Genomic DNA, 57523 nt, shown 5'->3' with positions numbered 1-57523 from the left:
TGCGCCCGTTCCTTCAGCTCCTCCTCGTCGACCAGCGTGAGCATCGGCTGACCCGGCGCGCACACCATGGTCACCACGAACTTGGTCTGTGCGTCCGTGAGGGCGTTGCCGTCCTGGTAGTGGATCACGTCGCCGCCGGGCTCCCAGAACGTCCCACCGGCCTCGACCACACGCTCCGGCTCACCCTCGAGCTCGAACCGGAGCGCGCCCTCCATCACGTAGCCGAACGACGGGCCCGAGTGGCGATGCGGAGGGAGCCCGGGGTGACCAGGAGGCCACTCGACAAGGATCGTCATCGCCGATCCGCCTTCGGGGAAGAAGGGCGGAGCGACTTCCTGCAGCAGCTTGACCTCGGGCGGCAGCGAGACCTCGGGCCTCTCGGCCGGGGGCGCCTGCGCCGGGTTCTTCTCAGCCATGTACGACACCTCCGTGAGCCTGCCTGGATGGACGATCAGCCACAGCCACAGCCGGCATCCGTGATGCGCCGGTCCCGGAACCACCCTGCCCCACGTCGGCGGCCGCCACAATTCGGAGGCCGCGTTTCAGCAGGTCAGGGGCCTTTTCCAGGCATTCACCCTCAGAAGTTCCTCAACTCTGCTTTGGCTGTCGGACCGGCCGGGCATCCCCCCGTCACCGCGCGAGACGCGGCAACAGCGAGGCGCCCACGGGGGGCCGCTTCGGGGGAACGGAAGGAGGGTGGGGCCATGTTCCTCGGCGTCATCCTGGTGGTGGCCGTCGGCATCGTCGTCGTGGCGGCGGTGAGCAGCGCGCGCAGGAAGCAGCGGTACGCCCGGGTCCCGCTCGGCAAGAGCGGCCGGTCGCGCGCGTCCCGCTCGTCGTCCTCGTCGTCTTCGTCGTACAACGACGGTGGTGCGAGCTGGTGGGTGTGGGGCGGCGGTGACTCCGGCTCGTCCTCGGGCGGGCACGGGAGCCACGGCGGGCACGGGGGTCACGGGGGCCACTCCTGCGGTGGCGGACACTCGTGCGGGGGTTCTTCGTGCGGCGGGGGTTCGTCGTGTGGTGGCGGTGGCGGCTGCGGCGGGGGGAGCTGACCCGTTGCCGCCCCGCGGGGCAGGGTGCCCGCCGGAGAGGCTTCCGGCGGGCGCTCGGCGTTGCGGGAACCGGGCTCCGGCGCTCCGGGGCCCGCGCCCGGCGTACGCCGTAGTTGAACAGTTGAGCTGTGGAGCCCTCTGAGGGATGGAAACCCTCCGAACTTGGGTAAAAACGCTGTGGCGCGGCCACTGTTCATGATTCCCTCTAAACCACCACCGCAGCCCTCGGGCGTCCCGCAGACACCCTCTCCCCGGTCGGGCCGACCTGGCCAATCGCCCGGTGTCTACCGAGGTGCGCCGGACCTCACTCCTGCCTCATTGCGTGTTAGCGGAGCCGATCCATGCTCACGACCCTGAACACCTCGTACACCGATACGCGTGCTGCCGACCTCGCCTGGGCCCTGGGGCGCGAACCGCTTCCTGCCCTGGCGACTCTCGACCTGGAACTGGCCGGGGCAAAGCTGCAGTTGAGACTGCTGGGCGCCTCCCACCAGGTGCTGCTCGAGGAGGAGCGGGGCGTCTGTTCGGAGACTGTCGCGTGCATTCCCGGCTCCAGCACCCCCCTTCCGCTCGGCGTCGCCAAGCGGATCGGCGACTGGGAGTACCAGTTCGCCGCGCGCGTGGAGATGCTCACTCCGGGCTCGTTCGCGGGCCGGGCCCAGGAGTTGCTCGCCCTGGTCTCCGACCATCCGCAGGGCCTCGCCGGTGTCTTCCCCGGCAGTCCGCACGCCTTCACCGCGCTGCTGGCCCACCGCCACGAGGGCCAGGTGCACTGGCGTACCTGGCACGCGTACCCGCAGGACGGGCAGTTGGTGGCGACGCGGACCCGGGTCGGTGTGCGGGCGCCGGCGGCCCGGCCGAACTGAGACGAGTCACCCTTCGGTCGCCCTCGCGCCACCCTTGGGTGGCGCACGCCGATGACATAAACCCACAATGCGTCAACTGCCCCCAGTTCCACACGTGTGGGTGACGAAGCGTACCGAGGGTGTGACGTAACGTCGCAGAGTGATCGAACCGCACGCCCCCGCGCCCCCGGGTGCCCCGCCCTGGACAGGCCCCGCGCTGCTGCCCGTCCGGCCCGGCACCGGGCGGTTCCTGGTCCTCGTGTGTGTCTTCGTCTGTGCGGCCTGCGGACTGGTGTACGAACTCGAACTCGTGGCGTTCGCCTCGTACTTGATCGGCGACTCGGTCACCCAGGCCTCCGTGGTGCTGTCCGTGATGGTGTTCGCGATGGGCATCGGCTCCCTCGGCGCCAAGCGGCTGCGCTGGCACGCGGCCGCCGGCTTCGGCGCGATCGAGAGCGCCCTCGCACTGGTCGGCGGGTGCAGTGCGATGGCGCTGTACGCCGTCTTCGCCTGGACCGGCGGCTGGGGCGGGGTCTGGTCCGACGGCCCGCGCTGTCTCCTGGTCGCCTTCTCCCTCGCCATCGGCCTGCTCGTCGGTGCCGAAGTCCCCTTGCTGATGGAGCTGATCCAGCGCATCCGCCGCCAGGACGCGGGCGGCGCGGTCGCCGACCTCTTCGCGGCGGACTACGTGGGCGCGCTGGTCGGGGGCCTCGCCTTTCCCTTCCTTCTCCTGCCCTTCTTCGGCCAGTTGACCGGCGCCCTGCTCACCGGCACGGTCAACGTCGTCGCGGGCGGCGCGCTGGTCCTCGGTCTGTTCCGCCACGACCTGACGCGCCGCGCCCGCTGGACCCTGCTGCTCGTCAGCCTCACCGTGCTGGGTGTCCTCGCCTCCGCCGCCGCCCTCGCCGACGAGTTCGAGCGCGCCGCCCGGCACGCGGTGTACGGCACCGACGTCCGGGTGGCCCTGCAGACCGACGTCCAGGAGGTCGTCCTCGCCGGCGGCACCGACGGCAAGCCCCTCGACCTCTTCCTGGACGGCCGCCTGAGGGTCGGCGGCCGCGACGAGCGCCGCTACCACGAAGCCCTGGTCCACCCCGCGCTGTCCGGCCCGCACGCCCGCATCCTCATCCTCGGCGGCGGCGACGGCCTGGCCGCCCGTGAGGTCCTGCGCCGGCCGGACGTGCGCCGCGTCGACGTCGTCGAACTCGACGCCGGCCTGATCCGCCTGGCCCGCCGGGACCCGGGCCTGTCGGCTCTCAACGACCACGCCTACGACGACCCCCGGGTCCACGTCACCACCGCCGACGCCCTCTGCTGGCTGCGGCACCGGGCCCCCGAGGCCGGCTACGACGTCGTCGTCGCGGACCTCCCCGACCCCGGCATCACCGCCAGCACCAAGCTGTACTCCCAGGAGTTCTACGGCCTCGCCCGCCGCGTCCTCGCACCCCACGGCCGCCTCGTCGTCCACGCCGGCCCCGTCACCACCCGTCCCCGCGTCTTCTGGACGGTCGCCGAGACCCTCCGCGCGGCCGGCTTCTCCAGCACCCCCTACCGCGTCCTCGGCCACGACTCCGGCTTCACCCCCGGCCCCGACCGCTCGGCGGGCGCCACCCGCGCCCCCCACGACTGGGGCTTCCTCCTCGCCACCCCCGGCCCCACACCCCCACGCCTCGCCCTGGACCCGAAGGGCCCCCACCTCCACACCCTGACCGACCAGGACCTGACAGCGGACGAACAGGCAGCCCGCCGCACACGGATCGACGGCCTGCCGCCCTCGACACTCGTACACCCGAGGTACTGACCTCCTGGCGCCGGCACCAACACCGCGCATCGCACCACCACAGGGAAGGGTGATTTCCGGCCCCCGCTGGGTAGGCTGAGCCGACATGGAGCACCAGGTCTTCCTCCCGGTTCCGGCCGATCTGCTCAGAGCGGCCCTCGCCGACCCCGCACGGGTCGCCCGGTCGATCCCCGGGCTCCAGCAGGACGCCGGCGCCGACCCCGTCGCCGGACGCCTGAAACTCCGCGTGGGCGGTCACTCCGTCACCTATCGCGGAGCGCTCCGCGTCATCGCCCGCGAGGACGGCACGTACGCCGTCGACGGCGACGCCACCGAGTCCCGCGGCCCCGGCGCGGTCAAACTCGCCCTCACCCTGCGCCTCACGGACACCGACGACGGCACCACCGTCACGGTCGACGGCACGGCGGACGCGGACGGCCGCATCGCCGAACTTCCGCAGGACGCGGTGACGTCGGCGGCGACCCGGCTGCTGAACCGTTTCCTGACAACGCTCGCCTCGAGCGAACCGACCCCCGAGCCCGAGCACACCTCCGTCTTCGACACCGACGTCCCCCCGTCCTCCCTGGACCCGGACGCGGCCGACGACGACAGCGACGCTTCCGCCGAGACCCCCCTGGACGACCGCGTCTCCGGCGACTTCGCCGACACCGGCGAACCTCCCGCCGAGGCCGCGCACGCCCGGCGCACGATGATCGGCCGCAGCGCGGAGGAGGTCGACCACGCCCCGCCCCGAGGCCGCTACGCCCCCGTACCGGCCCCCCAGACCGTCGCCTCCAACCAGGCCCTGCGCTGGGCAGCCCCCGCCGCCGCCCTCGCCCTCGCCTCCGCCATCGTCCTCACCCGAGCCCTCCGCAAACGCCGCTGACTTCCACACCCACCGGACGGCGCACCCGCACCCACCGGACGACGCATCCGCACCCACCGGACGGCGCATCCGCACTCACCTGATGGCGGCCCGCACCCGCCGACGGTGATTCCGCCCCACAGGGGCCACCCGCACCTGACAACGAATGCCGCACGGGTGGTGCGGGTGGGAATCACTCCCACGAACCACCCGCACCCGCCGACGGCGAACAACGCCCCACCGGGGCCACCCGCACCCGACGACGAAACCCGCACGGGTGGTGCGGGTGGGCGCACGAACCCCGCAACAGCGAACGCCCCCTTGATCGCCCCAGTAGTGTCTCCCCGTGAGTAACGAAGACATCACGCTGACAGCAGGCGACACATCGGTACGCGTCACCCCCGCCGCCGGTGGCCGTATCAGCAGCCTGAAGGTCGACACCCTGGAACTGCTGCGGCAAGGGCACCGCTACGGCTGCTTCCCGATGGTCCCCTGGTGCGGCCGCATCCGGGACGGCCGCTTCCTGGACGGCGGCATCGTCCGCCAGATGCCGCTCAACTCCCCGCCGCACGCCATCCACGGCACCGCCCGCGACGGCGCCTGGCGCACCGCCCGCACCGCGGAGCACGAGGCGGTCATCACGTACGACCTCGTCGACCCCTGGCCGCACCGGGGCCGCGTCACCCACGTCGTCACGCTCACCGAGGACAGCCTGACGCTGACCATGTCCGTGGAGGCGTACGACGACTCCTTCCCGGCGCAGCTCGGCTGGCACCCCTGGTTCAACCGCAACCTCGGCGGCGAGGACGCCCGCCTCGATTTCACCCCCGCCTGGCAGGAGGAACGCGGCGCCGACCACCTGCCCACCGGCAACCGCATCGACCCCGAGCCCGGCCCCTGGGACGACTGCTTCGGCATGCCCGACGGCGTCGACGTCACCCTCACCTGGCCCGGACAGCTGGAGCTGAAGGTGAGCAGCCGCGAGGAGTGGGTGGTCGTCTACGACGAGCAGGCCGAGGCCGTCTGCGTGGAGCCGCAGACCGGCCCGCCGAACGGCCTGAACACCCGGCCGCGCCTGGTCACGCCGCTGGAACCGCTGGAGGCCTTCACCACCTGGAGCTGGCGCCGCCTCTAAGCTTGGCGGCATGACGGACGTACGCGGCGCGCTGCTGCAGCAGATCAAGGACAAGGCCGTGGTGCACGGCAAGGTGACCCTGTCGTCGGGCAAGGAAGCCGACTACTACATCGACCTTCGCCGGATCACGCTGGACGGCGAGGCCGCGCCGATGGTCGGTCAGGTCATGCTCGACCTCACCGCCGAGCTGGACTTCGAGGCCGTCGGCGGCCTCACCCTGGGCGCCGACCCGGTGGCCACCGCGATGCTGCACGCCTCCCACGCGCGCGGGAAGACGCTGGACGCGTTCGTGGTCCGCAAGGCGGGCAAGGCGCACGGCCTGCAGCGCCGTATCGAGGGCGCCGAGGTCAAGGGCCGCCGGGTGCTGGCCGTCGAGGACACCTCCACCACCGGCGGCTCCGTGCTGACCGCCGTGGAGGCGCTGCGCGAGGCCGGCGCGGAGGTCGTCGCCGTCGCGACGATCGTGGACCGGGCGACGGGGGCGGCCGAGGCGATCGCCGAGCAGGCGGGGGTGCCGTACCTCTTCGCCTTCTCGAAGGATGAACTGGGTCTGGACTGACGCACCGGATTGACCTGGACTTGCCCCGGGCTTGACCGCTGGGCCGTCCATCGGGTCAGGTCTGGAAAGATGGGGACGACGATGACGTCGCCCCCCACAAGGTCTAGGTCAGGGCCGTAACGCAACACCACCACCCGCAACACAAGGAGCGGACAGATGCCCATCGCAACCCCCGAGGTCTACAACGAGATGCTCGACCGGGCGAAGGCAGGCAAGTTCGCCTACCCGGCCATCAACGTCACCTCGAGCCAGACCCTGAACGCGGCGCTGCGCGGCTTCGCGGAGGCGGAGAGCGACGGCATCGTCCAGATCTCGACCGGCGGTGCCGAGTTCCTCGGCGGCCAGTACAGCAAGGACATGGTGACCGGCGCGGTCGCGCTCGCCGAGTACGCGCACATCATCGCCGAGAAGTACCCGGTCCAGATCGCGCTGCACACCGACCACTGCCCGAAGGACAAGCTCGACGGGTACGTCCGTCCGCTGCTCGCCCTCTCCGAGGAGCGGGTGAAGGCCGGCCGCACCCCGCTCTTCCAGTCGCACATGTGGGACGGCTCCGCCGAGACCCTCGCCGACAACCTGTCCATCGCCCAGGAGCTGCTGGAGCAGGCCCGCCGCGCCAACATCATCCTCGAGGTGGAGATCACCCCGACCGGTGGCGAGGAGGACGGCGTCTCGCACGAGATCAACGACGAGCTGTACACCACGGTCGAGGACGCGATCCGCACCGCCGAGGCCCTGGGCCTGGGCGAGAAGGGCCGCTACCTGCTGGCCGCCTCCTTCGGCAACGTGCACGGCGTGTACAAGCCGGGCAACGTCGTCCTGCGTCCCGAGCTGCTGAAGGACCTGGCCGACGGCGTCGCCGCCAAGTTCGGCAAGCAGTCCCCGTTCGACTTCGTCTTCCACGGCGGCTCCGGCTCCACCGAGCAGGAGATCCGCACCGCGCTGGAGAACGGCGTCGTGAAGATGAACATCGACACGGACACCCAGTACGCCTTCACCCGTCCGGTCGCCGGTCACATGTTCCAGAACTACGACGGCGTCCTGAAGGTCGACGGCGAGGTCGGCAACAAGAAGGCCTACGACCCGCGCACCTGGGGCAAGCTGGCCGAGGCGTCGATGGCCGCGCGCGTCGTCGAGGCCACGAACAACCTGCGCTCGGCGGGCAACAAGATCAAGTAAGTACGTCGTACGACGTCTCTGCGTACAGCGCGTACAGCGGACCCGGTGCCCCGGCGCCGGGTCCGCTGTATATCTGGAGGCATGCCCGACGTCCGGCTGGCCTCGTCCCAGGGCAAGTGGATCCTGCTCACCACCGTGCTCGGCTCCAGCATGGCGATGCTGGACTCGACCGTCGTCAACGTGGCGCTCCCACGCATCGGCGTCGACCTCGACGCGAGCCTGTCCGCCCTGCAGTGGACGGTCAACGCGTACATGGTCACGCTGGCCGGCCTGATCCTGCTGGGCGGCTCGCTCGGGGACCACTACGGCCGCCGGAAGATCTTCGTGCTCGGCGTGGTCTGGTTCGCGGCGGCCTCCCTGCTGTGCGGGCTCGCTCCGACCTCGGGCGTGCTGATCGCGGCCCGCGCCCTGCAGGGCATCGGCGGCGCGCTCCTCACGCCGGGCTCCCTCGCGCTCATCCAGGCCTCCTTCCACCCCGACGACCGCAGCCGGGCGGTCGGTCTGTGGTCCGGCTTCGGCGGGATCGGCGCGGCCGTCGGCCCGTTCCTGGGCGGCTGGCTGGTGGAGGGCCCCGGCTGGCGCTGGGTCTTCCTGCTGAACGTGCCGGTCGCGCTGGTGTGCGTGCCGGTGGCCCTGCGGCACGTGCCCGAGTCGGACGCGCGGACCGCCGCACTGAGCGAGGCCGGGCCCGGGGGAGAGGCCGGGGAACGGGGAGGAGCTGAGGAGGGTCTCAAGGGAGCGGCAGGTCTCAAGGGAGCGGCTGGAGGCGACGGAGGCCTTCCGCAGGGCCGTTTCGACGTCCTCGGCGCGGCCCTGGGCGCCCTCGCCCTCGCCCTGCTGACGTACGCGCTGATCGAGGCCCCCGAGGCCTCCGCCACGGTGGCCGTGAGCGGGGTGGCGGGCCTGGTCGCGGCCCTGGCCTTCGGGTACGTCGAGAAGCACCGCCCCGATCCGATGCTCCCGCTCGACATCTTCGCCTCACGCCAGTTCACAGCGGTCAACCTGGTCACCCTGTGCGTGTACGGGGCCTTCGGCGGCTTCTTCTTCCTCACCGCGCTCCAGCTCCAGGTCGTGGCCGGCTACTCGCCCCTGGCGGCTGGTACGGCCCTGCTCCCGACCACGGTCATGATGCTGCTGTTCTCGTCCCGCTCCGGCGCGCTGGCCGACCGTATCGGCCCCCGGCTGCCGCTGACCGTCGGCCCGCTGCTGTGCGCCACGGGACTGCTGCTGATGCTCCGGGTGGGCCGTGACGCGAACTACCTCACGGACGTCCTGCCGGCCCTGCTCGTCATGGGCACCGGCATGGTCGTCCTGGTCGCGCCGCTGACCGCGACCGTCCTCGCCTCCGTCGACACCTCCCAGGCGGGCCTGGCCAGCGGCATCAACAACGCGGCGGCGCGGGCGGCCAGCCTGGTCGCCGTGGCCGCCCTGCCCCTGGTGACGGGCATGGGCCCGGAGGCCTACCGCGTCCCGGCCGCCTTCGACCGGGCGTTCGACCGGGCGATGCCGATCTGCGCGGGCGTGCTGGTGCTGGGATCGGTGATCGCCTTCACCCTGGTCCGCCGCCCGCCTCCCGTCTGCCGTCACCCGGAGTGCCGCCGCCACGGCTGCGTGCCGTTCCCGCCCCTGGAGCGCCCGCAGCGCGAGACCCCGGCGCCGACGTCGGCCACGGCTTCCAGCGCTGATCCGACTGCGTGACGGAGGCGTCGGTGCCGCTCGCCCGGAAGGCGAGGACGAGCAGGTTGCCCTGGTCGCCGGCCGCGCCGTCGGAGCCGGCTCAGGAAGCACTGGACGTACTGGACGACGTCGATCGGCCTGTCGACGCCGGTGTCGTGGAACAGGTGGTCCGGACCGGCAATCCGCGCTTCCGCGGGCGGGCACGGGCAACCGTCACCGACCGAGGACGATGCAGCAGACTGGAACCCATGACGATTCACGAGAACCTCCTCGGCGGCCCGCCCCCCACCCACCTGCCCGACGACCCGGAGCCGCGTGAGCTGCTGGCGAGCGGCGTCGCGCCGGCGGACGTCGCCGCCCAGCACCCCACCTCCTCCCTCGCCTGGGCCCAGCTGGCCGACGACGCGTTCGAGCGGGGCGCGGTCGTGGAGTCGTACGCGTACGCCCGTACGGGCTACCACCGCGGCCTGGACGCGCTGCGGCGCAACGGCTGGAAGGGCCACGGCCCGGTGCCGTGGGAGCACGAGCCCAACCGCGGCTTCCTGCGCGCCCTGCACGGCCTCGCCCGCGCCGCGCAGGCGATCGGCGAGCAGGACGAGTACGAGCGTTGCACGCAGTTCCTGAAGGACTCCTCGCCGACGGCGGCCCAGACCCTGGGCTGACCATCCCGGCCCGGACCCCGGGCTGACCCGTACGGGTTACCTCGGGGTTTCGGTGTGGCCCGTCTGGCAGCAGGCGGGCCTTGCCGTATCCGGGGGGATCGCTGAGGATTCCGGTTGGGGACCGGGGCCCCCGTGCCGGCATCGGCAGGGGCGGACCGCTACCCGGAGTACAACAGGAGACAGCGATGTCCCAACAGGCTCACCCACCTTTCGAGGCCGCTGAGCCCGAGACCCCGCATCTCGACTTCGCCGGCACGACGCCGTACGAGGACTACGTCAAGGCGGACGTGCTGACCCACCTCCAGCACACCCTCTCCGAGGATCCCGGAGAGATGGTCTTCCTGGTCACGACCCAGGTCATGGAACTGTGGTTCACGGTCGTCGTGCACGAGTGGGAGACCGCCGCGAAGGCCCTGCGCTCGGACGACATCCCGACCGCCGTCGCCGCGCTGAAGCGCTCCGTACGGGAACTGGAGGCGCTGAACGCCTCCTGGAAGCCGCTCGGCCAGCTGACCCCGGCCCAGTTCAACTCCTACCGCAGCGCCCTCGGCGAAGGTTCCGGTTTCCAGTCGGCGATGTACCGGCGCATGGAGTTCCTGCTCGGCGAGAAGTCCGCCTCCATGCTCGTCCCGCACCGCGGCGCCCCGCGCGTCCACGCGGAACTGGAGAAGGCCCTGCACGAGCCGAGCCTCTACGACGAGGTCGTACGCCTCCTCGCGCGCCGCGGCCACGCGATCCCGGACGCGGTCCTCACCCGGGACGTCTCCCAGCGCTACGAACCCTCCGACGCCGTCGAGGCCGCCTGGACGGCGGTGTACTCCGGCGACGAGGACGCCGAACTCGCCTGCCTCGGCGAGGCGTTGACCGACGTCGCGGAACTGGTCTGGCGCTGGCGCAACGACCACCTGGTCGCCACCCGCCGCGCGATGGGCGCCAAGCCCGGCACGGGCGGCTCCGCCGGTGTGGCCTGGCTGGAGAAGCGCGCCCGCAAGAACGTGTTCCCCGAGCTGTGGACGGCGAGGTCGCATGTCTGAGATGACCGAACTGGCGCTGAGGGCCCGGAAGCTGGACGCGTCCGACGAACTGGCCGAGCTGCGCTCCCGCTTCGTCCTCGACGATGTGGTCTACCTGGACGGAAATTCTCTGGGCGCGCTGCCCGCGAACGTCCCCGACCGGCTGCAGGACGTCGTCCGCCGGCAGTGGGGCGAGCTCCGCATCCGCTCCTGGGACGAGAGCGGCTGGTGGACCGCGCCCGAGCGCATCGGCGACCGGATCGCTCCGCTGGTCGGCGCGGCGAAGGGCCAGATCGTCGTCGGCGACTCGACCAGCGTCAACGTCTTCAAGGCGCTGGTCGCGGCGGTGCGGATGGCCGGGGACGCGCGTGACGAGATCCTGGTCGACGCGACGACGTTCCCGACGGACGGCTACATCGCGGAGTCGGCGGCGCGGATGACCGGCCGGACGCTGCGGCCCGTGGCCCCGGGCGAGGTGCGGGATGCCCTGACCGACCGTACGGCGGCGGTCCTGCTGAACCACGTCGACTACCGCACCGGCCGCCTGCACGACCTGCCCGCGCTGACGGCCGCGATCCACGCGTCCGGCGCCCTCGCGGTCTGGGACCTGTGCCACAGCGCGGGCGCGCTGCCGGTCGGCCTGGACGAGCACGGGGTCGACCTGGCGGTCGGCTGCACCTACAAGTACCTGAACGGCGGCCCCGGTTCACCGGCGTACCTGTACGTACGCAAGGAGCTGCAGGACCGCTTCGACTCCCCCCTGCCCGGCTGGAACTCCCATGCCGAACCCTTCGGCATGAGCCCGGCCTACACCCCGGCCCCGGGCGCCCTGCGCGGCCGCGTCGGCACCCCGGACATCCTCTCCATGCTGGCCCTGGAGGCGGCGCTGGAGATCTGGGACGACGTGTCCATCACGGCCGTCCGCGCCAAGTCCCTCGCCCTGACGGACTTCTTCCTGGAGTGCGTCGCCGCCTGCACCGAGCCCGGCCGCGTCGAGTCACTGACCCCGGAGGCGCATGACGAACGGGGCAGCCAGGTCGCCCTGCGCTGCGCCGATGCCGGCAAGGTGATGAAGCGGCTCATCGAGCGCGGAGTCGTGGGCGACTTCCGGCATCCCGATGTCCTGCGGTTCGGGTTCACGCCGCTGTATGTGGGATTCGGCGAGGTGGAGCGGGCGGCCTGGGTGCTGGGGGAGGTGCTGGGCTAGGCGCCGCCGCGCCCCACACCAACCGATCCCAGGGCGGGGGTGGACGAAACCCACCCCCGCCCCCATCCCTCAACCGCTCAATCCCTCAATCCTCACAGAACCGTTTATCCCTCACCCAGCGTGACATCCCCATATCCCCGCACGTCACCAGCCTGATAGCGTCCCCGCCAACGGCCGCCGAAGAATTCACCTGGTCCGCCAAACCCGTTCCGTCGCTGAGAGGTTGGAGCATGCCGGACGACGCCGCAGCAGCCCGCGCCGCCGCCGAGGAGGAGTCGGCCTTCTCACACCCCCCGGTAGACCCCGACGTCACCGCCACGTACGGCGACCACCCCGACCAGGTGATCGACTTCTACGCCCCCCGCACGTCCACCCCCCTCGCCCCCCTCGTCGTCGTCCTGCACGGCGGCGCCTGGCGCGCCCGCTACGACCGCCGGCACATCACCCCCTTCGCGGACTACCTCGCCCGCCGAGGCTTCGCGGTGGCCAACGTCGAGTACAGGCGAGGCGGCGACAGCCCGATCCCGAGGCAGAACAGCGAGGAAACCCCCCTCGCGGGCCGCTGGCCCGAAACCCTGGACGACGTCGCGGCGGCCCTCGACGCCCTCCCGGCCCTCGTCCGCGAAGCCCTCCCGCAGGCCGATCCCCGCCGCATGGTCCTCACCGGCCACTCGGCAGGCGGTCACCTCGCCCTGTGGGCGGCGGCCCGCCACGTCCTCCCCGCCGACGCGGCCTGGCGCACGGACGGCCCGGCCGAGCTGCGTGGCGTGGTCGCGCTGGCCCCGATCGCGGACTTCGAGGTCGCGGAGAAACTGAACGTCTGCGGAAACGCCACGCTGCAATTCCTGGGCGGACAAGAGCACTTCGCCGAACGCCGGCCGTACGCGGACCCGGTCCTGCTCCTTCCCACGGGCATCGCGACCACTCTTGTCCAGGGCCGCACGGACGTGGTCGTGCCGCAGGCGGTGGCCGAGTCGTACGCGGACGCGGCGGCCAAGGCGGGGGAGGTGGTCGGCCTGACCCTGCTGGAGGACGTGGGCCACTTCCCGCTGATCGACCCGGCGGCGGACGCGTGCGCGGTGGTGGCGGAGGAGATCGCTCAACTGGCGTGGTAGCGGACGGTGTTGCCGACGCCTCCGATGCCCCTCAGGGGCTGACCCGGTCATACCCGTAGTACCTGAGAGCTACATCCCAGAACAGCTCCATGGCGGGACGCGAACGACACGCGTCGATTCCTAACTTCCTTGTCAGTAAAGCCCGATGGCCGGGCGCACTGAAAGGAACCCGCCCATGGGGCAAACACCCACCCCTCACCCGCACCCGCCGAGGGCGATTCCACCCCACAGGGGCCACCCGCGCCCGAAAACGAAAGCTGCACGGGTGGTGCGGGTAGGAACCCAAACCCGGCCGGAGGCCGGGTGTCCACCCACACCCCCGCACCAAGAACCGCCCCGCACCACCCCCCACCGCCTCCTCCGCCCTCTCCTCACCGCCCTCCTCACCACCGCCCTGGTCGCCCCCCTCTCCGCCGCGGCCCGGCCCGAAATCCCCGCCCCACCCCCAGCAACCCCACCCACCATCACCGCCCTCACCCCGACCACCCTCGCCTCCACCTACGAGGCCAACCGAGCCAACGCCACCCAGGCCGCCGACATGGCCGCCGCCCACGGCGACCCCCACCGCGCCACAGCCGACCGCGCCCTCGCATCCCCGTCCCGCAACCTCCTCACCTACGACGGCCGAGGCACCGGCCGAGCCACAGAAGTCCTCGGCGACCTACCCCACGCCACCAACGTCGCCGTCCTGGTCCCGGGCTCGGACACGTCGATAGACACGTACGCCCGCTTCCACAAAGCCGCATCGGCCCTCTACTCAGACCTCACTGCACGCAGCACCACCCCCACGCACACCCATCCCCACGTGGCCGTCATCGCCTGGCTCGGCTACGAGACCCCCGCCACGGTCAGCACGACAGTCACCACCACCACCCGAGCCGACGAAGCAGCCCCTCGCCTCCGCACCTTCATTCGCGACCTGCACCACCTCACGCCCGCATCGGCCCGCATCACCCTCCTCTGCCATTCCTACGGCTCGGTCGTCTGCGGCCGCGCCGCCCCCGGCCTGGACGCGGACGACATCGCCCTGATCGGCAGCCCCGGCACCGGCGCGGACTCGGTCGCGGACCTGCACACCCGCGCCCACGTCTGGTCGGCGCGCGGCAGCAACGACTGGGTCTCCCACGTGCCCCACACCCGAATCTCGCTCTTCGGAAAGACCATCGGTCTCGGCACGGACCCCGTCTTCCGAGCCTTCGGCGCCCGGGTCTTCGACGCCGGCGACGCCGACCACAGCGGCTACTTCACCCCGGGCTCGACCTCCCTCGCCAACCTGGCCCGGATCACTCTCGGCGTCCCTTCGGAGGTGACCCGTGCCTGACGACTCCTCGCAACCCGGAAACACAACCCTGCCCACCCCCCACACCCCAGGCACTCACTACCACCCCCCACGCCCCCGTCACCTGCACCACCCCCACCACGCCACCGACTCCCCCCACCCCCTTCGACCTCTTCGACCCCTCCCCAAAATCCGCGAGGCCGCTCTCCGCATCGACGCAGCCACCCCCGCTTCCCGGGACCGCGCCGTCGACGCCCTGCGAGCCTTCGCGATCCTCGGTGTCGTCCTGGGCCACTGGCTGGTCACCGCGCTGGTGTCGGAGGACGGCGGACTGCACACGGCGAGCCCGTTACAGCGCATGCCCTGGCTGGCCCCGATCTCCTGGCTGTTCCAGACGCTGGCGGTGTTCTTCCTGGTGGGCGGCCACGTGGCAACCAGCAGCCTCGCCTCGGCACAGGCCAGAGGCGAGACCTACCCCCAGTGGCTGCGCGCCCGCCTGACCCGACTGCTCCGCCCGGTCGCCGCACTGCTGTCCCTGTGGATGCTGGTCACGACGGCCCTCCTGGCCCTCGGCACCCCATGGCCCACGATCCACACCCTGGTGAAACTGGCCCTGTCCCCGCTCTGGTTCCTCCTGGTCTTCGCCACGCTGACGGCCGCGACTCCACTCCTGACCCGCCTCAACCCCCTGTGGCCCCTGGCGGTCGTCCTGCACGTGGACATCCTGCGCTTCGGCCTGCATGCCGGCCCGTCCTGGCTCGGCTGGGTGAACGTGGCGGCCGGCTGGCTGGTCCCCTACACCCTGGGCGCGGCCTGGACCCGGGGCGAGCTGGACAGCCGCCGCGCGGCCCGGGTCCTGCTGCTGGGCGGTACGACGGCCACGGCGGCGCTGATCGCCTTCGCGGGTTACCCGGCGTCGATGGTCGGTGTCCCCGGCGCCTCCGTCTCCAACCTCGACCCCCCGACTTTGGCGGCCGTCACCTTCGGCCTGGCCCAGTGCGGTCTGGCCCTCCTCCTCCGCGACCGCCTGCGTCGAGCGATGTCACGCCCACTCATCTGGGCGGCGACGGCACTCGTCAACCTCTCGGCGATGACGATCTACCTCTGGCACCAGACATCCCTGACGGCCACGACGGCCGCCACTCTCCCCGCCGCCCACCTCCCAGGTCTGCACACGACACCCGACTCCCCGGCCTGGATAGCGGCCCGCCTCCTCTGGCTCCCGGCCTTCGCCCTCACCCTCGCCCTCTGCTGGACAGCCTTCCGCCACCACGAACAGACTCGCCGCCGCCCCCGAAACCGCCCCTCCCACGTACTCCACCGCCACGTGCCCCCACCGAAGAGCCGCAATGCCTAAAGTCGACCCAGTGAACGCCGAGGACCCCAACAACCCCCAGCCCCCGGCACCCCCCACCCCCACCAACAGCACCCCCACTTCCCCGGCGGACCCGGCATCCGCTGACGCCGCCTCCACTTCCCCGGCGGACCCCGCACCCATCAACGACGCCCCCGCTTCCCCCGCGCGACCCGCACCCGCCGACGGCGACTCCGCCCCACAGGGGCCACCCGCACCCGACAACGAAACTCGCACGGGTGGTGCGGGTGGGAACCCAGACCCGGCCGAAGGCCGGGTGCCGCACCCGCACCCCCACTCACCCGCACCCAAATCGGCACCCACACCCACCCCGACCCCCACTCCCACCACGCCCCGCCGAAACCGCCTCCTCACCTGGCTCGGCGACAACCCCTCCCCCCACTCCCCACCCTTCTCCCGCCACCGCTGGCTACGCCTCCTCACCTACCTGCTCACCAGCTACGTAGCCCTGGCCCTTTCCCTCGGCGGCGGCGAGGAGTTGTCCCACACCTACGGCTTCACCACAGCCGTAGCGCTGCTCACCGGCTTCCTCCAAGGCACCGCCATCGTCCTGGCCCTCTGGCGCCCCGTCCCGGCCTGGGCCATATCCCTGGCCGGCGCCACGGCGACCGCCCTGCTCGCCCGCCAGAACATGCAACTGGTCCCGCCCGGGAACGGCCCCAACTGGCCCTGGGCGACCCCGACCCTGCTGGCCCAGATGGCCGTCCTGCTGCTCCTCGCACTACGCGTCCGCATCCGCGGCACCCTGGCCGCCCTCGCCGCGACCGCCCTGGTCACCTTCTTCCTCGAGGGTCTGCTCGGCGCCCTGCGCTACTCCCCGACGGGCCTCGTGGCGGTGGCCCTGTTCGCGCTGTCCGCCCTCGTCGGCACGGTGCTGCGCAGCCGCAGCGAGGCCCGTACCCAGCTGGTGCAGCAGACGACGATCACCGCGGAGGAGCGCGCCCGCCGCACCCTCCTGGAGGAGCGCAGCCGTATCGCCCGCGAGCTGCACGACGTGGTCGCCCACCACATGTCGGTGATCTCCATCCAGGCCCAGGTGGCCCCCCACCTGGTGGAGAATCCTTCGGAGGAACTGAAGGAGAACCTCGCCGGTATCCGCAACAACGCCCTGGAAGCCCTGACCGAACTGCGCCGCGTCCTCGGCGTCCTGCGCTCCGAGACGTCCGCAGATGCCCCCGACTCCGACGCCCCGCAGCCGAACCTGTCCCGTCTCGACGCCCTGATCGAGAACACCCGGGCGGCCGGCCTGAACGTCGAGACCCAGGTGCACGGCGAACCCCGCGGTTATCCACCGGGTGTGGAACTGTCGGCGTACCGGATCGTCCAGGAGGCGCTGAGCAACGTTCTGCGGCACGCCCCCGGGGCGGGGGCCCGCGTGGAGGTCGGCCATCAGTCCAGAGGCCTCTTCCTGAGCATCGTCAACTCCCGGCCCAGCCGTCCGGTCCAGCCCTCCCCGGGCTCCGGCCACGGCCTGCTGGGGATGCGGGAGCGCGCGCAGATGCTCGGCGGCAGCCTGACCGCGATCCCGACCCTGCACGGCGGTTTCATGGTGACGGCCTTCCTCCCACACGGAGACGCCCCCGACCCCGACCACGACGACCCCGACCCACCCCCGACAGGAGAACCGCGCCCATGACGAGCGGCACCGGAAAGATCCGTGTACTCATCGCCGACGACCAGGACATGGTCCGGCAGGGCTTCACCGTGCTGCTCAACACCAAGCCCGACATCGAGGTCGTCGGGCAGGCGGAGGACGGCTACGCCGCGATCGCCAGGGCGGACGAACTGGCCCCGGACGTGGTCCTGATGGACATCCGGATGCCCGACCTGGGCGGGATCGAGGCGACCCGGCGCATCACCGAGGTCCACCCGGCCATCAAGGTGCTCGTACTGACCACTTTCGACCTGGACGAGTACGTGTACGACGCCCTGCGCTCGGGCGCCTCCGGGTTCCTCCTCAAGGACGCCTCCGCGGACCAACTGGCCGAGGCGGTACGGATCGTGGCCGCGGGCGACGCGCTGCTCGCACCCGGCATCACCCGCCGGCTCATCGCCGAGTTCTCCCGCCTGGACGGCAATCCCCGGCCTCCGCTCAAGCAGCGCGTCGGCGATCTGACGGAACGGGAGACGGAGGTGCTGGCGCTGATCGCCCAAGGCCTGTCGAACGCGGAGATCGCCGAGCGGCTCTTCGTGGCCGAGCAGACCGTGAAGACGCACGTGGGCCGCATCCTGGTGAAGCTGGGCCTGCGGGACCGCACCCAGGCGGCGATCTTCGCCTACGAATCCGGCCTGATCCGCCCCGGCGGCCGCTGACCCCACCCCACCGACCTCCCGTACCCGTAGTACCTGAGACGGACCCCCAAGGACCCCTCTCCAAGGTGACGACCGCGACCCCGCCCCCGCCCTACGGTTTTCACGTGACCGAGACGACGCACACGCAGACGACACCGCCGGGAGCGGAGGGCAGGCCGCGCAGCCCCGAGTTCCGGCTCGCCGCGGACGCCCTGCGCGGGCTGCGGCAGGACCTGTTCCAGGACGCCTTCGCCTATCGCCCGCTGCCCCAGAGGGAGGCCGACGGCAGGCTCGCCCGCCGGTCCGGGCGGGTGCGGGAGTACGCGCCCTGGACCCCCCACGCGGCGGTGGCCGTCCTCGGCGTGGTGGCGATGCTCCTCGCCCTGGCGAGCACGGACGACTCCGGACTGCTGTCCGTGCTGTGCGGGCTGCTGGCGCTCGGGCCGGTGCTGCTGACCCTGGTGCGTCCGGTGGGCGCGTTCTGGTTCTCGCTCGCCGCGTCCACGGCCGCCGCCGTCGTGGGCGCGGGCGGCTGGAGCGACTGGCCATGGCTGCCCGGAAGCTTCCTGTCCCACCTGGTGGTGCTCACGGTCGTGGCGATACGCACCCGCCCGCGCACGGCGGCCTGGATGTGGGTGCTGACCGCGGTCTACGGCTTCCTCGCCGAGAGCGTCCTCGGCCGGAGCCACTACGACACCAATGTGGGCCCGATGCTGGTCCTCTCCGCGCTGATCCTGCTGATCGTCACCGTCCGGCACACCCGCCGGGAGGCCCGGCAGGAGGTGACCGCCCAGCAGACGGAGACCGCGGTGGAGCGCTCGCGGCGCACCCTGCTGGAGGAGCGCACGACGATCGCCCGTGAGCTGCACGACGTGGTCGCGCATCACATGTCGGTGGTCGCCATCCAGGCGGAGGCGGCGCCCTACCGGGTGGAGAACCCGCCGCCGGAGCTGGAGAAGGCGTTCGTGACCATCCGGGAGAACGCGGTGGCGGCCCTGACCGAGCTGCGCCGGGTCCTGGGTGTGGTCCGCGCGGAGGACTACGAGGCCCCGGACGCCCCGCAGCCCACCCTCGCCGACCTGGACGCGCTGCTCGCCAACGTGCGGGAGGCCGGCCTGGAGGTGAGCAAGACGGTGACCGGCGCGGTGCGCCAACTGCCTCAGGGCGTGGAGCTGTCGGCGTACCGGATCGTGCAGGAGGCGCTGAGCAACACGCTGCGGCACGCTCCGGGGGCGGGCGCGCGGGTGGAGATCGGGTACGTTCTCGGCGGCCTGGGCGTGCGCATAGTCAACGGCCCGCCGCCCGCGCCGGACCTGGTGAAGGCCTCGCCCGGTGCCGGGCACGGCATCACCGGGATGCGTGAGCGGGTCTCGATGCTGGACGGTGAGATGACGGCGGGTCCGGCGGAGGACGGGGGCTATGAGGTGACGGTGTTCCTGCCGGTGCCGGCGGGCGCCGCGGTGACCGAGCCGGTCGAAGGGGGAGCATGACCATCCGCGTGCTGATCGCGGACGATCAGATGATGGTGCGCGAGGGCTTCTCGGTCCTGCTGAACGCGATGCCGGACATCGAGGTCGTCGGCGAGGCCGTCAACGGTCGGGAGGCGGTCGAGCGGGTGCGGGAACTGGCCCCGGACGTGGTGCTGATGGACATCCGGATGCCGGAGCTGAACGGTATCGAGGCGACCCGGGAGATCGTCGCGGCGGACGGCGCGGCGAAGGTGCTGGTGCTGACGACGTTCGACCTGGACGAGTACGTGTACCAGGCGCTGCGGGCGGGGGCCTCCGGGTTCCTGTTGAAGGACGCTTCGGCGCGGCAGCTGGCGGACGGGGTGCGGGTGGTGGCGTCGGGGGAGGCGTTGCTGGCGCCGTCGGTGACCAGGCGGCTGATCACGGAGTTCTCGCGGCTGGCGCAGGCGCCGCGGGCGATGCCGGCGGGGCAGGCGGCGTACGGGGAGCTGACGGAGCGGGAGACGGAGGTGCTGGTGCTGATCGCGCAGGGCCTGTCGAACGCGGAGATCGCGGAGAGGCTGGTGGTGGCGGAGTCGACGATCAAGACGCATGTGAGCCGGATCCTGGTGAAGCTGGGGCTGCGGGACCGTACGCAGGCGGCGGTGTTCGCGTACGAGGCGAGGCTGGTCACGCCGGGGTGAGCCGGCTCCCGGAGAGGCGCGGAGCGGCCGGCCACGACGGAGCTGGGGATGAGCAGGGCACATTGCGGCATCGTCGGCGCAGCGCTTAGCGTCCGTGCATGGCAGCTGCTGCGGACCTCGCTTTCGACCCGTGGGACCCGGCGTTCGTCGCCGACCCGTATCCGGCCTATGCCGAGCTGCGGGCTCGGGGCCGGGTGATCCGGTACGAGCCGACCGACCAGTGGCTCGTGCCGCACCACGCGGACGTCTCGGCGCTGCTGCGGGACCGTCGCCTGGGGCGCACCTACCAGCACCGGTTCACGCACGAGGACTTCGGGCGGACCCCGCCCCGGCCGGAGCACGAGCCGTTCCACACGCTCAACGACCACGGCATGCTCGACCTGGAGCCGCCGGACCACACCCGGATCCGGCGTCTGGTGTCGAAGGCGTTCACACCGCGCACGGTGGAGCGGCTGCGGCCGTATGTGCACGGGTTGGCGAACGACCTGGTGGCGGCGCTGGTCGAGGCGGGCGGGGGCGATCTGCTGACGGATGTGGCGGAGCCGCTGCCGGTGGCGGTGATCGCCGAGATGCTGGGCATCCCGGAGGCGGACCGGGCGCTGTTGCGTCCTTGGTCGGCGGACATCTGCGGGATGTACGAGCTGAACCCGTCGCAGGAGACGGCGGCGAGGGCGGTCCGGGCGTCGGTGGAGTTCTCGGACTATCTGCGGGAGCTGATCGCGGAACGCCGCAAGGAGCCGGGGGAGGATCTGATCTCCGGTCTGATCGCGGCCCATGACGAGGGGGACCGGCTGACGGAGCAGGAGATGATCTCCACGGCCGTCCTGCTGCTGAACGCCGGGCACGAGGCCACGGTCAACGCCACGGTGAACGGCTGGTGGGCGCTGTTCCGCAACCCGGACCAGCTGGCCGCGCTGCGCGCCGACCACGGGCTGGTGCCGTCCGCCGTGGAGGAGCTGATGCGGTACGACACCCCGCTCCAGCTCTTCGAGCGCTGGGTGCTGGACGACATCGAGATCGCCGGCACGACGATCCCGCGGGGTTCGGAGATCGCCATGCTCTTCGGCTCCGCCAACCACGATCCCGAGGTCTTCGCCGACCCCGGCCGCCTGGACCTCACCCGGGTGGACAACCCGCACATCTCCTTCAGCGCGGGTATCCACTACTGCATCGGCGCCCCGCTGGCCCGTATCGAGCTGGCCGCCTCGATGACGGCGCTGCTGGAGCGGGCTCCGGCTCTGACCCTGGTGGCGGAGCCGGAGCGGAAGCCGAACTTCGTGATCCGGGGGTTGCGGGGGCTTCGGGTGGCGGTGGCGTAGCCGCGCGGGCTCAGGCCCTGTCGTTTGGATCATCCCGGCGTCGCGGGGTCTGGCACGCACATCTGCGGCGTTGTCGTCACTCGCCGACGCTCCGCTTCGACTCCCTCCTCCGCCTTGCAGCTGCACGCACCAGACCCCGCTCGGGTCGGCTGGAAGGCGCCGCACCTCACAGCCGGCCTGATCCAAACGACAGGACCTAGGCCGTCAGGTCCCGGCGGCGCAGGCCGGCCAGGCCCGCGGCGACCAGCGCCGGCGCGAGGGCCGTGAGGGCCAGCACCGGTCCCCACTCCATCTCCCCGCCCGGCAGCTTGGGCAGGTGGCCGAAGGGGGAGAGGTCCAGGATCGCCCGGGGGGCGTCGAGGGCGGGGCCGACCCAGCCGATGAGGAGGACCGCGCCCGCGATGCCCCAGGCGGCCACCGCGCCGCGCGGCAGGACGCCGTAGAGCAGGACGGCGATGCCGCCGACGGCCCACACCGCCGGGAGCTGGACCAGGCAGGCGGCGAGGACCGGGCCGGTGTCCTTGCCGTAGCCGAGGGCGAAGCCCAGGCCGGCGAGCAGCATGATCAGGGCCGTGCCGCCGAAGGCGATCGCCAGATGCCCGGCGGCCCAGCGCAGGCGGCCGACCGCGCAGGCCAGGAGCGGTTCGGCGCGGCCGGAGGTTTCCTCGGCGTTCAGGCGCAGCACCGACTGCACGATGTACAGGGCGGCGACGAGGCCGAGCATGCCGATCAGGGAGGCCGGCAGCGCGTCGGTCAGGCCCGACTGGCCGCCCATCCGCTCGAAGATCTGGCGGGCCTGCTTGTTGTCCCTCATCAGGTCGGCCGCGCCGGTGGTGATCCCGCCGTAGATCAGTCCGGCGAGGAAGAAGCCGACCGACCAGCCCAGCACGCTGCCCCGTTGGAGCCGCCAGGCCAGGGCGCCGGCCGTGCGCAGGCGGCCGGTGGCCGGGCCCGGCCGGGTGGGCATGAAGCTCATGCCGATGTCCCGGCGGCCGGCCAGCTCGTAGGCGACCGCGCCCTGGAGCAGCGCGGCCGCGGCGAACAGCAGCAGCACCCACCAGCGGTCGGCCGCGAACGCGCGCAGGTTCTCCAGCCAGCCGATCGGCGACAGCCAGGTCAGCACCGAGGAGCCGTCGTCGGAGGCCGAGTCGCCCGCCGCGCGCAGCACGAAGGCCGCGCCCAGCACGGCCGCCGTCAGGCCACGGGCCAGACGGGCGCTCTCCGTCAGCTGGGCGACGATCGCCGCCATGGTGGCGAACACCATGCCCATGCCGCCGATCCCGAGCCCGAAGGCCAGCGCTCCCCGGCCGCCCTGGCCGGCCAGGCCCACCGTGACGAGCAGCGCCAGAGCGCCGTTCGCGACGCCCGCGGTCAGCAGCGCGGCCGTCAGCGGGGCGCGCCGGCCGACCATGCCGGACGACACGAGCTCCTGGCGCCCGCTCTCCTCCTCGTCCCGGGTGTGCCGGACGACGACGAGCAGGCTCATCACCGCGGCCAGCGCGCCCGCGTACACGCCGATGCGCCAGGCGGTCAGCGCGCCGAGGGAGTCGTCGAAGACCGGGCCGACCATGGCGCGCAGGGAGGTGTTCGTCGCCATCTGGTGCATCAGGTCGGCGCGGGCGGCCGGGGTGCCGTAGAGGGCCTTCAGGGAGTTCGGCATGGAGAGGACCATCAGCGCGATCACCGCGGCCCAGACCGGGATCAGCACGCGGTCGCGGCGGAGCGCGAAGCGCAGCAGGGTGCCGGTGCCGGCCAGCGGCCGCGAGCCCCCGGCCCGTACGGAGAAGGCCGTCGCGGTCACCGTGCCACCTCCCCCGCGTCGTCGAGTGCGTCCCGGTCGAGTTCATCCTGGTAGTGCCGCAGGAACAGCTCCTCCAGCGTCGGCGGGGTGGAGGTCAGGGAGCGTACGCCGGACTCGCCGAGCGAGCGCAGGACGGCGTCGAGCTTGTCGGTGTCGACCTGGAGCCGGACCCGGTGGCCCTGGACGTCGAGGTCGTGGACGCCGGGCAGGCGGGCCAGGCCGTTGGGCGGGCCGGCGAGTTCGGCGGTCACGCTGGTGCGGGTGAGGTGGCGCAGGTCGGCCAGCGATCCGCTCTCGACCGTGCGGCCCTTGCGGATGATGCTGACCCGGTCGCACAGCTGCTCCACCTCGCTGAGGATGTGGGAGGAGAGCAGGACGGTGCGGCCCCGGTCCCGTTCCTCCGCGACGCAGCGCTGGAAGACCTCTTCCATGAGCGGGTCCAGGCCCGAGGTGGGCTCGTCCAGGATCAGCAGGTCCACGTCGGAGGCGAAGGCGGCGACCAGGGCGACCTTCTGCCGGTTGCCCTTGGAGTAGGTGCGGCCCTTCTTGGTGGGGTCCAGTTCGAAGCGGTCGATCAGCTCGGTGCGGCGCCGCTGGTCGAGGCCTCCGCGCAGCCGGCCGTAGAGGTCGATGACCTCGCCGCCGGAGAGGTTGCGCCACAGGGTGACGTCGCCGGGCACGTAGGCGATCCGGCGGTGCACCTCCACCGCGTCCGTCCAGGGGGCGCGGCCCAGCACCTGTGCGGCGCCCTTGTCGGAGCGCAGCAGGCCGAGCAGGACGCGGATGGTGGTGGACTTGCCGGCGCCGTTGGGGCCGAGGAAGCCGTGCACCTCGCCGGCCTCGACATCCAGGTCGAGGCCGTCCAGTGCGTGGGTACGGCTCGCGGCGCGAGCGCTACCGCGTGCACAGCAACCAGTGGTACGAGGCTCTCACCAACCGCGAGGCCGTCATCAAGCGGTGGGAGACGGCCCTGCGCGAAGGCGTCACCAGCCTCGGCGCCGACACCCCCGCGGGACGCCGCATGGCCGAGACACTGGCCTTCTTCGAGTTCGTGGACGGAGAGATCGCGGCCATGATGGAGCGCTGGCGTGTGCGCCGGGAGGAGCTCTTCGGTCAGGGCTGACCCCGTTTTTCGCGAGTGGATCACCTCGGCGTGCCAGTGGCTGCGCTGAGTCGCGGCGCGTCCCCGCCCGTTCGACTGCACTCTCGACACCACCGGCTTCCACGCCCCCGGCTCACGCTGACGGCAGCGTAAGCCCCCACGCCCCCTCCACCACCCGCCACGTCCGCCTGCGCACCGGCCCCGAGACCGCCGCGTCCGCCCGGTACCGGAAGTCCCCGCCGACCACGGTCACCGTGCGCCCACGGGCCCGCAGCGGGGTCGCCTCCGCGCCCAGGGACAGCGGCCGGACCTCCACCTCCGCGACCCCGCCGGCCCCCGGCGTCACCGACACGGCCTCCACGGGCTGGTCCAGGTCCACGACCGTCTCCCCGTCGACCTCCACCCGCAGCCGGGACGGTCCGGGCGCCGGCACGGTGGCCAGCCGGGCGGGCCGGGGCGCCAGGGTGCGCACCAGGGAGCGGTACGTCGTGCGCAGCCAGGGACGCCCCGCGGGCACGCTCACCGGCTCGACGGCGGCCGCCCGCGCCGTCACCGGCACCGGCGGGATGCCCAGCGCGCCCAGGACCACCCCGTCGCTGTCGTCGACCAGCAGGTCCAGGCGGCGTTCCGCCCCGTCCAGCACGGCCCGCGCCGCCGCCACCGCCCCGGACGGCACGCCGAGGGACCGGGCCAGACCCGCCTCCCCGACCGGCACCACCGACAGAGCGCATCCGGCCAGCTCGCGGTGGCGGTGCAGCAGGGTCACCGCGCGGACCAGCGCCCGGTCGTCGCCGACCACGACCGGGCGCCGGGACCCCCGCCGGCCGAGGGCCCGGGCGAACTCCTCCGGCCCCTCCGGCAGACAGACCTTCGCCGCCGCACCCGCGCTGAGCACGTCTTTCGCGATCCGTACGGACTCCCCGTCCGCCTGCCGTGCCACCGGATCGATGATCACCAGCAGCTGTTCGGACGTCGCGAAAGTCGCCACCTCGGTCCTGCCTCGCTTCCTCGGGTAGCATCTTTGTGCAAGAGCCCCTTGCGCTATTGCGCCAGGGGCTTCGTCTATTCCGGGGCATCCGGTCCGACGGTTCAGCGGCCAACGACGGTCGCGATGGCACGCGGCGGTGAACCTTACGCCCACGCCCCCGACCTTGGACATGCCCCGCCCGGAAGGGGTGTACGCGCGTGCCCGCACTTGTGCTGCTCGGTGCTCAGTGGGGTGACGAAGGCAAGGGAAAGGCGACGGACCTGCTTGGCGGCTCCGTCGACTATGTGGTGCGTTACCAGGGTGGCAACAACGCCGGCCACACGGTGGTCGTCGGCGACCAGAAGTACGCACTGCACCTGCTCCCTTCCGGAATCCTCTCGCCTACTTGTGTCCCGGTCATCGGCAACGGCGTCGTCGTCGACCCGTCGGTCCTGCTCTCCGAGCTGAGCGGTCTGAACGAGCGTGGCGTCGACACGTCCAAGCTCCTGATCAGCGGCAACGCGCACATCATCACGCCGTACAACGTGACCGTCGACAAGGTGACGGAACGCTTCCTCGGCAAGCGCAAGATCGGCACGACCGGCCGCGGCATCGGCCCGACCTACGCCGACAAGATCAACCGCGTCGGCATCCGGGTCCAGGACCTGTACGACGAGTCGATCCTCCAGCAGAAGGTCGAGGCGGCCCTCGACGTCAAGAACCAGCTCCTCACCAAGCTCTACAACCGGCGCGCGATCGCCGTCGACCAGGTGGTCGAGGAGCTGCTGGGCTACGCGGCGCAGATCAAGCCGTACGTCGCCGACACGGTCCTGATCCTGAACCAGGCCCTGGAGGACGACAAGGTCGTCCTGTTCGAGGGCGGCCAGGGCACCCTGCTCGACATCGACCACGGCACGTACCCCTTCGTCACCTCCTCGAACCCGACCGCGGGCGGCGCCTGCACCGGCGCCGGCGTGGGTCCGACGAAGATCAGCCGGGTCATCGGCATCCTCAAGGCCTACACGACCCGTGTCGGCTCCGGCCCCTTCCCGACCGAGCTGTTCGACGCGGACGGCGAGGCGCTGCGCCGCATCGGCGGCGAGCGGGGCGTGACCACCGGCCGCGACCGTCGCTGCGGCTGGTTCGACGCGGTCATCGCCCGCTACGCGACCCGCGTGAACGGCCTGACGGACTTCTTCCTCACCAAGCTCGACGTCCTCACCGGCTGGGAGCAGATCCCGGTCTGCGTGGCCTACGAGATCGACGGCAAGCGCGTCGAGGAGCTGCCGTACTCCCAGTCGGACTTCCACCACGCGAAGCCCGTCTACGAGACCCTCCCGGGCTGGTCCGAGGACATCACCAAGGCGAAGTCCTTCTCCGACCTCCCGAAGAACGCCCAGAACTACGTCAAGGCGCTGGAGGAGATGTCCGGCGCCCCGATCTCCGCGATCGGCGTGGGCCCGGGCCGGGACGAGACGATCGAGATCAACTCGTTCCTGTAGGGGCTCGCTCCCCGCATGTCTCGACTTGTCCCTCCGCGTGATGCGCGGAGGGACAATCGAGGTATGAGCGTCCACCGGAACGCACGGTGCCGGGGACCGTACGGCGGTGAGGGCGACCAGGCCTGCGGCACGGACTGCTCCGACCCCGCTGTCTTCGAGGTCGCCCGGCACGGCCTCCCCCCGCTCCGCGTCTGCCCGGTGCATCTCGGACCCTCCCTGCTGATGGCGAGCAGGGTGCTGTGGCCACCGGAGATCCGGCTCATCGGCCGGCTCTGACACCGGCCGCTCTCCCGGCGCCAGCCGGCGGGCGCGTGGTGTTCAGGGCTTCCGGCGCAGGACGAGCGTGGCCGTTTCGGCCATGGAGCTGCGGGTGAGGGTCGCGTCGGCGCCGGTGCCGTCGAGGTTGTAGACGTACGCGACGGTCGCCGAACGGCACGCCGGGTCCGAGCCCTCCCTGATGACCCGGGCGCCAGTCGTGGCGATCGAGGCCCTGCCGACGTTGAGCAGGGCCGCCTCCCACTCGCAGTGCCGTCCGCCCCGGGTGTCGGTGCCGTGGACGGTGACCGAGCCAGTCCTGCCGCTGCCGATGACGACGCTCAGGCCACCGCCGCCGGTGTACCAGTCACCCCGCAGGGCGGGCCCGACACGGGTGCCGGGCTCGGCGACCCGGTCCAGGCCGTAGGACACCCGGGGCGTGTCCCATCTGAGGTCCTCGTAGACACTCGCGACGAGCTTCATCGTGGACGGCGTCCGGCAGCTCTCCTTGCCGGAGGGGGCGCCGATCCCGTGCATCCGGAAATCGCCGAGCACCAGCGCCCTCTCCGACCGGGAGCGCACCATCGCCTCTCCGGCGCAGATTGTGTCGTGGGTGGCTGTGAGGACGGTGGCGCCCCGACTGCCGGGGCGGGCGCCCCGGACGAGGTCCAGCCGGACGCTGAACAACGGCTCTCCCTCCTCCAGGGTGGTGCTCCAGGATCCGCTGAAGGCGTAGTAACCCGGCTGGCGTTCGCGCGGCCCGCTCTCCCCGAGCACCCGCCACGGGGCGGCGGCCAGGGCGGGCAGGACGAGGTAACCGGCGGCCACCACCGACAGCACGGCGATCACCGGCAGCAGCACGCCCGCGGCCCGGCGCCCGAGGCGGGCGGCGCGAGACGGGGGCGGCGTCGGTACGACACGCGGCGGGGCGATGCCCGCCTCGGGCACGTCCAGCGGATCGCGCGGCTCCTCGACGGCCGAGGGCTCGTCGGGAAGCTCCGGGAACTCCGGGAACTCCGGGGGCTCAGGCGCGTCCGGGAGGCGAGCTCCCTCGTCCTCCCTCCGCGGCGTCTCCGGCAACGGCTCCGCCGCCACTCGGTCCAGGCGCGCCAGCAGAGCCGCCGGCAGCCACGCCCCCGCCGGAGCCCGCCGGGTCAGCTCGGTCACCTCCGTGACGGAGGGCCGCTGCCCGGGGTCCTTCGCGAGGCAGCGCCGGACGAGATCCGCGATCACCTCCGGCACGCCGGTCAGGTCCGGTTCCTCGTAGGCGATCCGGAACAGCAGTGCGTGCACCCCGCCCTCGCCCATGCCCCGGAAGGGGGAGCGGCCCGTGGCCGCGTAGGCCAGGACGCTGCCGAGCGAGAACACGTCACCGGCCGGGGTGACCCGCGCGCCCCTGATCTGCTCGGGGGACATGAACTCGGGCGTGCCGACGAGGGTTCCGGTGCGGGTGAGGGTGGAGTCGGCGGTGGCGTCCAGGGCATGGGCCACCCCGAAGTCGATGACCCGGGGACCGTCGACGGTGAGCAGGATGTTGGACGGCTTCAGGTCGCGGTGGACGAGCCCGGCGCCGTGGATGGCGTCCAGGGCCTGCGCCAGCCGGTTCGCCAGGACGTGCGCGGAGGCCGAGGGAAGCGGGCCGAAGTCGCCGCGTACGACGGCCCGCAGGGTCGGCCCCGGAACGTATTCCGTCGCCACCCAGGGCTGTTCGGCGTCGGTGTCCGCGTCCAGCACCCTCGCCGTCCACGCCCCGCTCACTCGTCGCGCCGCGGCCACCTCGCGGGTGAACCGTCGCCGGAACTCCTCCTGTTCGGCGTCGGGATCGGTGCGGATCAGCTTCACCGCGACCGTCGTCGCGCCGGGACCGGCGTCCGCCTCCCGTGCGAGATAGACCCGGCCCATGCCGCCCGCGCCGAGCCGGGACAGCAGACGATAGGGGCCGATGTGGGCCGGGTCGTCGGGAGACAGGGACTGCATGGAGCGCGATCATTCCAGAAATTGACTCGGACATGGCCAGTTCCTGGTTTCCGGGGTGGGACGCCCCCGACAAACATCTACGCGGGTAGTCACCGCCGCGGCGCCCGCCAGCACCCTCCTCCAGCCCTCCTCAGGAGTCCTGACATGCCCGTCAGTCCCATGAACCGCCGGGAGTTCGTGAAGAAGTCGGCCGTCACCGGAGCGGCCGTCGCCGCCGCGGGAGCGGTCGGCACCGGCAGCGCCGAGGCCGCGGAAGCCGGTCACCTGCCCGAAAAGGCGCCACGCACCTGGTCGTTCTCCATCCTCGGCACCACCGACCTGCACAGCCACGTCTTCGACTGGGACTACTACAAGGACGCCGCCTACACCGACAAGGCCGGCAACTCCTGCGGTGTCGCCCGGGTCGCCACGCTCGTCAAGCAGCAGCGCGCGGCCAAGGGCGAGGACCGGGTCCTGCTGGTGGACGCCGGCGACATCATCCAGGGCACCTCGCTCGCCTACTACTTCGCCCGCGTCGACCCGATCACCGGCACCGACGGCGAGGACGGCCCCCGGCACCCGATGGCCGCCGCCATGAACCACATGCGCTACGACGCCGCCGCCCTCGGCAACCACGAGTTCAACTACGGCATCGACGTACTGCGGAAGTTCGAGGAGCAGTGCCGCTTCCCGCTGCTCGGCGCCAACGCCCTCGACGCGAAGACGCTGCGGCCCGCTTTCCGGCCGTACACCGTCAAGGGGATCCGGGTGCCCGGCGCGCCCGACATCAAGGTCGGCATCCTCGGCCTCACCAACCCCGGCATCGCCCTGTGGGACAAGGACAACGTCAGCGGCAAGATGGTGTTCCCGGGGCTGGTGGAGCAGGCGAAGAAGTACGTGCCCCGGCTGCGCGCGCTCGGCTGTGACGTCGTCTTCCTCACCGACCACTCCGGCCTCGACGGCTCCACGTCCTGGGGCGACTCCCTGCCCTACGTCGAGAACGCCTCCAACCTGGTCGCCGAACAGGTGCCCGGCATCGACGCGATCCTCGTCGGCCACACCCACGTCGAGGTGCCGTCGTACACCGTGAAGAACGCGGAGACCGGCGAGGAGGTGCTGCTCTCCGAGCCGTACTGCTGGGGCTTCCGGCTGAGCGTCTTCGACTTCGAGCTCGAACTCCACTGCGGGCAGTGGAAGGTGACGAGCAAGACCGCGCAGACCCTCAACCCCAAGGATGTGGACGAGGACGCCGAGATCAGGAAGCTCCTGGAGGCCGACCACGAGCTGGTGGTGAAGTACGTCAACACGGCGGTCGGCACCTGCACCCAGGACCTCTCGGCGGCGGAGTCCTGCTGGAAGGACGTGCCGATCATGGACTTCATCCACAAGGTGCAGATGGAGACGGTGAAGTCCGGCCTGTCGGCGGCGGACGCGGCGCTCCCGCTCATCTCCGTCGCCGCGCCCTTCAGCCGCACCGCCGACATCCCGCAGGGCAACGTCACCATCAAGGACATCGCCGGTCTCTACATCTACGACAACACCCTCTACGGCAAGAAGCTGACGGGCGCCCAGCTGAGGAACTACCTGGAGTACGCGGCGAAGTACTACCACCAGGTCCCCGCCGGCACGAAGGTCGACACCGCGACCCTCACGAACGCGAACAAGTTCTGGGACTACATGTACGACACCGCGGCGGGCGTCGACTACGAGATCGACATCGCCCAGCCGGAGGGGTCCCGGATCAAGAACCTCAGCTACAACGGCGCCCCCGTCGCCGACGACCAGGTCTTCGTCGTAGCGGTCAACAACTACCGGGCGAACGGCGGTTCGGGATACCCGCACATCGCCTCGGCGGAGATCGCCTACAGCTCCACCAACGAGATCCGCCAGCTGATGATCGACTACGTGACGGCGAAGAAGGCCCTCGACCCGACGGACTTCGCGGTCACCAACTGGAAGCTGACGCAGGCCGGAACGCCGGTCTTCTGACCGGGGCGGGTCGAACGGGGGACGATCCGGTCGGCGACGACCGCGTCCCCCACACCCGCCCCCACATCCACCCCCGCCCCGACACCCATCCCCGCCCCCACGCCCGCTCACGCGGTGACGGCGCGTGGGGCGCGTGGGTCAGGCTCCGAGCAGTCCGACGGCCCCGTACCACACCGGTCCCGGGTTGAGTCGGTGCGGATAGCGGGAGGTCATCTCGTCGAAGTACTCCCGGGCGTTGGCGCTTTCGCCGAGCACACGGATGGCGTCCAGCAGGTACTGGCGGGTCTCGTCCAGGATGGCGGGGTCGTCCGGGAGGTCCTTGTTCTTGTGGCCCGCCACGACGGCGCGTGGACGCAGCTCGGCGACGCGGTCGAGGGCCGTGAGCCACTCCTGCAGGCCGCCGTCGCCGCCTTCGAGGACGTACTGGTGCACGCCGTTGTACGCGACGTCCCCGGCCACGACGAGGCCGATGGACGGCACATGCAGGACGGTGGTGTTGTCGGTGTCCGTGTGCCCGACCTCGACGGCCTGGAGGAGGTGCCCCTCCAGCAGGAAACCCTCGGCCGGGACGGGCTCCGCCAGCACCGTGGTGTCGGGGATCAGGCCCGGGAACTGCTTGTCCCACAGCTCTTCGCGCCCCACGGTGGCCTGCTCGTGCATGACCTTGATGGTGCCCTCGGTGGCGTAGACGGTGACGCCGGGGAAGCGCTTCGCGAGGTCCGCCGTGCCGAACCAGTGATCGCCGTGGCCGTGGGTGGCGTAGATGTACGCCAGGCGCTTGCCGGACCGCTCGATCCAGTCGCCGACCCTTCGGGTCTGCTCGACGGTCAGCGGCGGGTCGACCAGTACGGCGTCCTCCTCCCCGAAGATCAGCGTCACCGCCAGCGGTGACGAGACGAGCCGGTCACCGTTGGGCAGACGCTCGTCGCCGGCCCTCGGCGTCCCGTCCAGGACGTGGACCTCGTAGTCCAGCGAGCCGGACGCGGGGGTGGATGCGGACGCGGTCATGATGGCGCCTCCTTCAGCGAGACCGATGCGGCATGAAAGAAGCGTAACGCGATGACTTCTATCGTGTCGCGTGTGCGCCCTCGCCATTTTCGAAAGAGGTGTGTGACGATTGTCTATGTCGTAATGCGGGCGTGCACCGCCTGGCCGACCTGAGGGAGCAACGATGTCCGGAGCAACGCTGAGCTGGAGCGTCCACGTGGCGCCGCCGATCCCCACGGAGATCGCGGACCTGCCGCCCGACCTCGACCGCCGCATGTGGTCGCCGACCACGGCGACGCTGATCACGGGCGAGCGCGACGCGGTCCTGGTCGACGCGCTGATGACGGTCGAGCAGGCCCGCCGGCTGGCCGAGTGGGTCGCCGCGAGCGGCAAGAACCTCACCACCGTCTACGTGACCCACGGACACGGTGACCACTGGTTCGGCCTGGGCACCCTCCTCGAGCGCTTCCCGGACGCGCGCGCCGTCGCGACGCCGGCCGTGGTCGAGCAGATGGAGAAGCAGATGGCGCCGGAGTTCATCGCGTCGTACTGGGACAAGCGCTTCCCCGGTCAGATGCCCGAGCGGATCGTGGCCGCGGAGCCGCTGACCGCCGACCGGCTGGACCTGGAGGGCAGCGACCTCGTCGTCGTGGGTCTCGGGCACACGGACACCGACGACACCACCTGTCTGCACGTGCCCTCGATCGGCCTGGTCGTGGCCGGTGACGCCGTCTACAACGACGTCCACCTGTACCTCGCCGAGTCGCCCGCCGAGGGCCGCCGGGCGTGGCTCGACGCGCTGGACACCGTCGCCTCGCTCGACCCGCGGGCGGTGGTCGCGGGACACAAGAACCCCGGCCTGCCGGACGACCCGAGGGCGATCGACGAGACCCGGCGCTACATCCAGGACTTCGAGGAGGTCGCCGAGCGCACCACGACCACCCTCGACCTCTACCGCGGCATGCTCGAGCGCCACCCGGGCCGGGTCAACCAGGGGGCGCTGTGGGGCTCGGCCAGGTCCGCCAAGGGATGACCGACGCACCGAATGCATTGCCTGACAGAGGTATAAGCATTACGGTTGTATCAACGGAGGGTCGTCTCAGTGGCCCCGGTCACGCCGACCCATCGACCCGACGATGGAGAGCACCGAAAATGATCATCGACGGAACCGGCATCGACGCCACAGCCGCGTACAAGCTGCTGATCGGGAGCATCCTTCCCCGTGCGGTCGCATGGGTGAGCACCGTCTCCACGGACGGCGTCGGCAACCTCGCACCGATCTCCTTCTTCACCGCGGTGGGCCGCAAGCCGCCCATGATCTCGATCTCCCTGCAGCCGCGTTCGGACGGGGTGACCCTCAAGGACACCTTCGTCAACATCCAGGACACGGGCGAGTTCGTGACCAACCTGGCGGTCCTGCCCCTGGCCGACCAACTGCACCGTTCGGCCTACGAGTTCGACAGCTCGGTGGACGAGTTCGCGGAACTCGGCCTGGAGAAGGCACCGTCGGAGGTGGTCCGGGCGCCCCGGATCAAGGAGGCGCCGATCTCCTTCGAGTGCGTGGTGAACCGGATCATCCCGGTGGGCGACACACACGACCACGTCGTATGGGGCGAGGTCGTGCGGTTCCACATCAGGGACGACCTCTACCTGGAGCGCGGACGCGTCGACACCGCCGCCCTCCCCGTCATCGGCCGTCTCGCCGCCGAGTACACCCTCGTCGACAACGTCTTCACCACTCCGCTCGAGGAGGGCGTGGTGGACGCGCACGAGGGACGGCGCATGGAGCGCCTCGACGGGCGGGCGACCGAGTGGTCCCCCATCGACACGGCCCAGTGGTCCCCGTCCGGATCCACCTCGGCCCCCGGGAAGGAGTCGGCCGCGTGAAGACCGAGCGCATCGCCGATTCGGACGTCAGATTCCGCCGCAACGGCAACGGGAGCCGGGCCGTCGTCCTCGTCCACGGCTTCCTCGACGACCAGCACGTCTGGGACGGCGTCATCGAGGAGCTGACCAGCCAGGACGTGGAGACCGTCCAGCTGGACCTGGCGGGGCACGGGGAGCGCACCGAGGCCGACGGCCCGTTCACGCTGGACCGGCTCGCGTCCGAGGTCCGAGCCGTCGTGGACTCCCTCGGCAAGCCGGTGGTGCTGGTCGGCCAGAGCCTGGGCACGCTGATCGTGGAACTCGTCGCCGCGACGCGCCCGGAGCGGGTACGCGGCCTGGTCCTGCTGACGCCCGTCCCGCTCGCCGGCACCCACCTCCCGGACGACGTCCTCGAATCCTTCTACGCGCTGGGCGGCGACCCCGGTGCCCAGCGTGCGGCCCGGACACAGCTGTCCCGCGGCATCGGCGAGGCGGACCTCGACCGGCTCGGGGTCGTCGGCGGCCGGATGCGTCCCGACGTGGTGCGCGCTCTGGTGGACGCCTGGAACACCGGCCACCCGGACGGGGAGAAGCCGAGCCGCTACCCCGGGCCCGTCCTGGTCGTCCGCGGCGCCTGCGACACGTTCGCCACCGCGGAACTGGTCGAGCGGGGCGTGCTGGAGCGGTTCGGCCGGGCCGAGACCGCGACGGTCGACGAGGCGGGGCACTGGGCGCACATCGAGCGCCCGGCCGCCGTCGCCGCGCTCCTGGGCGCGTTCCTCGCCGAGGCGCTGCCCGCGGGCATCACGAAGAGCGGCGTGCGGGCGCAGCCGTGGACGACGGCCTTCGCCGGGAAGTCCGCGGACTCCTTCGCGGAGGCGTTCGCCGAGGAGGTCGTGCTCGAAGCGACCACACTCACCCGGCCGGTCGAGGGCCGCGACCAGGTCAAACAGGTGATGGCCACCGCCAGCGGCATCTACGAGAGCCTCGCGTTCACCCACGAGGCCACCCGGGGGCCGCGCACCTACCTGGAGTGGGAGGCGACCGCGTTCGGTGGCCTGCGCATCCAGGGCGTGACCGTCCTGACCAAGGACGAGGACGGCCGGATCGTCCGCGCCGCGATCCACCACCGGCCGCTCGGCGCGGTACTGCGCTTCTCCGTCGAGATGCGCGAGCGCCTGCGGGGGCGCATCGACCCGACCCACTTCCACGACGGCGACCGATAGGCAGTGCCGCGAGAGGAACCAGCCATGACACACCGGACCGACATCGAATTCCCCGCGGAGGGCGGCGTCACGCTGCGCGGCTGGCTGTACCTCCCGGACGGCCCCGGCCCCCACCCCGCGATCACCATGGCCCACGGCTACGCGGGCGTGAAGGAGCACGGGCTGGAGCGCTTCGCCGAGGCCTTCGCCGACAGCGGCTTCGTGGTGCTCGTGCACGACCACCGGGGCTTCGGCGCGAGCGACGGCTCCCCGCGCTGCGACGTGGACCCCTGGCGGCAGATCGCCGACTGGCGTCGCGCCGTCTCCTTCCTGGAGAGCAGGCCCGAGGTCGACGCCGGCCGGATCGGCCTGTGGGGCACCAGCTACGCGGGGGGCCACGCCATCGTGCTCGGCGCCACCGACCGGCGCCTGCGCTGTGTGGTCGCGCAGGTGCCCACGATCAGCGGATACGAGCAGGGCCTGCGCCGCGTCCCGCCGGAGGCCGTCGCCGGTCTGGAGGAGTCGTTCGCCGAGGACGAGCGGGCTCAGTTCCGCGGCGAGCCGCTCCGTACGCAGGCGATCGTCAGCGACGACCCCGCCGTGCCGGCCTCCTACCGCGCCCGGGACGCCATCGACTTCTACCTCCAGCCGACTCCCCCGGGAGTCTGGGAGAACCAGGTGACCGTCCGTTCCACGCGCGCCGCCCGGATGTACGAGCCCGGCGTCTGGATCAGCCGGGTCTCGCCCACGCCCCTGCTTCTCGTGGTCGGCGAGCGCGACACCATCACGGTGACCGACCTGGCCCTGGCCGCCTATGAGCGCGCCCTGGAGCCGAAGCGCCTGGTGCTGCTGCCCGGCGGCCACTTCGACCCCTACCTGTCCGGGTTCAAGGAGTCCAGCGGGGCGGCCGTCGACTGGTTCCGCCGCCACCTCGCGCAGACCTCGTAGCGACATGGCCACACAGCACTGCGATGCGGCCGGCATCGCAGTGCTTCTTTCTGTGCGCGGGAGTTGGACGGGGAGGTCTCCATGGGCGCCGATCGGAGGAGGCTGTCTCCATGGGCGCCGACACGAGGAGTGACCCGGGGCCGAAACACGCGGCACGGGCCGGCACCAGGTCGCCTCGCTGGCCCGGTCTGCCGGCCCGCACCGTGAGTCACGGTCGGCCTGATCCACATGACACCCCCCTTGACGCCCCCGGCTACGCGGGCGCTGACAGGGCCGGTGCGGCAGCGCTGCGCCGCCTCGCCAGCCGGGCGTGCAGGCCGAGGAGGAGGCCGGCGCCCGCGGTCCACGCGACGAGCGTGAGCACCGGGACTACCGCGTGCGCACCGCCGAAGTAGCTCAGGTCGCTGACCGCGCGCACGGCGGCGCCGGGCGGCAGCAGCGCGGAGACGGCTCGTGCCGTGCCGGGCAGCAGATCGGGGCCGATGGTGGCACCGCTGGTGGCGTTGCCGACCGTGAGCAGCAGAAGCGTGGCCACGGGGATCCCGAGGGGGCCGAAGTACGTGCCGAGCAGCTTCGTGGTGAAGGAGGCCGCGGCCGCCAGGAACGCGAGGGTGACGATCAGCGGCGCCACGGGGGCCGGGACGGATCCCATGACCGGGCCGGCGATGATCGCGGCGAGCGCGCCGATGGCCACGGAGGCGCCGCCGAGCACCCGGAACCGGTGGCGCAGGCGGAGCAGACCGGCCAGGCCGAGGACGTTCGAACCGAGGACGAAACCGGCCAGCGTCACCCCGAAGGCCATGTAGAAACCGGCCAGTCCCCGGGCGTCGAAGTGGCTCAGCGGAACGGTGTCCTCGATGGTGACGTGCTTGTGCGCACCGTGGGCGTAGGCGCCCACGAGGGTCTTCACGGCCGCCGTGGTGGACGTGCCGGCGGCCCCGGCGATCTCCAGGCGCAGCCGGTGCGGGCCGCCGCCGACGACCGCGGCGTCGACGTCGTGGTGCTGCACCGCGTCGCGCGCGGCCTGGGCACTCGCGGCCGGATGAACCTCGACGGTGTCGCCGAGAGCCTGGCCGATCTCGCCCGGCAGTGCGGACCCCGTGACGGCGATGGGGATCTGGTGGGGCTGGGGGTTGCGCTGCAGGCCGACGTAGCAGGTGACGAAGGCCGCCACGACGATCAGCGCGATCACCACGGGCTGGAGCCAGGCCCGCACCGGCGGTCGGTGACGGACGATCCGGTGCGGACGGGGCGACGGCGTGGCCACTGCGGGCGCCGCCTGCTCGTGCTCCGGGGCGGTTGCGACAGGGCGTTCCATGTCATCACTTTCTGGGGGGAAGGGCATGCGGCGTGATCGGAACGGACACGCGGGGATGCCGTGGGGGTGATTTACGAGCATATGCGCGTATTTGCTGTACGGCAACCCGGCTCAGCCCGGTGTTCCGGGCCCGACAGGCCGACGCCTCACTCGGCCCAGGGTGTGAAACCGGTCTCGAGCACCGCTTCGAGGGCCGTGCGCAGGCGGGCGGCCTCGTCGGCTCCGAAGCTCTCCTCGAACCGGTGCTGCACGTCCTGCCACAGCGGCAGCGCCGCCTTCAGCCGGGAGCGTCCCTCCGCCGTGATCGTGACGATCCGCGCGCGGCGGTCCGTTGCCGAGGGCTCGACGGTCACCAGCCCCTCGCGCGCCAGCGGTTTGAGGTTGGAGGCCATGGTCGTCCGGTCCATGGCGATCGACTCGGCGAGGCTGCTGATCGTCGTCTCCCCGCGTGCGGCCAGGCTCTGCAGGATGCTGAACTGCGTCCCGCGAAGGCCGACCGGGGCCAGGGCCTTGTCGTACGTCGCGCCGAGGTACCGCGCCGCCTTGCGCAGCGCCAGGCTGTTGCACATGTCGCCAGGGTTCGTCGCCGCGCGGACCATGATCTCCTCCATCGCCTCTCCCGCCCATGATAGGAGCATGTGCTCGCACTGCAAAGGGTCGGCTCGGGAGAGAGCCGGGCCGGCTCCGCGAGCGCCGTCAGCTGAACACGATCATCGAGCCCTGCGCCAGCGACCGCGTCGCCGCCGCGTGCAGGCCGAGCCACACATGGCGTTCCCGGGCGAAGGGGCTGGGGTCGTACGGCGCCGGGACGGCCGGCTCCTCCAACTCGGTGGGAGCGGAGGGCGGTTCCGGCGCCGCAGGCGGGTTCGCCGGATCGATGCCGATCGACGGGGCGACGTACTCCAGCTCGCGCAGCAGCGCCTGCGAGGAGCCCAACGGGCCGCCGCCCGCGAGGAGTTCGTCGCTGGACAGCGGCTGCGGGAAGTCGACAGGGACGTACGCGCCCGCGTGGTCGTAGTGCCAGACCAGGTGGGACTGCTGGGCGGTGGACTCGAACATCTCCAGCAACTGCTCGTAGTCGCCGCCGAGTTCGTCCACCGGGGTCACCGGCAGCCGGCAGACCTGGAGCAGATAGACCCGGCGCAGGAAATGCAGCGCGTCGTAGTCGAAACCGGCCACCGGGGCGACCTCGCCGGACAGGCCCGGCATGTACTGGTACACCGGCACCGGCGGGAGCCCGGCCGCGGCCAGCGCGTTGTTGTAGTGCGCGAGTTCCTCGGCGAACGGGTTGTCCGGGGTGTGGCACAACACGTCGACGAGCGGTACCAGCCACAGGTCACAGGCCAAAGAGAGCTCCTCGCATCGGCTCGCGTCGGTACGCACGCGCGCGTACACGCACACAGTGGGTGTCTGGGAAGGGTAACCGTGACTTACCCATTGGTCAGGCGTTCCAGCAGCTCCAGGGAGTGTGCGTTGGCGGCGGCCACGATCGCCCGGGCCGCCTCGGTCTCCCGCCGGGTCAGCGCGTCGACCAGCTCGGTGTGCCCGGCCCACAGCCGGCCGCGCACGTCCGGCACCCGGCGCAGGTGCTGCACCGCGCACACCCAGGACTGCACCCGCAGCCGGTGCAGGAAGTCGGAGAGGTAGGGGTTGCCGAACAGACCGCTCAGCTCGCGCCAGAAGCGCAGGTCGTAGCCGATGAGCACGGTGAGGTCACCGGCCGCCGCGGCCCGCTGGGCCTCCTCGCCGCGCCGGCGCACCGCGGTCAGCGCGGCGGCGGTACGCGGGTCCCCGGTGTCGGCGAAGGCGGAGCGGCGGCCGCCGGCGAGGCTCTGGAACATGCCGTCGGTGACCAGGCTGCGCGCCTCGATCATGCCCCGGTAGTCGTCGAGGGAGTACTCGGGGACGCGGAAGCCGCGGTGCTGGTCGGCCTCGAGGATGCCCTGCGCGGACAGGTCGACCAGCGCCTCGCGGACCGGGGTCGCCGAGACGCCGTACTGCTCGGCGATCTCCTTGACGGTGAACGCCCGGCCCGGTGTCAGGCGGCCCGCCAGCACCTCGTCGCGCAGCGCGTCGGCGATCTGCTGGCGCAGGGTGCTGCGCGTCACGGCGCCGTTGCCGGGCATGGTCCGGGACTCTCCTCACGCGAAGGGGACGTACTCGTACGTTCTCGCCTGTTTCCTGGTTTCCTGCGAGTTCTTACGAGCACGTCACCTTACGCGTTCGAGTCCGCGCGGCGGCAGCCGTCGTTCCGTCACGCGGTGTGACGGCCTGCACGGTGTCTACACGGTGTGTTCGTCGGCGGCGCTCAGGGCCGCGTCCAGGGCCGCGAGGCCCTCCTTCAGCTCGGCCTCCGTCACGTTGCACGGTGGCACCACGTGGGTGCGGTTCATGTTCACGAAGGGCCACAGGCCGTTCTTCTTGGCGGCGGCCGTGAAGGCGGCCATGGGCGCGTTCGCCTCGCCGGCCGCGTTGTACGGCACCAGCGGCTCGCGGGTCTCCCGGTTCCGCACCAGGTCCAGGGCCCAGAACATGCCGGTGCCGCGCACCTCGCCGACGCTCGGGTGCCGCTCGGCCAGCTCGGCCAGGCCGGGGCCGACGACGCTCTCGCCGAGCCGCCTGGCGTTCTCGACGACGCCCTCCTCCTCCATCACCGTGAGCGTGGCGACGGCGGCGGCGCAGGCCAGCGGGTGCCCGGAGTAGGTGAGGCCGCCCGGGTAGGGGCGCTTGCCGAAGGTCTCCGCGATCTTCTGTGAAATGGCCACACCGCCGAGGGGCACGTAACCCGAGTTCACACCCTTGGCGAAGGTCATCAGGTCGGGCACGACTCCGAACAGGTCGGCCGCGAACCACTCACCGGTGCGCCCGAACCCGGCCATGACCTCGTCCAGGACGAAGACGATCCCGTACTTGTCGCAGATCTCCCGGACCCCGGCCAGGTAGCCGGGCGGCGGGACCATGATCCCGGCGGTGCCCGGGACGGTCTCCAGGATGATCGCGGCGATGGTGCCGGGGCCCTCGAAGGCGATCGTCGTCTCCAGGTGCTCCAGCGCCCGCGCGCACTCCTGCTCCTCGGTCTCGGCGTAGAAGCGGGAGCGGTAGAGGAACGGCGCCCAGAAGTGGATCACGCCGGCGGTGCCGCTGTCCGACGGCCAGCGGCGCGGGTCACCCGTGATGTTCACGGCCTGCTGCGTACCGCCGTGGTACGAGCGGTAGGCGGACAGCACCTTCGGGCGGCCCGTGTGCAGCCGGGCCATGCGCACCGCGTGCTCGACGGCGTCGGCGCCGCCGTTGGTGAAGAAGATCTTGTCCAGGTCACCGGGGGTCCGCTCGGCGATCAGCCGGGCCGCCTCCGACCGCGCCTCGATCGCGAAGGCGGGCGCGAAGGTCGTCATCTTCGCGGCCTGCTCCTGGATCGCGGCGACGACCTGGGGGTGCTGATAGCCGATGTTGGTGTAGACGAGCCCGCTGGTGAAGTCCAGGTACCGCTTGCCGTCGTAGTCCCAGAAGTACGACCCCTCGGCGCCGGCGACGGCGAGCGGGTCGATCAGGTCCTGCGCGGACCAGGAGTGGAAGACGTGCGCACGGTCCGCGGCCTTCACTGCGGCGCCGGCTTCGGGATTGGGCTGAGGGGTCATGCGGGCGAGCGTAAATGTCCGGGATGCGGACGCGACATCGGCGTCCTGTTCCCTGCGCGGGCGGTTTCCGCGACAGGTTGTCGACGGTTGTCCCGTCGACGGACGTCGACCGGGGGCCGACGGACGCCCGGGGCCCGTTACGGAACCGTAGAGGCAGAGCCCGGGCGGCTCCCGGTGCGGCCGCACTATTCTCGATCCGGTGCTTGCGGAGGGGATCGCGCGCACGGGGGCGCGGCGCGACCGGGGGGAAGAAGGCGGGGCGGGCATGGAGAAGCTGGGACCGGCGGATCCGCAGCGGATCGGGGCGTACCGGCTGCTGGCGCGGCTGGGCGCGGGCGGCATGGGGCAGGTGTACCTGGCGCGGTCGGACCGCGGTCGTACCGTCGCCGTGAAGCTGGTCCGGCAGGAGCTGGCCGAGCAGGAGGAGTTCCGGGCGCGGTTCCGGCAGGAGGTGGAGGCCGCGCGGCGGGTCGGCGGGTACTGGACCGCGCCCGTGCTGGACGCGGACACCGAGGCCGCCGTGCCGTGGGTGGCCACCGGGTACGTCGCCGGACCGAGCCTGCAGCAGGTCGTCGGGCACGATCACGGGGCGCTGCCCGAGCGGTCGGTACGGATCCTCGCGGCCGGGCTCGCGCACGCGCTGCAGGACATCCACGCGGCGGGGATCGTGCACCGGGATCTCAAGCCGTCGAACGTGCTGGTCACCATCGACGGGCCCCGAGTGATCGACTTCGGCATCGCGCGGGCGCTGGAGACGGTGGCGGGGGACGGGCTGACCCGTACCGGCTCGCTGATCGGTTCGCCCGGCTTCATGGCGCCCGAGCAGGTGCGGGGGGACCGGGTCACCTCGGCGTGCGACGTGTTCTGCCTGGGGTCCGTGCTGGCGTACGCGGCCACCGGTGCGCTGCCCTTCGGGGGCATGGACAGCGGGGTGCACGCCGTGATGTTCCGGATCGCCCAGGAGGAGCCGGACCTGGAGGGGGTGCCGGAGGGGATCGCGGATCTGGTGCGGGAGTGCCTGAGGAAGGACCCGGCCGCCCGTCCCTCGCTGGACCGCATCCTGGAACGCACCGGCGCCGAGGACACGGTCTCCGGCGGCCGCTCCCGCGACCCCTGGCTCCCCAGCGCCCTGGTCGCCCAACTCGGCCGCCACGCGGTCCAACTCCTCGACACCGAAGACCCCGACACCACCCCCCACCTCCCCACCCCCACATCCCCATCAACCCCGGCGGCCTCCGCCCCCGGCCCGATCCCGCCGCATCCGTCGGCCCCCGCCGCCGATGCGGGCCCGATCCCGCCGTACCCGCCTGCCCCTGCGGCCGCCAACGCCGGTTCCGTTCCGCCGCGCCCGACGGCGCCCGCAGCTGGCAATTCGGGCTCAATGCCCCCGCGCCCGCCGGCGTCCGCAGCCAGCGCTGCGGGCTCGATCCCGCCGCATCCGTCGGCCCCCGCGGCCCATGCGGGGCCGATCCCGCCGTACCCGCCTGCCCCTGCGGCCGCCAACGCCGGTTCCGTTCCGCCGCGCCCATCGGCCCCCGCCGCCGATGCGGGCTCGATCCCGCCGCGCCCGACGGCCCCCGCAGCCGCCCATGGTCAGTCCAGCCTGCCGCAGTCACCGGCAGCCGCGTCCGCCCATGGCGGGTCTGCATCGCATCCGCCCGTACCCGCGGCCGCCGACGGCGGGTCCGCCCCACAGGGGCCACCCGCACCCGACGACGAAAGTGGTACGGGTGGTGCGGGTGGGAACCCGATCCCGGCCGAAGGCCGGGCACCGGAACACGCCCCGGCACCCGCACCCGACAACGCTCAGCCGCCCCTCGACCACCTGCCGACCCTCATCGCCCCCACGCCCACACCCACGCCCCCACCCGCCCCTCCCACCTACGTCGCCCCGAACCCCTACGGCGGCCACCCCCACCAGCACGCGCAGCCCCCCGCCGCCTACGGCTACCCGCACCACTCCCAGCCGTACAACCCCTACGGCGGCTCACTCGGCCCCACCCCTCCCTACGGCCCCCCACCCTTCGGCACCCCGCAGGAACCCACCCGCAGGAACGGCCGCTCCACCGCCCTCCTGGTCGTCATCGCCCTCGTCGTGGCCCTGGGCGCCGGCGGCTCGGTCTACGCCCTGATGAAGCACGGCGGCGACGACAAGGCCGGCGGCACGGTCAGCCCCGCCCCGACCGACACCACGACCTCCGCCCCGAGCGACACCTCCCCGCCGGCCACCCCCACCCCCACCCCCTCGACCACGGCCCCCACCTCCTCCGCCCCCACGGACGGCGTGGTCCCCGCGGGCTACCTGGGCACGTGGGTCACCACGATCGACAACGCCAACGGGACCAACACCCGCCAACTGACCATCGAACAGGGGCAGGTCGGCGACGCGATCCTCACCCTCGTAGCCGACGGACCCAGCGACGGCGGCGGCACCTACCACTGCGTGTTCGAGGCGACACTGACCGAACAGCCCGGCAGCGACGGGCCGTTGGAGATCGGGCCGTCCGTCGTCACCTCCGGCGAGCCCGCCTCCTCCTGCACCCCGGGCGAGGCCACCGAAGTCACCCTGCTCCCGGACGGAAGGCTGAGGCGGGCCAAAGCGAGCGGCGGGGAGAGCCTGACGTACACCAGGCAGTGAGTCGAACGCCGGAAAGCCGGCCGCACGCTACCGCGGCTCCGGCGGTCGCTGACGCGGCATGTTCGGGCGGGTGCCGTTGGCCGGGGGCAGGGGGAAGCGGCCCACCGGGCCTCCGGACTCCACACGCACGCCGGACGCCACCGCCGTCTGGATCCCCAGCGGGGCAGAGCCGGTGCGGAACTCGACCATCCAGTCGGCCGTCTCCATGCGGACCAGGTCGGTCACGTCCTCGGAGAACTTCCGCAGCACCCCGAGGCACCGCTCCGCCGCCTCACCGGCCGTGCCCTCGGCGGGCCCCAGCACCTCCCGCACGCTCTCCGACGCCCAGTCGAACTGCAGCGCCTGCAGTCGCCGCTGCACGGCCTGCGCGGTGGCCACGTCCCTCATCCAGCCGGAGGTGACGCCGAAGAAGCGGTCGATGCCGACGCAGGCCACCGCGAGCAGGAGGGCCAGGTATCCCCAGGGGGCGACTCCGCCGATCACCCCGGTGAGGTCCAGCAGCGGCAGCGCTGCCCCGGCGACCGCCCCCGCCGCCGCCCCGGCCCGCAGGGCCCGCCCGCCCCGCCGTTTCCACACCCGGTCCTCCAGGTACCAGGCCGCGGTCTGCAGCGCCCCGCGCTCCACCCACCGGTACAGCTCGTCCAGCCGCTCGGCCGGTTCGCCCCAGTCGCCGAGCGGAAAGGCCCGCCCGGTCAGATCGCCCGGCCGGGGCCCGGCCGCCCCCTCGCCCCGCCCGTCCTGAGGCGGACCCTCGGGCTGCATCTCCGGCTGACCCACCCGGCACTCCCTACTGACACGACACCGAACTCGACACCGAACTCGACACCCTCGACACCGACGCACGGCACGGAACCGGCACACAACAACACGGCATGGAACACGACCTGGACGCGGACGGTCACATCGCGTGACATTGGATGCCGATGCGAGGCACCCTTCCTACCGCCCAATGGGTGGCGGAGAGGCCGCTTTCCCATCTTTTCCGCCCGGAAGAGGGCCTTGATCAGGTATACGCCCGCCGCCGTTCTCACTCGAAAGAGTGGCGGGGCGACGGCCGCGTAGACCACGTAGGCTCGTGCACAACGGAGAAGCAGCGGAGAGCGCACGAGGAACCAGGAGCTGATCGTGATCCCCGGTGGTGGCCAGCCCAACATGCAGCAGTTGCTCCAGCAGGCCCAGAAGATGCAGCAGGACCTGCAGCGCGCGCAGGAGGAACTGGCGAACACGGAGGTCGACGGGCAGGCGGGCGGCGGCCTGGTGAAGGCCACCGTGACCGGCGCCGGCGAGCTGCGCGCGCTGAAGATCGACCCGAAGGCGGTGGACCCGGAGGACACCGAGACCCTCGCCGACCTGATCGTGGCGGCCGTACAGGCGGCCACCGAGAACGCGCAGAACCTCCAGCAGCAGAAGCTCGGCCCGCTCGCGCAGGGCCTGGGCGGCGGCACCGGCATCCCCGGCCTGCCGTTCTGACGCCGGACCGGTCTGCTGATCGTTCTGGTGTTCGCCACCTGCGCGACACCCCCACCGCCTTCCTAGGACAGGCGGCAGCCAACTACCGTACGTACCGAAAGGTCTCCAGGAGGGCAGTCCGTTGTACGAAGGCGTGGTCCAGGACCTCATCGACGAGCTGGGTCGGCTGCCCGGCGTCGGTCCGAAGAGCGCGCAGCGGATCGCCTTCCACATCCTGCAGGCGGAGCCGACGGACGTGAAGCGGCTCGCGCAGGCCCTCCTGGAGGTGAAGGCGAAGGTCCGCTTCTGCGCGACCTGCGGCAACGTGGCACAGGAAGAGCTGTGCAACATCTGCCGCGACCCGCGCCGCGACCCCTCGGTGATCTGCGTGGTCGAGGAGCCGAAGGACGTCGTGGCGATCGAGCGCACCCGCGAGTTCCGGGGCCGCTACCACGTGCTCGGCGGCGCGATCAGCCCGATCGAGGGCGTGGGCCCGGACGATCTGCGGATCAGGGAACTCCTGGCCCGCCTGGCCGATGGCACGGTCACCGAGCTGATCCTCGCCACGGACCCCAATCTCGAAGGCGAGGCGACGGCGACGTACCTCGCTCGCATGATCAAGCCCATGGGCCTGAAGGTCACCCGCCTGGCCAGCGGCCTCCCGGTGGGTGGCGACCTGGAATACGCGGACGAGGTCACCCTCGGCCGCGCCTTCGAGGGGAGACGACTCCTAGATGTCTGACGCCACGCTGCACGCCACGACGCAGAACCCGGACGACTTCGCGGTCCAGGTCGCCGACCAGGTCGAGAGCTTCCTGGTGGCCGTCACGGAGGTGGCAAGGGGCGACGAGCCCGGCTCGACCGTGCCCTTCCTCCTCCTGGAGGTCTCCCAGCTCCTGCTGGCCGGCGGCCGTCTCGGCGCACACGAGGACATCGTCCCCGACGAGCGCTACGAGCCGGACCTGGGCCCGGAGCCGGACGTCGACGGGCTGCGCGAGAACCTCGCCCGGCTTCTGGAACCGGTCGACGTCTACTCCGAGGTCTTCGACCCCTACGAGCCCCGCAAGGCTCCCGTGCCCGCCCGTATCTCCGACGACCTGGCCGACATCATCACCGACCTGCGCCACGGCATGGCCCACTACCGCGCGGGCCGGACCACCGAGGCCCTGTGGTGGTGGCAGTTCTCCTACTTCTCCAACTGGGGCCCGACGGCGTCCTCGGTCCTGCGTGCCCTCCAGTCGGTGCTCATCCACGTCCGCCTCAACCAGCCCCTGGAGGAGCTGGACGGCCTCGACACCGACCAGGGCGTGGGTGACGAGACCCTGGAGATCGAGGCGGGCCGCGTCATGGCGCAGGAGATCGGCGCACCGCTCGGGATGCGCCGGGGGAAGTGACGCCGCCCCGGCCGAGCCGAGAGCGCGGGCTCAGTCGCCGTATTTCAGCCACAGCGCGATGCCGATCGCGAAGGACACCGCCATGACGGCCTTGCCGTAGAAGAAGGCGAGCAGGCAGCCCGCGACGCCCGTGGCGATGCGGTCGTGGTGGTGACGTCGGGTACGCGGGAGCAGCCAGCTCACCGCCACGAGCGCGAACGCCACCAGCACGCCCGCGCTCAAGACGCGTACTCAACTGCGACCGCCGTCGTACTTACTCTCCTGCCTGGATGTGACACGGCCCACTTACCCGCGTGACGTCCCCCGGCCTGGGCATGTGAGCGTCCGGAGCGGGTGGCCCGAATGTCTCACCATGCGATATCGCGGAGGGGAAATTCGGACGCTCGTTAGACTGAGCCGACAAAGACATACCTAGCGAGGAGCGCACGTGGGCCTTGTCGTGCAGAAGTACGGAGGCTCCTCCGTAGCCGATGCCGAGGGCATCAAGCGCGTCGCCAAGCGGATCGTGGAAGCCAAGAAGAACGGCAACCAGGTGGTTGTCGTGGTCTCCGCGATGGGCGACACGACGGACGAGCTGATCGATCTCGCCGAGCAGGTTTCTCCGATGCCTGCCGGCCGGGAGTTCGACATGCTGCTGACCGCCGGAGAGCGGATCTCCATGGCCCTGCTGGCCATGGCGATCAAAAACCTGGGCCACGAGGCCCAGTCGTTCACCGGCAGCCAGGCAGGCGTCATCACCGACTCGGTCCACAACAAAGCCCGGATCATCGACGTCACGCCGGGCCGTATCCGGACCGCGCTCGACGAGGGCAACATCGCGATCGTCGCCGGTTTCCAGGGCGTCAGCGCCGACAAGAAGGACATCACCACGCTGGGGCGCGGCGGGTCCGACACCACGGCCGTGGCGCTGGCCGCCGCGCTCGACGCCGAGGTCTGCGAGATCTACACCGACGTCGACGGCGTGTTCACCGCCGACCCGCGCGTGGTGAAGAAGGCGAAGAAGATCGACTGGATCTCCTTCGAGGACATGCTGGAGCTCGCCGCCTCCGGTTCCAAGGTGCTGCTCCACCGCTGTGTGGAGTACGCCCGCCGTTACAACATCCCGATCCACGTCCGGTCCAGCTTCAGCGGGCTGCAGGGCACGTGGGTCAGCAGCGAGCCGATCGAGCAAGGGGACAAGAAGGTGGAGCAGGCCATCATCTCCGGTGTCGCGCACGACACCTCCGAGGCCAAGATCACGGTCGTCGGCGTGCCCGACAAGCCGGGCGAGGCCGCCGCGATCTTCCGCGCCATCGCCGACGCCCAGATCAACATCGACATGGTCGTGCAGAACGTGTCGGCCGCGTCCACGGGCCTGACCGACATCTCCTTCACGCTCCCGAAGACCGACGGCCGCAAGGCCATCGACGAGCTGGAGCGCAACAAGGGCGGCATCGGCTTCGACTCGCTGCGCTACGACGACCAGATCGGCAAGATCTCCCTGGTCGGCGCCGGTATGAAGACGAACCCGGGCGTCACCGCGTCCTTCTTCGAGGCGCTCAGCGACGCCGGGGTCAACATCGAGCTGATCTCGACGTCCGAGATCCGCATCTCGGTCGTCACCCGTGCCGACGACGTGCCGGAGGCCGTCCGCGCCGTCCACACCGCCTTCGGGCTCGACTCCGACACCGACGAGGCCGTCGTCTACGGAGGAACCGGCCGCTGATGGCGCCGACCGGCAAGCCGACGCTCGCGGTCGTGGGAGCGACCGGAGCGGTCGGCGCGGTCATGCTCCGGATCCTGTCCCAGCGCGCGGACATCTGGGGCGAGATCCGTCTGCTCGCCTCCCCGCGCTCGGCCGGCCGCAAGCTGGCCGTGCGCGGCGAGGAGATCGAGGTCGTGGCGCTGAGCGAGGAGGCCTTCGACGGGGTCGACGTCGCGATGTTCGACGTGCCCGACGAGGTCGCGGCTCAGTGGGCGCCGGTCGCCGCCGCTCGCGGGGTGGTCGTCGTCGACAACTCGGGCGCCTTCCGGATGGACCCGGACGTGCCGCTCGTCGTTCCCGAGGTCAACGCGCACGCGGTGCGGACCCGGCCGCGCGGGATCGTCGCCAACCCCAACTGCACGACCCTGTCGATGATCGTCGCCCTGGGCGCGCTGCACGCCGAGTTCGGGCTGCGCGAGCTGGTGGTGTCGTCGTACCAGGCGGTGAGCGGGGCCGGGCGGGCCGGGGTGGAGACCCTGCGGGCCCAGCTGTCCCTGGTGGCCGGTACGGAGCTGGGGACCGCCCCCGGTGACGTACGGCGGGCCGTGGGGGAGGACACCGGGCCCTTCCCGGAGCCGGTCGTGCTCAACGTCGTCCCGTGGGCCGGATCGCTCCGGGAGGACGGCTGGTCGTCGGAGGAGATGAAGGTGCGGGACGAGTCCCGCAAGATCCTCGGACTGCCGCAGCTGCCGGTCGCCGTGACCTGTGTGCGGGTGCCGGTGATCACCACGCACTCGCTGACCGTCCACGCCCGCTTCCAGCGCGAGGTGACGGTCGACGGCGCCCGCGAGATCCTCGCCACCGCGCCCGGGGTCGTCCTGTACGACGACCCGGCCGCCGGTGAATTCCCCACCCCCGCCGACGTGGTGGGCACCGATCCGACCTGGGTCGGCCGGGTGCGGCGCGCGTTGGACGATCCGACCGCGCTCGAACTCTTCGTGTGCGGCGACAACCTGCGCAAGGGTGCCGCGCTCAACACCGCGCAGATCGCCGAGCTGGTGGCGGCCGAGATCACGGGGGACGGTCCCGCCCGAGGGTGAGACGTTTGTAGGATCCTTTTAAGAATTGTGGCCAGAACCATGGTCCAAATCGCTTGAACGGGCAACCAAGGCAACAGAGGATTTTCTCCCCGCCCCGCGCAACCGCGTGCAGGGCGGGGAGCGTCTTTGCCGTCACCCTTGGTGGGCCCGGGACTCACCTTCGGTGACCCGGGACCTCAGGATCCTGGCGTGGGGACGTCACGATCGGGGCGTGGGGACGCCCGTTCATATGGGACATAGGGGAAGAGCGGGACGCATGACGGCACTTGAGGCACCGTCGGTTGTCGCACTTGTGACGTCCGGCACGTACAACCCTTGCGGGGGTAAACGTGTCCAACTGGCGTGGCAGAGGTACTCGAACTCTCCCCCATGCTCTTCGAGCAGGGGAGGTCCCCAGCGGCCCGCGGCACCGCGGCACTCCGTCCGCCCCGCGCGGCAGTCCGGCCCCGCACGGCCGTTTCGGCCGGCGGCATGCCGGTGATCGCGCCCATGCCCGCAGCGCGGCCCGCCCGCATACCCAGCCAGCGCGACGGCGCGGAGGACACCGCGACCGCCGCGGTCGCCGGAACCACCGTCGACCATCTCACCGAGACCTACCGCGCGCACTACCGTTCGCTGCTCGGTCTCGCCGCCCTGCTGCTCGACGACACCGCGTCCTGCGAGGACGTCGTCCAGGAGGCGTTCATCCGGGTCCACTCGGCCCGCAAGCGCGTCCGCGACCCCGAGAAGACCCTCGCCTACCTCAGACAGACGGTCGTCAACCTCTCCCGCTCCGCCCTGCGCCGGCGCATCCTCGGCCTGAAGCTGCTCTCCAAGCCGATGCCCGACATGGCGAGCGCGGAGGAGGGCGCCTACGACCAGCTGGAGCGCGACTCCCTCATCAAGGCGATGAAGGGGCTGCAGCGCCGCCAGCGCGAGGTCCTCGTGCTGCGCTACTTCGCGGACATGACGGAGGCCCAGGTCGCCGAGACGCTCGGCATCTCGCTGGGCTCGGTGAAGGCGTACGGCTCGCGAGGCATCGCCGCGCTGCGCGTGGCCATGGAGGCACGCGCATGAGCGACCACTCGGAAGGGGGCGATTCACCTGACCGCCTCTCCCATGAACGCCACGAGCCCTACGCCTGGCGCGAACCGACAGAGCACGAGCAAGAGCACACGCCACCGCACGCTGGGAACGGAACTGTGAACCACGTCCCCGACGACAAGGGCCCCGAGGGGCTCGGCGACCTGGGACCCGAGGAAACCGGCCCCGCCCTCGACGGGCTCGCCCCGGACGAGCAGGCGCTGCGCCGGCTGCTGCACTCGGCGGTCGACGACATCGAGCCCCGCTCCGGCACCCTGGACCACCTGCGCCGGGCGGTCCCCGCACGGCGGGCCCGCAAGCGGCAGGCGGCGGTCGGCATGGCGGCCGCGGCCCTGTTCTTCGGCACCGCGATCCCGGCCCTCATCCACGTCTCGAACGCCGGCGGCTCCGACCCCAACACCGCCATGGCCGGCCAGTCCTCCGACAGCCGGGACAGCGGCGGCCCGAGCAAGCAGGCGGGCGGCGGCGACGGCGGCACCGTCGGCTCCCACGGCACGACCCCCGGCCCCGGCACGGTCAGCGGCAGGCCCGACGAGCCGGGCAAGCCCGGCGGCAGCACCACCGGTTCGACCGCCGGCACCAACCCGGCCGCCACCGCGACCGCGGGCATCCTCGCGTGCACGTCGGCCCAGCTGGGCACGACCGGCACCACCGACGCCCCCGACCCGGCGGGCGCGGTCTACGGCTCCTTCCGCGTGACCAACGTCTCCGGAACCCCCTGCACGGTCGGCGGCGGGGTCACGGTCAGCGCCACCGCCCAGGGCGCGGCCGACCAGACCAAGATCGCTGTCACCGCGCACGCGTCCGGGGACGCCGCGACCGGCCTGCCCGACCCGTCCACGGCGGTCTCCAGCCTGGTCCTGCAGCCCGGCGGGTCGTACGACGAGAAGTTCGCCTTCGTGCCGTCCGCCGCCTGCCCCACCACGGGCGGCAACACCGGCGGTTCGGACAGCGGCGGCCCCTCACCCGACCCCTCGCCCTCGCAGGACGCGAGCACGTCCGGAGGTGGCACCGACACCGGCGGCACCTCGTCGGGCACCACCACCCAGCTCACCACCGAGGAGGGGACGACGGACGGCAGCGTCCTCGTCACCTACACCGGAGAGACGGGCTCCCCGTCCGGGACGGCGACGGTGCCGAACGCGTGCGCGGGAACGGTGTACTACACCGGAGTGCTGGCGGCGTCGTAAGCCTCGCCCTCCTGCTCCGGTACCTCCGGTACGAGGCCGAGCGCCGCGTCCCGCTGGAACTCCACCTCGCGGCGCAGCAGCCGGAACCACATGAAGAGCGTGAAGCCGGCGAAGACGAACCACTCACCGGTGTAGCCGAGGTTCTGGAACGCCTTCAGGTCCAGGCCCGTGCCCGACGGCGCGGTCGCGGGCACGGCCTTCATCCCCGCGTCGGCCCGGTCCAGGGTGATCCAGGCGTCGTACAGCTTGTCCGGCACCAGGTTCACCAGCGAGGCCGGGCTGATCGCGGCCGTCTGCCCGGCGGGCAGTCCGCCCTGGGCGCCGACCCCGTTGTCCCCCGGGGTCTCGGGCGCCTGCAGCGCGCCGGTGACGGTGACCTCGCCGGCCGGCGGGGCGGGCGCCTTCGCCGCGTCCGCCGTGCCCGGGAGCCAGCCCCGCACCACGGGCAGGGCCGTGCCGGAGCCGGTGCGCAGCAGCGTCAGCACGTAGAAGCCGCTTCTGCCGTCCAGCTCCCGGCCGGGCACCAGGAGTTGCCTGCCGTACCGGCCGCTCGCCGTGACCCGCCGTCCCGAGGTGCCCTTGTCGACCGGCAGCATCTCGGCCAGCGGCCGTGCGGACTCGCTCTTGTCGGAGGCGGCCTGCTCGGTGGCGGCACGGTGCTCCTGCACCCGCCCCTCGAACCGGCTCAGCTGCCAGGACCCCATGAAGATGCAGAAGGGGATGGCGAGCAGCACGAAGACGTTGATGCCCCACCAGCGGGGTGTCAGCAAGAACCGGTACACGCCCTCCACGGTACGGCGCCGCCGCGGCGAGCCGGGGCGCGGGGCGGGGGTGTCAGCTCTTGTCAGACCTTGCTGGCCTTCAGCGAGTAGATCAGCGGGATGCGCGGGTGGCCCTCGGGGAAGCGGTGGTAGCCGTCGCGGACCTCGAAGTTCCCGAACCGCGGGAAGAGCGAGACGTCGTGCTCGTGCAGGAACTCCAGGCGCAGGCCGGTCGCGGCGAGGGCGGAGACGACGTCGCCGACGGTGTGCTGCCACTCCACGCTGCGGTTGTGGACGGTGGCGGCGTCCCGGTCGGCGTAGGTGCCGGGGACGTCGTACACCTGGGCGTCCCGGGAGAAGTAGTCGCGCACGATCCGCGAGCCCGTCTCGTCGTCCAGGGTCTCGGTGAACGGGTGGAACTCGGCGAGGTAGAGGAAGCCGCCGGGGGCGACGAGCGAGGCCGCGGTCTCGGCCCAGCGGCGGATGTCCGGGAGCCAGCACAGGGCGCCGAGCCCGGTGTAGACGATGTCGTACGCCGGTTCGGGTACGGCCTCGGCGGCGTCGTACACGTCACCGGTGACGAAGTCCGCCCGCTCGGGCCCGTACCCGAGGCCCGCCGAGAGGTCGCGCGCCGCCGCGACGGCCGGGGCCGAGAAGTCGAGGCCCACGACGCGGGAGGCGCCGCGGTGCGCCCAGGAGAGGGTGTCGAGCCCGATGTGGCACTGCAGGTGGAGGAGCGACTTCCCGGTGACGTCACCGACCTCCTCGGTCTCGAAGGCGCGCAGGACGTCCCGGCGGGCCCGGAACCCGTCGAGGTCGTAGAACGCGCTTGCGGTGTGGACGGGGACCCGCTCGTCCCACAGGGCACGGTTGTCCTCGCGCCAGCCTTCGGGGACGCGCGTGCGTGCGGCTTCGGTGCTCATGGTGCGAAGTTATCCACAGGCTGGGCACAGCGGCCAGCGAATTGTGGGTGCGGCCAGGCACTATAGGGGTCATGACTGGGGCGATGAGTGAGAGCAGGACGCCGGACACACCGGACATGCCGGACTGGGAGAAGCGCTTCCGGGCGCCGCGGGTGTCGCTGCCCGACTGGGCGGAGGACGCGCCGGACCGCTCCCTGTTCGTGTCGAACGCGACGGGCACGTACGAGCTGTACGCGTGGGACCGGGCGAGCGGCGCGCAGCGGCAGGCGACGGACCGGCCCAACGGCACCACGGACGGCATGCTCTCCCCGGACGGGGCGTGGATCTGGTGGTTCGACGACAAGGACGGCGACGAGTTCGGCGTCTGGCGCCGCCAGCCCTTCGGCGGCGGCCCGGACGAGCCGGCCGTCCCCGGCCTCGACCCCTCCTACCCGGCCGGTCTGGCCCTGGCCCGGGACGGCCGCACCGCGGTCGTCGGCCGCTCCACGGACGAGGAGGGTACGACCATCCACCTGGCCCGCGAGGGCGAGGCCCCGGTGGAGATCTACCGGCACCGTGAGTCCGCCGGCGTCGGCGACCTCTCCTACGACGGCTCGCTGATCGCGATCGAGCACACCGAGCACGGCGACGCCATGCACGCGGCCCTGCGCGTGCTGCGCCCGGACGGCACGACGGTCGCCGAGCTGGACGACACCAAGGACGGCACCGAGGAACTCGGCCTGGAGGTCCTGGGCTTCGCCCCCGTCGCCGGCGACACCCGTCTGCTCATCGGCCACCAGCGCCGTGGCCGCTGGGAGCCGCTGGTGTGGGACGTGGCGACCGGCGAGGAGACGGACCTGTCCCTGGACCTGCCCGGTGACGTCGGCGCCGAGTGGTTCCCGGACGGCAGCGCCCTGCTCGTCTCCCACAGCCAGGAGGCCCGCAGCGAACTGTTCCGCTACGACCTGGCGAGCCGCGAGCTGACCCGCGTCCCCACCCCGCCCGGCACGGTGTCCGGGGCGACGGCCCGCCCCGACGGCAGCGTGGAGTACCTGTGGTCGTCGGCCGCCGAGCCGCCGGCGGTCCGCTCGACGGCGGGCGGCGTGGTCCTGGACCCGCCCGGCATGAAGTGCCCGCCGTCGGTGTCCGTGGAGGACGTCTGGGTGGAGGGCCCCGGCGGCCGCATCCACGCCCTGATCCAGAAGCCGGCCGGTGCCGAGGGCCCCCTCCCCACGGTCTTCGACCTGCACGGCGGCCCGACCTGGCACGACAGCGACTCCTTCGCCGCGGGCCCCGCCGCCTGGATCGACCACGGCTACGCGGTGGTCCGCGTCAACTACCGCGGCTCCACGGGATACGGCCGCGCCTGGACGGACGCACTGAAGCACCGGGTGGGCCTGATCGAGCTGGAGGACGTGGCGGCCGTCCGTGAATGGGCGGTCACCTCGGGCCTCGCCGACCCCGCCCGCCTGATCCTCACCGGCGGCTCCTGGGGCGGCTACCTCACCCTTCTCGGCCTCGGCACCCAGCCCGACGCGTGGACGGTGGGCATCGCGGTCGTGCCGGTCGCGGACTACGTCACCGCGTACCACGACGAGATGGAGTCCCTGAAGGCCATGGACCGCACCCTGCTGGGCGGCACCCCCGAGGAGGTCCCCGACCGCTTCGAGGCCTCCTCCCCGCTGACCTACGTCGACCAGGTCAAGGCCCCCGTCTACATCTCCGCCGGCGTCAACGACCCCCGCTGCCCCATCCGCCAGATCGACAACTACGTCAAGCGCCTGGAGGCCCGCGGCGCCGCCCACGAGGTCTACCGCTACGACGCCGGCCACGGCTCCCTGGTCGTCGACGAACGCATCAAGCAACTCCGCCTGGAACTGGACTTCGCGGCCAGACATCTGCCGCGTCCGTAGCGCCGGCACATCCGCCCGGCGGGACTCCTCGGCTTGCCGAGCCGGGGTTTGCCGCCGGGTCAGCCCAGTTCGGCCAGGCCTCGGCGGGTTGCGGCGACGACGACCCGGTCGCCCTTTCGCAGCACGTGGTCACTGGTGGCATCAGCCCGTCCCTCCAGTGCCAGCACCCGGAACGCCCCGGCCCGGAAAGCGTCCCCGACGGTCCGCCCCTCCAGCTCGGGGTGCCCGGCCACCTCCACCGAGGCGAACAGCAACACCCCCCGCTCCACAGGGACCGCGCCCAGCACTCGCCGCCCCAGCATCGCCCCGGCGAACGCGGGCGCGGCCATGTGGGACACGCTCCGGCTCCGGGTCGTGGCCTGGGGGTGCGCGGCGCGCAGGGTGCGGTACACCGCGGTCGCGAAGTCGTCGTCGTACAGCCGTAGCACCACCCGCAGATCCGGCCGTACGGTGCGCGCGTACAGCACGGCCTCCAGGTTCGTCGTGTCCGCGCTGGTCACCGCGAGCAGCGCATGCGCCCGGTGGATCTTCGCGGCCTCCAGCACCCCCTCCTGGGTGACGTCCCCGAACACCACCGGCACCCGCAGCCGGCGCGCGGTCGCGAGCCCCCGCGCCTCCGGGTCGGACTCCACGCACACCACCGGAATGTGCAGCTCCCGCAGCCGGGTCAGCACCCGCGTGCCGATCTTCCCGAGCCCCAGCAGCACCACATGCCCGCCCAGCCCGCGCGGCGGCTTCCGCAGTGTGGAGGCCGTGCGGAACGTACCCAGCGCCTCCAGCACGGCCGCCAGCAGAACCGGCAGCAGCAGCAACCCCATGAGCCCCGACAGCAGTTGCAGGATCTGCCGCCCGAGCGACGCCCCGATCGCCGGATCGTCGATCGCGAACATGTCCAGCAGCGTCAGATAGAAGGCCCTCAGCGGATGAATGCCGGTGACCGCCCACAGCGCGACCGCGAGCGCGACCACACACCCCACGAGCCCGGCCAGCGACCACCGCAGCCGCCGCGAGAACAGCGAGGCGAGCGACGGCACACCGCCCACCCCGCGCGCGGCGGCCGAGGACGCGGCGCCGGCGTCGGAGACCTGCTCCAGGACGACGGCGGGCCGGCCCCGGGCCGCGCGCACCTCCTCGTCGTCCGGCAGCAGTTGGGGACCGTCGCCCTCGACCGCGGGGAGCAGGGCCAGGGTGCACAGCCCCGGATCGGTGATGTGACCGCCCGGGGGCGGGATCCGTTCCACGGCCCGCAGTAACAGCCCCTCGGTCTGGACGACCTTGCTGGTGCCGGCGACGGCGGTCGCGGCGAGCGCGGGCGCGGCGGTGTCGGCGTCGGACAGGACGGTCGTGGAGGCCTCCAGGGCGTCACCGTCGCCGTCCCCGGCCGCCAACGCGGCGGCCTGGTCGAGGAGTTCCTCGATGTGCTGGCCCAACCGCCGGTTGTAGAGCCGCAGGACGAGCCGGAGGCGAGGGTTGAGGCGGCGGGCGGTCAGCGCGGCGCGGATGTTGGTCTCGTCGTCGTCGTACACGAGCGCGAGCGCGGCGGCCCGCTCCACGCCGGCTTCGGCGAGCACGGCCTCGGTGGGTTCGGTGGCCTGCAACACCCGTTCGCCGTCGCCTCGTTGGGTGCTTCCGGTTCCCGTGCCGCTCCCGTTGGCGCCGTTCGCGGCCGGTGCGGTGCCGGCGTTGCCCCCGGTCCGTCCGACCGTGGCGTTGACCATCCGGTCGAACAGCGTCGCCGAGGCGGACCGGGCCCGGCCGACCACCGGGGGCCGGACGGTGCCCTCGTGCGGCGGTACGACGAGGACGACCTGCTCGCCGTAGACGCCGCGCAACTCGGCCGTCAGCCGGTGCGCGAGCCCGTCGTCGCCGCACACCACCATGTGCGACGTGTCACTGGGTCCACCCTGGTACGGAACGCTCGCCACGAGGGAAAAGACTGCCCCAAGGAGACGGGTGGTTCCAGCAGCCAAGTGAACAGCCGTGCGCGGCAGCGCGTATGAGAGGGGAGCAGCACCCGGCCGACGCATTCGGCCGGAGCACCCCCCAGCCGGAGCACCTCAGCCTGAGCACCCCAGCCGAAGGTTTCCATCCGTGGCCATCACCGAAGACGCCCCGCCCGGCGCCAAGTCCCCAGACATGCCCGGCGATTCCCCCGGCCGGGAGGCCCGGCGGCTCAGTTCGCCGCTCCTGCTGACCCTGATCCTCCTGCTGGCCGTGCTCGCCCAGTCCCCGATCCGCGGGGCCCTCGGCACCCCGGTGATGCAGAGCTGGATGACGGTGTTCGTGGCGGTGACGGTCCAGGCGCTGCCCTTCCTCGTCCTGGGGGTCCTCCTCTCCGCGGCGATCGCGGTCTTCGTACCCCCCTCCTT

At 72.0% G+C, this 57523-nt stretch carries 52 protein-coding genes and 1 pseudogene (2 of these 53 running past the window's edge); 37 read left to right on the top strand and 16 right to left on the bottom strand.

The genetic code is table 11. The features are described 5' to 3' along the window. A protein-coding gene (locus ABZ865_RS16550) for a cupin domain-containing protein (protein WP_361230300.1) crosses the window boundary here: on the bottom strand, window positions 1-416 show its 5' portion. Its footprint begins 31 nt before the window's first position; only the first 416 of its 447 coding nucleotides appear in the window; its start codon is at window positions 414-416; the stop codon falls past the left edge of the window. A 288-nt stretch (window positions 417-704) separates the two neighbouring features. Between ABZ865_RS16550 and ABZ865_RS16545 the strand changes: the two genes are divergently transcribed. The 19 genes from ABZ865_RS16545 (at window position 705) to ABZ865_RS16455 (ending at window position 21506) form a co-directional block, all read left to right on the top strand. Continuing rightward, window positions 705-1052 carry a hypothetical protein gene (locus ABZ865_RS16545; RefSeq protein ID WP_361230297.1) on the top strand — a complete coding sequence of 116 codons (348 nt, stop codon included), beginning with the start codon at window positions 705-707 and terminating at the stop codon, window positions 1050-1052. A gap of 341 nt (window positions 1053-1393) precedes the next feature. Continuing rightward, complete coding sequence (locus ABZ865_RS16540; RefSeq protein WP_361230294.1) at window positions 1394-1918, top strand: DUF2617 family protein; 525 nt, start codon at window positions 1394-1396, stop codon at window positions 1916-1918. Window positions 1919-2057: 139 nt separating this feature from the next. Then, window positions 2058-3698, top strand: a complete 1641-nt coding sequence (locus tag ABZ865_RS16535) for a polyamine aminopropyltransferase (RefSeq protein WP_361230291.1) — start codon at window positions 2058-2060, stop codon at window positions 3696-3698. Between the two features lie 85 nt (window positions 3699-3783). Continuing rightward, window positions 3784-4563 carry an SRPBCC family protein gene (locus ABZ865_RS16530; RefSeq protein ID WP_361230288.1) on the top strand — a complete coding sequence of 260 codons (780 nt, stop codon included), beginning with the start codon at window positions 3784-3786 and terminating at the stop codon, window positions 4561-4563. A gap of 325 nt (window positions 4564-4888) precedes the next feature. Beyond that, entirely contained in the window at window positions 4889-5677 is a 789-nt protein-coding gene (locus ABZ865_RS16525) for an aldose 1-epimerase (RefSeq protein ID WP_361230285.1), read from the top strand. A gap of 10 nt (window positions 5678-5687) precedes the next feature. Beyond that, window positions 5688-6236, top strand: coding sequence for an orotate phosphoribosyltransferase (pyrE, locus tag ABZ865_RS16520; RefSeq protein ID WP_361230282.1), 549 nt, complete (start codon window positions 5688-5690; stop codon window positions 6234-6236). A gap of 156 nt (window positions 6237-6392) precedes the next feature. Next, window positions 6393-7415, top strand: a complete 1023-nt coding sequence (gene fbaA, locus ABZ865_RS16515; protein WP_361230279.1) for a class II fructose-bisphosphate aldolase — start codon at window positions 6393-6395, stop codon at window positions 7413-7415. Window positions 7416-7496: 81 nt separating this feature from the next. Beyond that, window positions 7497-9113 (top strand): MFS transporter, encoded by a 1617-nt coding sequence (locus ABZ865_RS16510; protein ID WP_361230276.1) that lies wholly within the window; start codon window positions 7497-7499, stop codon window positions 9111-9113. A 227-nt stretch (window positions 9114-9340) separates the two neighbouring features. Further along, entirely contained in the window at window positions 9341-9754 is a 414-nt protein-coding gene (locus ABZ865_RS16505; RefSeq protein ID WP_361230273.1) for a DUF3151 domain-containing protein, read from the top strand. Window positions 9755-9939: 185 nt separating this feature from the next. Further along, window positions 9940-10788 carry a tryptophan 2,3-dioxygenase family protein gene (locus ABZ865_RS16500; RefSeq protein ID WP_361230270.1) on the top strand — a complete coding sequence of 283 codons (849 nt, stop codon included), beginning with the start codon at window positions 9940-9942 and terminating at the stop codon, window positions 10786-10788. Window position 10789: 1 nt separating this feature from the next. After that, window positions 10790-11974 (top strand): kynureninase, encoded by a 1185-nt coding sequence (gene kynU, locus ABZ865_RS16495; RefSeq protein WP_361231187.1) that lies wholly within the window; start codon window positions 10790-10792, stop codon window positions 11972-11974. A 230-nt stretch (window positions 11975-12204) separates the two neighbouring features. Further along, window positions 12205-13089 (top strand): alpha/beta hydrolase, encoded by an 885-nt coding sequence (locus ABZ865_RS16490; protein ID WP_361230267.1) that lies wholly within the window; start codon window positions 12205-12207, stop codon window positions 13087-13089. A 394-nt stretch (window positions 13090-13483) separates the two neighbouring features. Then, a complete protein-coding gene (locus tag ABZ865_RS16485) occupies window positions 13484-14410 on the top strand; it encodes an alpha/beta hydrolase (protein WP_361231185.1) in 927 nt (308 codons plus the stop codon). A gap of 148 nt (window positions 14411-14558) precedes the next feature. Then, window positions 14559-15725, top strand: coding sequence for an acyltransferase (locus tag ABZ865_RS16480; protein WP_361231183.1), 1167 nt, complete (start codon window positions 14559-14561; stop codon window positions 15723-15725). Window positions 15726-15735: 10 nt separating this feature from the next. Beyond that, window positions 15736-17379 (top strand): sensor histidine kinase, encoded by a 1644-nt coding sequence (locus ABZ865_RS16475; protein WP_361230264.1) that lies wholly within the window; start codon window positions 15736-15738, stop codon window positions 17377-17379. Next, window positions 17376-18056, top strand: coding sequence for a response regulator transcription factor (locus tag ABZ865_RS16470; protein ID WP_361230261.1), 681 nt, complete (start codon window positions 17376-17378; stop codon window positions 18054-18056). The genes ABZ865_RS16475 and ABZ865_RS16470 overlap by 4 nt, the downstream gene beginning before the upstream one ends. Before the next feature lie 104 nt (window positions 18057-18160). Further along, the gene (locus ABZ865_RS16465) at window positions 18161-19525 is read left to right on the top strand and encodes a histidine kinase (protein WP_361230258.1); all 1365 of its coding nucleotides are present in this window, start codon (window positions 18161-18163) and stop codon (window positions 19523-19525) included. Then, entirely contained in the window at window positions 19522-20187 is a 666-nt protein-coding gene (locus tag ABZ865_RS16460; RefSeq protein WP_361230255.1) for a response regulator transcription factor, read from the top strand. Before ABZ865_RS16465 ends, ABZ865_RS16460 begins: the two co-directional genes overlap by 4 nt. Before the next feature lie 98 nt (window positions 20188-20285). Continuing rightward, on the top strand, window positions 20286-21506 hold the full coding sequence (locus ABZ865_RS16455) for a cytochrome P450 (RefSeq protein WP_361230252.1): 1221 nt from the start codon (window positions 20286-20288) through the stop codon (window positions 21504-21506). A 196-nt stretch (window positions 21507-21702) separates the two neighbouring features. Here ABZ865_RS16455 and ABZ865_RS16450 read toward each other — a convergent pair whose 3' ends face one another. Next, window positions 21703-23307, bottom strand: coding sequence for an ABC transporter permease (locus ABZ865_RS16450; protein WP_361230249.1), 1605 nt, complete (start codon window positions 23305-23307; stop codon window positions 21703-21705). After that, window positions 23304-24137, bottom strand: coding sequence for an ABC transporter ATP-binding protein (locus ABZ865_RS16445; RefSeq protein ID WP_361230246.1), 834 nt, complete (start codon window positions 24135-24137; stop codon window positions 23304-23306). The genes ABZ865_RS16450 and ABZ865_RS16445 overlap by 4 nt, the downstream gene beginning before the upstream one ends. A gap of 47 nt (window positions 24138-24184) precedes the next feature. On the opposite strand from ABZ865_RS16445, the pseudogene ABZ865_RS16440 reads away from it, so the two are divergent. Beyond that, a pseudogene (locus tag ABZ865_RS16440) lies at window positions 24185-24430 on the top strand (MarR family transcriptional regulator); the annotation flags it as partial. Window positions 24431-24542: 112 nt separating this feature from the next. Here the strand turns inward: ABZ865_RS16440 and ABZ865_RS16435 are convergent. Beyond that, window positions 24543-25397 (bottom strand): diacylglycerol kinase, encoded by an 855-nt coding sequence (locus tag ABZ865_RS16435; protein WP_361230243.1) that lies wholly within the window; start codon window positions 25395-25397, stop codon window positions 24543-24545. 197 nt (window positions 25398-25594) lie between these two features. On the opposite strand from ABZ865_RS16435, the gene ABZ865_RS16430 reads away from it, so the two are divergent. Both ABZ865_RS16430 and ABZ865_RS16425 read left to right on the top strand, forming a co-directional pair. Continuing rightward, window positions 25595-26878: an adenylosuccinate synthase gene (locus tag ABZ865_RS16430; RefSeq protein WP_361230240.1), complete on the top strand. Its 1284-nt coding sequence runs from the start codon at window positions 25595-25597 to the stop codon at window positions 26876-26878. A 63-nt stretch (window positions 26879-26941) separates the two neighbouring features. Further along, window positions 26942-27154 carry a hypothetical protein gene (locus ABZ865_RS16425; protein ID WP_361230237.1) on the top strand — a complete coding sequence of 71 codons (213 nt, stop codon included), beginning with the start codon at window positions 26942-26944 and terminating at the stop codon, window positions 27152-27154. Between the two features lie 42 nt (window positions 27155-27196). Here the strand turns inward: ABZ865_RS16425 and ABZ865_RS16420 are convergent, their stop codons facing one another. Next, window positions 27197-29110 carry a serine/threonine-protein kinase gene (locus ABZ865_RS16420; protein WP_361230234.1) on the bottom strand — a complete coding sequence of 638 codons (1914 nt, stop codon included), beginning with the start codon at window positions 29108-29110 and terminating at the stop codon, window positions 27197-27199. Window positions 29111-29254: 144 nt separating this feature from the next. Here ABZ865_RS16420 and ABZ865_RS16415 point away from each other — a divergent pair, with 144 nt between their 5' ends. After that, complete coding sequence (locus tag ABZ865_RS16415; RefSeq protein WP_361230230.1) at window positions 29255-31078, top strand: 5'-nucleotidase C-terminal domain-containing protein; 1824 nt, start codon at window positions 29255-29257, stop codon at window positions 31076-31078. Window positions 31079-31216: 138 nt separating this feature from the next. Here the strand turns inward: ABZ865_RS16415 and ABZ865_RS16410 are convergent, their stop codons facing one another. After that, a complete protein-coding gene (locus ABZ865_RS16410; RefSeq protein ID WP_361230227.1) occupies window positions 31217-32086 on the bottom strand; it encodes an MBL fold metallo-hydrolase in 870 nt (289 codons plus the stop codon). Window positions 32087-32249: 163 nt separating this feature from the next. On the opposite strand from ABZ865_RS16410, the gene ABZ865_RS16405 reads away from it, so the two are divergent. The 4 genes from ABZ865_RS16405 to ABZ865_RS16390 all read left to right on the top strand — a co-directional run bounded on the left by ABZ865_RS16405 (window position 32250) and on the right by ABZ865_RS16390 (window position 36084). Continuing rightward, window positions 32250-33098, top strand: a complete 849-nt coding sequence (locus ABZ865_RS16405; RefSeq protein WP_361230224.1) for an MBL fold metallo-hydrolase — start codon at window positions 32250-32252, stop codon at window positions 33096-33098. 119 nt (window positions 33099-33217) lie between these two features. After that, the gene (locus ABZ865_RS16400; RefSeq protein ID WP_361230221.1) at window positions 33218-33952 is read left to right on the top strand and encodes a flavin reductase family protein; all 735 of its coding nucleotides are present in this window, start codon (window positions 33218-33220) and stop codon (window positions 33950-33952) included. Beyond that, complete coding sequence (locus ABZ865_RS16395) at window positions 33949-35157, top strand: alpha/beta fold hydrolase (RefSeq protein WP_361230217.1); 1209 nt, start codon at window positions 33949-33951, stop codon at window positions 35155-35157. The genes ABZ865_RS16400 and ABZ865_RS16395 overlap by 4 nt, the downstream gene beginning before the upstream one ends. Before the next feature lie 24 nt (window positions 35158-35181). After that, window positions 35182-36084: an alpha/beta hydrolase gene (locus tag ABZ865_RS16390; RefSeq protein ID WP_361230214.1), complete on the top strand. Its 903-nt coding sequence runs from the start codon at window positions 35182-35184 to the stop codon at window positions 36082-36084. A 253-nt stretch (window positions 36085-36337) separates the two neighbouring features. Here the strand turns inward: ABZ865_RS16390 and ABZ865_RS16385 are convergent, their stop codons facing one another. The 5 genes from ABZ865_RS16385 to ABZ865_RS16365 all read right to left on the bottom strand — a co-directional run bounded on the left by ABZ865_RS16385 (window position 36338) and on the right by ABZ865_RS16365 (window position 41040). Continuing rightward, complete coding sequence (locus ABZ865_RS16385; RefSeq protein WP_361230211.1) at window positions 36338-37402, bottom strand: hypothetical protein; 1065 nt, start codon at window positions 37400-37402, stop codon at window positions 36338-36340. A 146-nt stretch (window positions 37403-37548) separates the two neighbouring features. Next, on the bottom strand, window positions 37549-38013 hold the full coding sequence (locus tag ABZ865_RS16380; protein ID WP_361230209.1) for a MarR family winged helix-turn-helix transcriptional regulator: 465 nt from the start codon (window positions 38011-38013) through the stop codon (window positions 37549-37551). Window positions 38014-38098: 85 nt separating this feature from the next. Next, window positions 38099-38749: a hypothetical protein gene (locus ABZ865_RS16375; protein WP_361230206.1), complete on the bottom strand. Its 651-nt coding sequence runs from the start codon at window positions 38747-38749 to the stop codon at window positions 38099-38101. An 83-nt stretch (window positions 38750-38832) separates the two neighbouring features. Next, entirely contained in the window at window positions 38833-39528 is a 696-nt protein-coding gene (locus ABZ865_RS16370) for a GntR family transcriptional regulator (protein WP_361230203.1), read from the bottom strand. Between the two features lie 156 nt (window positions 39529-39684). Beyond that, complete coding sequence (locus ABZ865_RS16365; protein ID WP_361230200.1) at window positions 39685-41040, bottom strand: aspartate aminotransferase family protein; 1356 nt, start codon at window positions 41038-41040, stop codon at window positions 39685-39687. A gap of 265 nt (window positions 41041-41305) precedes the next feature. On the opposite strand from ABZ865_RS16365, the gene ABZ865_RS16360 reads away from it, so the two are divergent. Continuing rightward, window positions 41306-43678 carry a protein kinase gene (locus ABZ865_RS16360; protein ID WP_361230197.1) on the top strand — a complete coding sequence of 791 codons (2373 nt, stop codon included), beginning with the start codon at window positions 41306-41308 and terminating at the stop codon, window positions 43676-43678. A gap of 27 nt (window positions 43679-43705) precedes the next feature. On the opposite strand, the gene ABZ865_RS16355 is transcribed toward ABZ865_RS16360, so the two are convergent. After that, on the bottom strand, window positions 43706-44455 hold the full coding sequence (locus tag ABZ865_RS16355) for an SLATT domain-containing protein (RefSeq protein WP_361230194.1): 750 nt from the start codon (window positions 44453-44455) through the stop codon (window positions 43706-43708). A 348-nt stretch (window positions 44456-44803) separates the two neighbouring features. Between ABZ865_RS16355 and ABZ865_RS16350 the strand changes: the two genes are divergently transcribed. The 3 genes from ABZ865_RS16350 to ABZ865_RS16340 all read left to right on the top strand — a co-directional run bounded on the left by ABZ865_RS16350 (window position 44804) and on the right by ABZ865_RS16340 (window position 46521). Next, complete coding sequence (locus ABZ865_RS16350) at window positions 44804-45148, top strand: YbaB/EbfC family nucleoid-associated protein (protein ID WP_361230191.1); 345 nt, start codon at window positions 44804-44806, stop codon at window positions 45146-45148. A gap of 121 nt (window positions 45149-45269) precedes the next feature. Next, window positions 45270-45869 carry a recombination mediator RecR gene (gene recR, locus ABZ865_RS16345; RefSeq protein ID WP_031164801.1) on the top strand — a complete coding sequence of 200 codons (600 nt, stop codon included), beginning with the start codon at window positions 45270-45272 and terminating at the stop codon, window positions 45867-45869. Beyond that, a complete protein-coding gene (locus tag ABZ865_RS16340; RefSeq protein ID WP_361230187.1) occupies window positions 45862-46521 on the top strand; it encodes a DUF5063 domain-containing protein in 660 nt (219 codons plus the stop codon). The genes recR and ABZ865_RS16340 overlap by 8 nt, the downstream gene beginning before the upstream one ends. A gap of 30 nt (window positions 46522-46551) precedes the next feature. Here ABZ865_RS16340 and ABZ865_RS16335 read toward each other — a convergent pair whose 3' ends face one another. Next, window positions 46552-46743, bottom strand: a complete 192-nt coding sequence (locus ABZ865_RS16335; RefSeq protein WP_361230184.1) for a hypothetical protein — start codon at window positions 46741-46743, stop codon at window positions 46552-46554. A 205-nt stretch (window positions 46744-46948) separates the two neighbouring features. On the opposite strand from ABZ865_RS16335, the gene ABZ865_RS16330 reads away from it, so the two are divergent. The 4 genes from ABZ865_RS16330 (at window position 46949) to ABZ865_RS16315 (ending at window position 51578) form a co-directional block, all read left to right on the top strand. Further along, window positions 46949-48226, top strand: a complete 1278-nt coding sequence (locus tag ABZ865_RS16330; RefSeq protein WP_361230181.1) for an aspartate kinase — start codon at window positions 46949-46951, stop codon at window positions 48224-48226. Then, window positions 48226-49305, top strand: coding sequence for an aspartate-semialdehyde dehydrogenase (locus ABZ865_RS16325; protein WP_361230178.1), 1080 nt, complete (start codon window positions 48226-48228; stop codon window positions 49303-49305). Before ABZ865_RS16330 ends, ABZ865_RS16325 begins: the two co-directional genes overlap by 1 nt. Window positions 49306-49674: 369 nt before the next feature. Then, window positions 49675-50361: a SigE family RNA polymerase sigma factor gene (locus ABZ865_RS16320; protein ID WP_361231181.1), complete on the top strand. Its 687-nt coding sequence runs from the start codon at window positions 49675-49677 to the stop codon at window positions 50359-50361. Window positions 50362-50486: 125 nt separating this feature from the next. Then, the gene (locus ABZ865_RS16315) at window positions 50487-51578 is read left to right on the top strand and encodes a hypothetical protein (RefSeq protein WP_361230175.1); all 1092 of its coding nucleotides are present in this window, start codon (window positions 50487-50489) and stop codon (window positions 51576-51578) included. On the opposite strand, the gene ABZ865_RS16310 is transcribed toward ABZ865_RS16315, so the two are convergent. Both ABZ865_RS16310 and ABZ865_RS16305 read right to left on the bottom strand, forming a co-directional pair. Beyond that, complete coding sequence (locus tag ABZ865_RS16310) at window positions 51551-52360, bottom strand: SURF1 family protein (RefSeq protein WP_361230172.1); 810 nt, start codon at window positions 52358-52360, stop codon at window positions 51551-51553. The genes ABZ865_RS16315 and ABZ865_RS16310 overlap by 28 nt on opposite strands. Before the next feature lie 62 nt (window positions 52361-52422). Beyond that, window positions 52423-53262, bottom strand: coding sequence for a class I SAM-dependent methyltransferase (locus ABZ865_RS16305; RefSeq protein ID WP_361230169.1), 840 nt, complete (start codon window positions 53260-53262; stop codon window positions 52423-52425). An 83-nt stretch (window positions 53263-53345) separates the two neighbouring features. On the opposite strand from ABZ865_RS16305, the gene ABZ865_RS16300 reads away from it, so the two are divergent. Beyond that, window positions 53346-55154, top strand: coding sequence for a prolyl oligopeptidase family serine peptidase (locus ABZ865_RS16300; protein ID WP_361230166.1), 1809 nt, complete (start codon window positions 53346-53348; stop codon window positions 55152-55154). Window positions 55155-55213: 59 nt separating this feature from the next. Here ABZ865_RS16300 and ABZ865_RS16295 read toward each other — a convergent pair whose 3' ends face one another. Beyond that, entirely contained in the window at window positions 55214-57034 is a 1821-nt protein-coding gene (locus tag ABZ865_RS16295) for an NAD-binding protein (RefSeq protein WP_361231179.1), read from the bottom strand. Window positions 57035-57245: 211 nt separating this feature from the next. Between ABZ865_RS16295 and ABZ865_RS16290 the strand changes: the two genes are divergently transcribed. After that, window positions 57246-57523, top strand: partial view of a permease gene (locus ABZ865_RS16290; RefSeq protein ID WP_361230163.1) — the 5' portion only. Its footprint extends 745 nt past the window's final position; only the first 278 of its 1023 coding nucleotides appear in the window; it begins with the start codon at window positions 57246-57248; its stop codon lies off the right edge, out of view.

Source organism: Streptomyces sp. NPDC047085 (assembly GCF_040643735.1).
Taxonomy (GTDB): Bacteria; Actinomycetota; Actinomycetes; order Streptomycetales; family Streptomycetaceae; genus Streptomyces.
This window is presented reverse-complemented; position numbering and strand designations above follow the sequence as displayed.

Coding starts and splice junctions, on each gene's coding strand:
- ABZ865_RS16425 (WP_361230237.1), top strand. CDS start 26,942: ATGAGCGTCCACCGGAACGCACGGTGCCGGGGACCGTACGGCGGTGAG.
- ABZ865_RS16410 (WP_361230227.1), bottom strand. CDS start 32,086: ATGACCGCGTCCGCATCCACCCCCGCGTCCGGCTCGCTGGACTACGAG.
- ABZ865_RS16530 (WP_361230288.1), top strand. CDS start 3,784: ATGGAGCACCAGGTCTTCCTCCCGGTTCCGGCCGATCTGCTCAGAGCG.
- ABZ865_RS16305 (WP_361230169.1), bottom strand. CDS start 53,262: ATGAGCACCGAAGCCGCACGCACGCGCGTCCCCGAAGGCTGGCGCGAG.
- ABZ865_RS16420 (WP_361230234.1), bottom strand. CDS start 29,110: ATGCAGTCCCTGTCTCCCGACGACCCGGCCCACATCGGCCCCTATCGT.
- fbaA (WP_361230279.1), top strand. CDS start 6,393: ATGCCCATCGCAACCCCCGAGGTCTACAACGAGATGCTCGACCGGGCG.
- ABZ865_RS16490 (WP_361230267.1), top strand. CDS start 12,205: ATGCCGGACGACGCCGCAGCAGCCCGCGCCGCCGCCGAGGAGGAGTCG.
- ABZ865_RS16400 (WP_361230221.1), top strand. CDS start 33,218: ATGATCATCGACGGAACCGGCATCGACGCCACAGCCGCGTACAAGCTG.
- ABZ865_RS16405 (WP_361230224.1), top strand. CDS start 32,250: ATGTCCGGAGCAACGCTGAGCTGGAGCGTCCACGTGGCGCCGCCGATC.
- ABZ865_RS16500 (WP_361230270.1), top strand. CDS start 9,940: ATGTCCCAACAGGCTCACCCACCTTTCGAGGCCGCTGAGCCCGAGACC.
- ABZ865_RS16360 (WP_361230197.1), top strand. CDS start 41,306: ATGGAGAAGCTGGGACCGGCGGATCCGCAGCGGATCGGGGCGTACCGG.
- ABZ865_RS16545 (WP_361230297.1), top strand. CDS start 705: ATGTTCCTCGGCGTCATCCTGGTGGTGGCCGTCGGCATCGTCGTCGTG.
- ABZ865_RS16505 (WP_361230273.1), top strand. CDS start 9,341: ATGACGATTCACGAGAACCTCCTCGGCGGCCCGCCCCCCACCCACCTG.
- kynU (WP_361231187.1), top strand. CDS start 10,790: ATGACCGAACTGGCGCTGAGGGCCCGGAAGCTGGACGCGTCCGACGAA.
- ABZ865_RS16320 (WP_361231181.1), top strand. CDS start 49,675: ATGCTCTTCGAGCAGGGGAGGTCCCCAGCGGCCCGCGGCACCGCGGCA.
- ABZ865_RS16340 (WP_361230187.1), top strand. CDS start 45,862: ATGTCTGACGCCACGCTGCACGCCACGACGCAGAACCCGGACGACTTC.
- ABZ865_RS16370 (WP_361230203.1), bottom strand. CDS start 39,528: ATGCCCGGCAACGGCGCCGTGACGCGCAGCACCCTGCGCCAGCAGATC.
- pyrE (WP_361230282.1), top strand. CDS start 5,688: ATGACGGACGTACGCGGCGCGCTGCTGCAGCAGATCAAGGACAAGGCC.
- ABZ865_RS16455 (WP_361230252.1), top strand. CDS start 20,286: ATGGCAGCTGCTGCGGACCTCGCTTTCGACCCGTGGGACCCGGCGTTC.
- ABZ865_RS16325 (WP_361230178.1), top strand. CDS start 48,226: ATGGCGCCGACCGGCAAGCCGACGCTCGCGGTCGTGGGAGCGACCGGA.
- ABZ865_RS16470 (WP_361230261.1), top strand. CDS start 17,376: ATGACGAGCGGCACCGGAAAGATCCGTGTACTCATCGCCGACGACCAG.
- ABZ865_RS16390 (WP_361230214.1), top strand. CDS start 35,182: ATGACACACCGGACCGACATCGAATTCCCCGCGGAGGGCGGCGTCACG.
- ABZ865_RS16460 (WP_361230255.1), top strand. CDS start 19,522: ATGACCATCCGCGTGCTGATCGCGGACGATCAGATGATGGTGCGCGAG.
- ABZ865_RS16300 (WP_361230166.1), top strand. CDS start 53,346: ATGAGTGAGAGCAGGACGCCGGACACACCGGACATGCCGGACTGGGAG.
- ABZ865_RS16385 (WP_361230211.1), bottom strand. CDS start 37,402: ATGGAACGCCCTGTCGCAACCGCCCCGGAGCACGAGCAGGCGGCGCCC.
- ABZ865_RS16415 (WP_361230230.1), top strand. CDS start 29,255: ATGCCCGTCAGTCCCATGAACCGCCGGGAGTTCGTGAAGAAGTCGGCC.
- ABZ865_RS16295 (WP_361231179.1), bottom strand. CDS start 57,034: ATGGTGGTGTGCGGCGACGACGGGCTCGCGCACCGGCTGACGGCCGAG.
- ABZ865_RS16380 (WP_361230209.1), bottom strand. CDS start 38,013: ATGGAGGAGATCATGGTCCGCGCGGCGACGAACCCTGGCGACATGTGC.
- ABZ865_RS16365 (WP_361230200.1), bottom strand. CDS start 41,040: ATGACCCCTCAGCCCAATCCCGAAGCCGGCGCCGCAGTGAAGGCCGCG.
- ABZ865_RS16510 (WP_361230276.1), top strand. CDS start 7,497: ATGCCCGACGTCCGGCTGGCCTCGTCCCAGGGCAAGTGGATCCTGCTC.
- ABZ865_RS16540 (WP_361230294.1), top strand. CDS start 1,394: ATGCTCACGACCCTGAACACCTCGTACACCGATACGCGTGCTGCCGAC.